At 56.5% G+C, this 57,671-nt stretch carries 41 protein-coding genes (1 of these 41 running past the window's edge); 29 read left to right on the top strand and 12 right to left on the bottom strand.

Features of this window, described 5'->3' with window-relative positions; translation table 11 throughout:
- The 11 genes from AB1644_05120 to ggt form a co-directional block, all read left to right on the top strand.
- Positions 1-917: the 3' portion of a sialidase family protein gene (locus tag AB1644_05120; protein ID MEW6050428.1), read on the top strand. The gene continues 2,389 nt to the left of window position 1, outside the view; only the last 917 of its 3,306 coding nucleotides appear in the window; its start codon lies off the left edge, out of view; it ends in the stop codon at positions 915-917.
- Between the two features lie 296 nt (positions 918-1,213).
- Entirely contained in the window at positions 1,214-3,589 is a 2,376-nt protein-coding gene (locus AB1644_05115) for a S8 family serine peptidase (protein MEW6050427.1), read from the top strand.
- Positions 3,590-3,934: 345 nt separating this feature from the next.
- Positions 3,935-4,852, top strand: coding sequence for a T9SS type A sorting domain-containing protein (locus AB1644_05110; protein ID MEW6050426.1), 918 nt, complete (start codon positions 3,935-3,937; stop codon positions 4,850-4,852).
- A gap of 287 nt (positions 4,853-5,139) precedes the next feature.
- Positions 5,140-7,320, top strand: coding sequence for a beta-galactosidase (locus tag AB1644_05105; GenBank protein MEW6050425.1), 2,181 nt, complete (start codon positions 5,140-5,142; stop codon positions 7,318-7,320).
- Positions 7,321-7,537: 217 nt separating this feature from the next.
- Positions 7,538-9,028: a trehalose-6-phosphate synthase gene (locus tag AB1644_05100; protein ID MEW6050424.1), complete on the top strand. Its 1,491-nt coding sequence runs from the start codon at positions 7,538-7,540 to the stop codon at positions 9,026-9,028.
- On the top strand, positions 9,025-9,771 hold the full coding sequence (gene otsB, locus AB1644_05095; protein ID MEW6050423.1) for a trehalose-phosphatase: 747 nt from the start codon (positions 9,025-9,027) through the stop codon (positions 9,769-9,771). Before AB1644_05100 ends, otsB begins: the two co-directional genes overlap by 4 nt.
- A 28-nt stretch (positions 9,772-9,799) precedes the next feature.
- Positions 9,800-10,456, top strand: coding sequence for a DUF5752 family protein (locus AB1644_05090; GenBank protein ID MEW6050422.1), 657 nt, complete (start codon positions 9,800-9,802; stop codon positions 10,454-10,456).
- Positions 10,453-11,691, top strand: a complete 1,239-nt coding sequence (locus tag AB1644_05085) for a glycosyltransferase (protein MEW6050421.1) — start codon at positions 10,453-10,455, stop codon at positions 11,689-11,691. Before AB1644_05090 ends, AB1644_05085 begins: the two co-directional genes overlap by 4 nt.
- Positions 11,692-11,697: 6 nt before the next feature.
- Positions 11,698-12,888, top strand: coding sequence for a cation:proton antiporter (locus AB1644_05080; GenBank protein ID MEW6050420.1), 1,191 nt, complete (start codon positions 11,698-11,700; stop codon positions 12,886-12,888).
- Positions 12,889-12,896: 8 nt separating this feature from the next.
- Positions 12,897-13,466: a short-chain dehydrogenase gene (locus AB1644_05075; protein ID MEW6050419.1), complete on the top strand. Its 570-nt coding sequence runs from the start codon at positions 12,897-12,899 to the stop codon at positions 13,464-13,466.
- Positions 13,396-15,177, top strand: coding sequence for a gamma-glutamyltransferase (gene ggt, locus AB1644_05070; GenBank protein MEW6050418.1), 1,782 nt, complete (start codon positions 13,396-13,398; stop codon positions 15,175-15,177). Before AB1644_05075 ends, ggt begins: the two co-directional genes overlap by 71 nt.
- Here the strand turns inward: ggt and AB1644_05065 are convergent.
- Positions 15,174-16,445 (bottom strand): polymer-forming cytoskeletal protein, encoded by a 1,272-nt coding sequence (locus AB1644_05065; protein MEW6050417.1) that lies wholly within the window; start codon positions 16,443-16,445, stop codon positions 15,174-15,176. The genes ggt and AB1644_05065 overlap by 4 nt on opposite strands.
- A gap of 193 nt (positions 16,446-16,638) precedes the next feature.
- Between AB1644_05065 and AB1644_05060 the strand changes: the two genes are divergently transcribed.
- Positions 16,639-17,187: a DUF3592 domain-containing protein gene (locus AB1644_05060; GenBank protein MEW6050416.1), complete on the top strand. Its 549-nt coding sequence runs from the start codon at positions 16,639-16,641 to the stop codon at positions 17,185-17,187.
- On the opposite strand, the gene AB1644_05055 is transcribed toward AB1644_05060, so the two are convergent.
- On the bottom strand, positions 17,184-18,848 hold the full coding sequence (locus AB1644_05055) for a carbon starvation CstA family protein (protein ID MEW6050415.1): 1,665 nt from the start codon (positions 18,846-18,848) through the stop codon (positions 17,184-17,186). The two genes, AB1644_05060 and AB1644_05055, sit on opposite strands and share 4 nt — an antisense overlap.
- Positions 18,849-19,038: 190 nt before the next feature.
- Here AB1644_05055 and AB1644_05050 point away from each other — a divergent pair, with 190 nt between their 5' ends.
- The 10 genes from AB1644_05050 (at position 19,039) to AB1644_05005 (ending at position 32,218) form a co-directional block, all read left to right on the top strand.
- On the top strand, positions 19,039-20,598 hold the full coding sequence (locus tag AB1644_05050) for a sensor domain-containing diguanylate cyclase (protein MEW6050414.1): 1,560 nt from the start codon (positions 19,039-19,041) through the stop codon (positions 20,596-20,598).
- A gap of 40 nt (positions 20,599-20,638) precedes the next feature.
- Positions 20,639-21,640, top strand: a complete 1,002-nt coding sequence (locus AB1644_05045; protein ID MEW6050413.1) for a glycoside hydrolase family 3 N-terminal domain-containing protein — start codon at positions 20,639-20,641, stop codon at positions 21,638-21,640.
- Between the two features lies 1 nt (position 21,641).
- Positions 21,642-22,844, top strand: a complete 1,203-nt coding sequence (locus tag AB1644_05040; GenBank protein ID MEW6050412.1) for an anhydro-N-acetylmuramic acid kinase — start codon at positions 21,642-21,644, stop codon at positions 22,842-22,844.
- 29 nt (positions 22,845-22,873) lie between these two features.
- Positions 22,874-24,133, top strand: coding sequence for a SpoIID/LytB domain-containing protein (locus AB1644_05035; protein ID MEW6050411.1), 1,260 nt, complete (start codon positions 22,874-22,876; stop codon positions 24,131-24,133).
- A gap of 49 nt (positions 24,134-24,182) precedes the next feature.
- Positions 24,183-25,631 (top strand): OmpA family protein, encoded by a 1,449-nt coding sequence (locus AB1644_05030; GenBank protein ID MEW6050410.1) that lies wholly within the window; start codon positions 24,183-24,185, stop codon positions 25,629-25,631.
- 36 nt (positions 25,632-25,667) lie between these two features.
- Positions 25,668-26,222: a 2'-5' RNA ligase family protein gene (locus AB1644_05025; protein MEW6050409.1), complete on the top strand. Its 555-nt coding sequence runs from the start codon at positions 25,668-25,670 to the stop codon at positions 26,220-26,222.
- Between the two features lie 191 nt (positions 26,223-26,413).
- On the top strand, positions 26,414-27,928 hold the full coding sequence (locus AB1644_05020; protein MEW6050408.1) for a NapC/NirT family cytochrome c: 1,515 nt from the start codon (positions 26,414-26,416) through the stop codon (positions 27,926-27,928).
- 323 nt (positions 27,929-28,251) lie between these two features.
- Positions 28,252-29,316 (top strand): hypothetical protein, encoded by a 1,065-nt coding sequence (locus AB1644_05015; GenBank protein MEW6050407.1) that lies wholly within the window; start codon positions 28,252-28,254, stop codon positions 29,314-29,316.
- A 21-nt stretch (positions 29,317-29,337) separates the two neighbouring features.
- Positions 29,338-31,185, top strand: coding sequence for a S8 family serine peptidase (locus AB1644_05010; protein MEW6050406.1), 1,848 nt, complete (start codon positions 29,338-29,340; stop codon positions 31,183-31,185).
- A 154-nt stretch (positions 31,186-31,339) separates the two neighbouring features.
- The gene (locus AB1644_05005) at positions 31,340-32,218 is read left to right on the top strand and encodes a metallophosphoesterase (protein MEW6050405.1); all 879 of its coding nucleotides are present in this window, start codon (positions 31,340-31,342) and stop codon (positions 32,216-32,218) included.
- Positions 32,219-32,220: 2 nt separating this feature from the next.
- On the opposite strand, the gene AB1644_05000 is transcribed toward AB1644_05005, so the two are convergent.
- Together AB1644_05000 and AB1644_04995 are read right to left on the bottom strand one after the other, a co-directional pair.
- Positions 32,221-35,400: a PEP/pyruvate-binding domain-containing protein gene (locus tag AB1644_05000; protein ID MEW6050404.1), complete on the bottom strand. Its 3,180-nt coding sequence runs from the start codon at positions 35,398-35,400 to the stop codon at positions 32,221-32,223.
- Positions 35,397-37,151: a PEP/pyruvate-binding domain-containing protein gene (locus tag AB1644_04995; GenBank protein MEW6050403.1), complete on the bottom strand. Its 1,755-nt coding sequence runs from the start codon at positions 37,149-37,151 to the stop codon at positions 35,397-35,399. The genes AB1644_05000 and AB1644_04995 overlap by 4 nt, the downstream gene beginning before the upstream one ends.
- 113 nt (positions 37,152-37,264) lie before the next feature.
- On the opposite strand from AB1644_04995, the gene AB1644_04990 reads away from it, so the two are divergent.
- The 4 genes from AB1644_04990 to AB1644_04975 all read left to right on the top strand — a co-directional run bounded on the left by AB1644_04990 (position 37,265) and on the right by AB1644_04975 (position 43,832).
- Complete coding sequence (locus AB1644_04990) at positions 37,265-37,939, top strand: response regulator transcription factor (GenBank protein MEW6050402.1); 675 nt, start codon at positions 37,265-37,267, stop codon at positions 37,937-37,939.
- 579 nt (positions 37,940-38,518) lie between these two features.
- On the top strand, positions 38,519-39,883 hold the full coding sequence (gene gdhA, locus AB1644_04985; GenBank protein MEW6050401.1) for an NADP-specific glutamate dehydrogenase: 1,365 nt from the start codon (positions 38,519-38,521) through the stop codon (positions 39,881-39,883).
- A 140-nt stretch (positions 39,884-40,023) separates the two neighbouring features.
- On the top strand, positions 40,024-42,996 hold the full coding sequence (locus AB1644_04980; GenBank protein MEW6050400.1) for a PEP/pyruvate-binding domain-containing protein: 2,973 nt from the start codon (positions 40,024-40,026) through the stop codon (positions 42,994-42,996).
- A gap of 200 nt (positions 42,997-43,196) precedes the next feature.
- The gene (locus tag AB1644_04975) at positions 43,197-43,832 is read left to right on the top strand and encodes a hypothetical protein (GenBank protein MEW6050399.1); all 636 of its coding nucleotides are present in this window, start codon (positions 43,197-43,199) and stop codon (positions 43,830-43,832) included.
- 12 nt (positions 43,833-43,844) lie between these two features.
- Here the strand turns inward: AB1644_04975 and AB1644_04970 are convergent, their stop codons facing one another.
- From AB1644_04970 to AB1644_04935, 8 genes are read right to left on the bottom strand one after another with little or no spacing between them, the layout of a single operon-like run.
- A complete protein-coding gene (locus tag AB1644_04970) occupies positions 43,845-44,561 on the bottom strand; it encodes a sulfite exporter TauE/SafE family protein (protein MEW6050398.1) in 717 nt (238 codons plus the stop codon).
- An 11-nt stretch (positions 44,562-44,572) separates the two neighbouring features.
- Complete coding sequence (locus AB1644_04965; GenBank protein MEW6050397.1) at positions 44,573-45,031, bottom strand: FixH family protein; 459 nt, start codon at positions 45,029-45,031, stop codon at positions 44,573-44,575.
- Positions 45,028-46,443, bottom strand: coding sequence for a cytochrome c oxidase accessory protein CcoG (gene ccoG / locus AB1644_04960; GenBank protein ID MEW6050396.1), 1,416 nt, complete (start codon positions 46,441-46,443; stop codon positions 45,028-45,030). The genes AB1644_04965 and ccoG overlap by 4 nt, the downstream gene beginning before the upstream one ends.
- A 3-nt stretch (positions 46,444-46,446) precedes the next feature.
- Complete coding sequence (locus AB1644_04955; protein ID MEW6050395.1) at positions 46,447-47,115, bottom strand: cbb3-type cytochrome c oxidase N-terminal domain-containing protein; 669 nt, start codon at positions 47,113-47,115, stop codon at positions 46,447-46,449.
- Positions 47,108-47,305: a cbb3-type cytochrome c oxidase subunit 3 gene (locus tag AB1644_04950; GenBank protein ID MEW6050394.1), complete on the bottom strand. Its 198-nt coding sequence runs from the start codon at positions 47,303-47,305 to the stop codon at positions 47,108-47,110. Before AB1644_04950 ends, AB1644_04955 begins: the two co-directional genes overlap by 8 nt.
- Before the next feature lie 17 nt (positions 47,306-47,322).
- Positions 47,323-49,455: a cytochrome-c oxidase, cbb3-type subunit I gene (gene ccoN, locus AB1644_04945; protein ID MEW6050393.1), complete on the bottom strand. Its 2,133-nt coding sequence runs from the start codon at positions 49,453-49,455 to the stop codon at positions 47,323-47,325.
- A gap of 22 nt (positions 49,456-49,477) precedes the next feature.
- Positions 49,478-49,651 carry a cbb3-type cytochrome oxidase assembly protein CcoS gene (ccoS, locus tag AB1644_04940; GenBank protein MEW6050392.1) on the bottom strand — a complete coding sequence of 58 codons (174 nt, stop codon included), beginning with the start codon at positions 49,649-49,651 and terminating at the stop codon, positions 49,478-49,480.
- 1 nt (position 49,652) lies between these two features.
- Entirely contained in the window at positions 49,653-52,076 is a 2,424-nt protein-coding gene (locus AB1644_04935) for a heavy metal translocating P-type ATPase metal-binding domain-containing protein (GenBank protein MEW6050391.1), read from the bottom strand.
- Between the two features lie 290 nt (positions 52,077-52,366).
- Between AB1644_04935 and AB1644_04930 the strand changes: the two genes are divergently transcribed.
- From AB1644_04930 to AB1644_04920, 3 genes are all read left to right on the top strand, one after another.
- Positions 52,367-52,642 carry a hypothetical protein gene (locus AB1644_04930; protein MEW6050390.1) on the top strand — a complete coding sequence of 92 codons (276 nt, stop codon included), beginning with the start codon at positions 52,367-52,369 and terminating at the stop codon, positions 52,640-52,642.
- Positions 52,643-52,754: 112 nt separating this feature from the next.
- Positions 52,755-54,476, top strand: coding sequence for an efflux RND transporter periplasmic adaptor subunit (locus AB1644_04925; protein MEW6050389.1), 1,722 nt, complete (start codon positions 52,755-52,757; stop codon positions 54,474-54,476).
- Between the two features lie 6 nt (positions 54,477-54,482).
- Positions 54,483-57,548, top strand: coding sequence for a CusA/CzcA family heavy metal efflux RND transporter (locus tag AB1644_04920; GenBank protein ID MEW6050388.1), 3,066 nt, complete (start codon positions 54,483-54,485; stop codon positions 57,546-57,548).
- Positions 57,549-57,671: the final 123 nt, after the last annotated feature.

Here is a 57,671-nt window from a genome sequence, read left to right as displayed (position 1 = left end):
AGACCATCACATCCAAGTACCAGAAGTACCAGACCGACCAGATGGTGACGGTCGACTCTTCGCTGGCGTTGGAAGAGACAGTCTGGGCGCCGCTGGATGGCGATAGCTGTAACTTCATGATCCAGAAATGGACGCTGTTCCCGTACAAGAACGCCACCGTCAGCAACATCACGATGGGTGAAGCGTTTGACTGGGATGTGCCGTCCGACTCCGGCGCGGACAACACCGCCGGCTTTATTGATTCACTGCGGCTGATGTATCAGCAGGGTGGTGAGTACAATCAGGATAAGCCGGGGCATGAGTGCCAGGATAACGATCGCCGGTTCGCCGGTATCGCCCTACTCGGCATGTATACCGATGCGCAGTTTGCCAGCGAGCCGTGCTCGAATAAGAGAGATCTGTACGGTGCTTATACGGCGCTGAACAGTGACTTCGTGTTCGGCAACAACGGCTTTGTGGCGTCGGAACTCTGGGCCAACATGCAGAATCCGGGCTACTCGGCTGAGCCGACGAAGGATGACCAGCACCTGGCCATGACGTTCAAGAACAACTTCTCGCTGGCTGCCGGCGACACGGTGGTGGTGTACTCGGTGCTCATCACTGTAAGAAACGGCACCACGACGGATCTTATACAGTCGGTCCAGAAAGCGAGAGAATGGTATCGCTGGAACGTACGGGCCTGTCCAGTGTTGATCGAGAGCTGCTGCAACGGCACGACGGGTAACGTTGACGGTGATCCTGGCGATCTGGTCGACATTTCCGACCTGTCGGCGATGGTGGACTATCTGTTCTTTGGCGGCGCCATCTCGGATTGCGCTGAGGAGAACGATGTCGACAAATCGTTGTCTGTGGACATCTCGGACCTGCAGTTGTTGATCGACTTCCTGTTCTTCGGCGCGTCGCTCCCGAACTGCTAAGCCAGTTCTGCACGCTGTCGAATTGACTGACGCGGCCACCCCGGAAACCGGGGTGGCCGTTCTTTTTTTGCTTGGAACGGGCGGTCAGTTGCCGTATATTAGAGCCGTACTCTCGCAGGTCGATGGAAGTCTGCCACCGGCGGGCAGGATGTCGTCTGCGGCAGATCCTCACTTCCTGCCGGACAATCAACCCCTTGTGGTGCCTGCGTTCCGGCCGTTAAAAATCGGCCCCTTTGTGTCGTTATAGTCAAGAGAACGAAGAAATGGATGCTCTCAGATATATGGAGAAAGCCACTATGACACGATGGTTGGCTCTGCGCGCCCTCGCCCCTGCCGTACTCGGACTGGCCCTAATGGGGTCAGACGCGTCGGCCCGGGTCTACCCGGGGCAGGCGCCGTTCAAAACGGAAATGGTCAAGGGGAAAGTCACCGTTCAGATGGAGGACGGTGTGGATGTTGCTAGGATGGCCCTCAGCTTCGGGAAGGTGAGGTTTGGGGTCGCTTCGCTCGACAAGATCCTCGATGACAACCAGGTAGACAATGCCCGGCCGGTGTTCACCAATGCACGCAAGCCGGAGATCAACTCCGGGCTGAAAGACCTGACCCGTTTCTACGAGCTTTCTTTCCCGGAAAGTCGCGATGTTCGCGCGGTCATCACCGATCTCATGCAGAACCCCCACGTGCGGGTCGCCGAACCGGTCTGGACTATGACGGTCGATGCATCGCCCAACGACCCCCAGTGGCCGAGCCAGTGGCACATGGAGCCACCCGGACCTGACCCCAACGTGTACACAGCGTGGGACATTGAGACTGGCGCCGACACCATCAAGATCGCCATTATAGACACCGGGGTGAACTTCAAGCATACCGATCTCACCGGGAACATCTGGGTGAACCCGGGCGAAGATCTTGACCACGATGGCGTGGTCGCCGATAGTCTGGACGACCGGAACAATATCGATGATGACGGCAACGGTTTCATTGATGATCTGATCGGTTGGGATTTCGTCACCAGTATTTCCGGCGGCACCTATCCGGGTGAGGATGGCGGCACGCCGGACTGGGATCCCAATGACCACAATGGGCACGGCACGCATGTTGCCGGTATTGCTGCCGCGATGACTAACAATACACTTAATGTCACCGGTATGGCCGGAGGCTGGTTCGGTGGACATCGCTCATTTCGGGGCGTGCGTATCATGTGCGTCCGAGCCGGTGGGACACGCGCCGACGGTCGCGGCACGCTGAACAGCAATGACGTCGCCAACGCCATAAACTATGCCGTTGCCAATGGCGCGAAAGCGATCAACGCCAGTTTTGGTGGCGGGTCGTTTAATTCGACCGAAGCGGCTGCGATTGACAACGCCATCACCAGCGGCTGTTCGTTCATTCACTCGGCTGGGAACGATACATCGAGCGTGGCCGGCTGGGAGGACGTTCGCACAGGTGTCATGTCGGTGGCAGCTACCAATTCAGGTGATTTTCTGGCTGACTTCTCGAACTACGGGAGTTGGATCGATGTCTGTGCGCCGGGCGTGAGTATCCTCTCCACGTACTCGAATTTCTACACACCCACCACGGCAATTCTGGACGGTACTTCCATGTCCGCGCCGGTTGTAACCGGTCTTAACGCGCTTATTCGCTCGGCGAACCCATCGTTGACAAGGAACCAGGTCGATTCATTGATCATGATGACTGCCGATCCGATCGACGCCATCAATCCCACCTATGCCGGCCAGCTTGGCTGGGGGCGCGTGAATGCGAATACCGCCCTGTCGAGCGTGGGCAACGCCAAATTCAGCGGCGACGTATTGTCCGGAAATGTGCCGCTGACGGTGAATTTCTCCGACCTTTCGCCCAACACGCCGAGCTCGTGGGATTGGACATTCGGCGACGGGGGCACCTCGATGGCGCAAAACCCGTTGCATACCTATACGACGGCCGGACCGAATGGCGTCTACGATGTTGGGCTGAGAATCACCGATGCGGTCGGCGATGGTGAAGAGCAATTGCTGAGCTACATCTGGGCGCGGGCCGACACGGCTGGCACCGACTCAATGATTGTAGAACGGCCGTCCAAGGTGACAATCCCCATTTACCTCCACAATACGTCGCCAATCAAGGAACTGCAGTATGCCTTCAGCATGCAGAATACGGCCAACATCACGCTCGACTCTTTCTCGGTTGTCGGAACTCGTGCTTCGTATTTCGCGCAGGCCCAGTATTCGTCGTTTGTGCCATCCCTGAAACAATACGCCATCTTCCTGAAGTCGTATTCCGGCACCAATTCCAACTATCTTCCCGCCGACACGGGAGTGGTGTTGAAGCTCTTTATCAATGTGCCGTCCAACGCCCCCAAGGGCACGGTGGTCACATTTGACACCATCACCATCGGAACTCGGACACCGTACATGGCTTCGATTTGGGGGAGCTACTGGCCAGTCTGGAAGATCCCGAAAATCAAAGTCCGGCAGACTCTGCGGGGTGATCTGACCAACGATGGCGCCGTGGATATTTCGGACCTCCAGGCGATGATCGATTTCCTGTTTTTCGGCGGTCCAGCGCCTGACCCGTACGCCGGAAACGTTGATGGGCTTGGTGGTATCGATATCAGCGACCTTTCGTATCTGGTCGATTACCTGTTCTTCGGCGGTCCGCCGCCCCCGGCGTGATTTTGCCGTAGTTTTTTAGCTTTCTGCGGGGCAGGACACGGCGCCTGCCCCGCCCTTTGTCTCCTCAAAGACCGCCACTTTTTTTATTGACTCCCCCTCGGGCCCGCCCTATGTTGGACAACAGGTGAGTTATGACCGAGAAGCAACTGCAAGGACTGCAACGACCTGCCATGTCAGGAGGTGACACGCAAACGTATTGATAACGTGTTGAACTGTTTTGTGATTTATGACGTTTAATGGTAAAAGCATGGATGCGGCCTTGGCACAGCGTCACATGCCTGCGGCGGATTGCCTGGAGGCAGACGCACCTTACGACGAATACGAACGAATAACATAGGAGCGAGCATGAGGAGATTATTGGGTATAGCTGGTGCGGTGCTGCTGGTGCTGGCGGCGGCACCTGCGTTTGCGCAGTCGTCAATTTCGGTTGACGATATCCAGGGTAAGTATGGCGATGCAACTCTTGACACGGTGGGAACCGTCAGCTACGAGCCAAATCTCATTTTCAAATTACGTTATGTCAATGGCGAGGGACTGAACGAAGCGATTTCCAACGGGTTTGAGATCTATTCGCCGGATGGTGCCACGTGGTCCGGCCCGGTGGCTGGTGACACGTTGACGGGAGCCGTCCCACGCTCAAATTGGGACATTCAATTTCAGATGAATGTCTTTGACACGCTGGCAGCTGTCGATACCCCGAAGGATACCGATACTATTGGAATCATCGGTGCCAAGATATCGAGCAGCGGTCTTCCGGCGGGATTTGACGGCGTGCCCTATGGCCTAAGAATCGGCTCGTTCGACAACGCTGAGCATGGTCTGCATATTTGCGTGGATTCGGCTTGGTTCCGCCCGGGCGGCACATGGAAATGGGCTGCCTCCGGAGGCGTGAACGCCTTTCCGGCCTGGGATGGCCCGTATTGTTTTCTGATTGTGGATACTGCACAGCTGACGGATGTCAAGGAAATTGATGGGCAGTTGCCGACAGAGTTCACCCTCGGCCAGAACTACCCCAATCCCTTCAACCCGGTCACGCTCATCAACTTCGATATTCCTCGGAATTCGAAAGTGAATCTCTCCGTCTATAACGTACTCGGCCAGTTGGTGAAGGTGCTTGTCGACAAGGATATGACCGCGGGCAAGTATCAGGCAGACTGGGACGGGACATCCGATAGCGGCGCCAAGGTAGCATCGGGGATCTACTTCTATAAGATCGAAGCCGACAACTTCGTACAGACCAAGAAAATGATGCTTCTCAAATAAGAAGCATGTCGATCACGAGTAAGAGCCCCTCCGAATTATCGGAGGGGCTTTTTTGTTGCTCTCCATCTCGCATAACCAGAATTCCGAGTCCTGCCTATAGGCCAAAGGCGGACAAGTACATCACAAAGTACGCCAAAGTACGTTTCCAGTGACCAACGCCACCATGCAACTTATTGAATAGTATTGGATTACACGATTCCTATTGACAATGTGATACACGTATTGTATTGTTGTGGTTCGCATGTCGTATATTGGCTTCGTAACACGTTGATTGACAAGGTCTTAATATGTTAGGGGTGATTGGCAACAAATTCTCTATCGGCAAAGAGACATATCAGCCGTATGCGGCTGAACTCCACTATTTCCGAATTGACAAACGGTACTGGTCGATCTGCTTTGAGCGCATCAAACGAGCAGGCTTCCGCATAATCAGCACCACCGTGCCGTGGAACATTCATCAGGAAGACAACAAGTACCTGGATTTTGCCGGCCACGGTGATCCTCGCAAAGACCTGATCGTCTTTCTGGAACTGGCGCGCGAGTTTGCCTTCAAAGTCATCCTGCGCCCCGGCCCCTGGGTAGCCTCGCAGGTGCCGTACGGCGGGCTGCCGAAATATCTGTTCAATGACATCAAGCTGTTCGCCCGCGATGCTTCGGGTCAGGAGGTCAAGCTGCCTGATGCGTATGGTATTGATGGTGGTTATCTTCCCAGCTATCTGCACCCCAATTTCCAGTTTCACCTCAAGAACTATTTCAAGGCTTTCATAGAGATCACCAAGAACTACGTGCATCCGCGCGGGCCGATATTCATGGTGGAACTTGATTACGAAACCTCGTTCGGTCGCCAGCTCGACCCCGGCAGCGCCGACTATAATCCCGAAGTGCTGTTGCGATACTACGGCCCGTTCCTCGAGAACCTGTACGGCGAGATCAAGAAGCTCAATTCCCGGTACCATGAGAAGAACGAGAGTTTTCAGACCGTGGAGCCGCCAAAGAAGTTCACCGACCTTCATTTCGACGATTATCCCAAGGTCCTCGATTGGTTCCGCTTTCGCGATCATGTACTCTCCCAGTATCTCGATGCTCTCGAGGATGTGTTTAAGTCGTACACGGTCGAGCCGCTCTTTTTCCGGTCGTTGTATTTCAGATCAGGGGAGTTGATCCCGGCGTTTAATCTTGTGCCCGAAGATCGCGCTCCGTTTCTGGGTGCGAATATCTTTCCCGAGGGAAGCTATTTCGACCTGTCCAACAAGGCGCGTTTCCTTCGTGCAGAATACAACTTCGCCTACGCCACCTCATTTACGTCGGGCGCCGCCGCTGCCGACCCGGCGCGGGAAGCCCAGATGGCCCCTGTTACCGACAACACGCGCCGTTTCTATCTGACCGCAGGGCTGTCGGCCGGCCTCAAAGGGATGAATCATTACATGTTCGTCGACCGCGATTTCTGGTACGGCGCGCCGCTGCACAAAGACGGCACGGTGTCCGAGGGATACGAAGTGGCCAAGAATTTCAATCTGGCCGTTTCGACACTCGGGTTCGATGACATGGAGACCAGGCAGGACGTGGCAGTGATGGTGAACCGGATGTACTACTGGCTGGCGCGTACCACGAGCCCCAAGGAATTCACCTATGTCAGACATCTGATGTCGGACTCCGCCTCCGGATTCTGCCGCGACCTCATGCGCCTCAAACTCAACTACGGCATTCGCGAGAATCGCGATTTCAGCACCATGAATCAGTACAAGATGCTGTTCATTCCGTCGACCGAGATCATGCCGGAGAAAGACCAGGAGGCGTTGGTCGAACTGGCCAAGGCAGGTGTGACGCTGGTGCTGTGCGGCCTGATGCCTCGGTTCGATGAGCATCTGAAGGAATGCCAAGTGCTGGCCAATCATTTCCGTATCAAGACGACCGAGGATTTTCATATCGGGTCGATCACTCACAAACACGGTTCGTTCCCGAGTTATATCTATGGCGCTATCCGGCCGTCCGATGACGGCAAATCCAGAAAGTTGGTGACGGAGGGCGCGAAAGTTGTAGGGGTCAGTTCCAGCCGCTTCAAAGGGACATTCTATCTGTTCAGCTACGATATTGCCTCTGGCGGCAACCATCAGAAACTGTCGTTTATCGATTCGATCCTGGCCGGTGAGAACATCCAGCCGCTCGTCTATTGCAGTGACCCGTCGGCCGATCTCTCGTTTCAGCACGGCGAGAAAAAAGGGCTCTTGTTTGTGGTCGTTCCTCCTGCGGGAGAGTTGTCGGTCGGATACGAGGCGGCTCGCAAGGAGATCATCGTCAAGGTTGATCTCAAAGAACATGGTTTCTCGGCTGCGAACGTCAAGATGACGAATATCCTCATGGGCGAGCAGGCGGAAGTCATCAAAACGAGCGCCAAGGAACTCAAAGAGGGAATCCCGTTGTCGGTATCATTCCCCGACGGTATGATCTACCTGGTGGAGAAGCGCTGATCGGCAGGCGGTAAAATCTCTTATCTGATTCGACAGCTCGAACGCCTTTGCGGTCGCGGGTTCCCGTTTACGAGGGGTGCCACCTGCATCCAACTATCTTGAACCGCTGCATTTTTCCACGGAGATTTTCCGTACCGCCCGCGTAAGAGATTATAGGGGCGCATTCGAACCCTATTGATCGCTCTGGGCGATCTGGTATTAGGAAGGAGGCAACGGGATGAACGCCGACGACCTCATGAAAACGGTAGCCTCCGTCGCAGGCGATAGCCGTGTAGTGGTGGTATCCAATCGTGAGCCGGTGCTCCACGAGCAATCGTCGCAGTCCATCAGAGCAGTCCGGCCGGCGAGCGGCCTGGTGAATGCTATCGAGCCGCTCGTACGTGCCGTTCATGGAATCTGGGTGGCACACGGTTCAGGTTCGGCCGATCGTGATGTCGTAGATGCACGCGATCGTGTGGGGATCATGCGCGATGGTGCTGGATACACGCTCCGGCGAGTCTGGCTCACGCGCGCCGAAGAGGCTGGCTACTATTATGGCGTGTCCAACAATGCGCTTTGGCCGCTTTGCCATATCGTTTACACGCGACCGTTGTTCAGTCGAGCTGAATGGGAAGTTTATCGGGAAGTCAATCGCAAATTCTGTGAAGCGGTGCTTGAGGAGGTGGACAGCGACCAGGCGATCGTCTTCATACAGGATTATCATCTGGCGTTGCTTCCGCGCATGCTCAAGAATGCCCGGCCTGATCTTACCGTCATGCAGTTCTGGCATATTCCGTGGCCGAATCGCGAAGCGTTTCGTGTGTTGCCCTGGGGAGAAGAATTGCTGGACGGGCTACTGGGAAACGACCTGCTCGGATTTCATCTGCAGTATCACTGCAATAATTTTCTCGACACGATCGACCGGGCCTTAGAAGCGCGTGTGGATTATGAGCATTTTCGGGTGTTCAGAGGCGGTCGCCCTACCAGCGTGCGGCCGTTTCCCATCAGCGTCGACAGTGAGCAGATAACGCGCGATGTCGAGCAGCCGGAGGTACGCACGCGGGTGGCGGAACTGCGACGGGAGTTTGCGCAGCCTTCACTGGAGCAGCAGTTCATCGTCGGTGTCGATCGAATCGACTACACCAAGGGAATTCCCGAGCGGCTGCGGGCTTTCGATCTGCTGCTCAAATGCCATCCCGAACTTCGCGGCCGGGTCACGTTTCTCAATTTTTGTGCGCCGAGCCGCGAAAACGTGGGGGCATACCATGAATTGAACGGACGCATCGATATTCTGGTGGATGAGATCAACCAGCGACACCAGACTGAACATGGTCAGCCGGTTCGATTTCTTCGGGCGCATCACGACTATGCCACCGTTCTGGCCGCGTATCGCATGGCTGATGTCCTGGTGGTCACATCGCTCCACGACGGCATGAATCTGGTGGCGAAGGAGTTCGTGTCCGCGCGCACAGACGAGACTGGTGTGCTGGTGCTTTCGAGTTACACGGGTGCCGCCCGCGAACTGGCGGAAGCGTTGCAGGTGAATCCGTTCGATATCGACTCACTCGCCGAGACGATGTATCAGGCGCTGACCATGCCGATTGCAGAGCAGCGGCAGCGTATGGCTCGACTCCGAGAGGAACTGGCCGCCAACGATATTTATCAGTGGGGGATACGAATTTTCGAGGAGCTTCGAAAGACGCGGCTCCAAGTGGCGGCAGGCGTATGAAAGGTACCACATCAGCCATCTGGGGATTTGATTTCGATGGCACGCTGTCCCCTTTGGTGCCGGACCGTTCGGCAGCCCGTCTGGACCCGGAATGTCGCCGGCTTCTGATGGCACTCGCGGCCGACCCTCGCCAGGCAGTGGCGATCATTTCAAGTCGGACGCTCGACGATCTGGCGGCACGCGTTCAGATCCCGGAACTCCTGCTGGCCGGTTCGAGCGGACTGGAGTGGCGGATCCCCGGCGGTCATCGTCTGAGACCGAACCAGCGGGTCGAAGAGAGGCTCCACCGCCAACGCCAGTTGATCGTGCCGGATCTGCGCTCTGTTGAGAACATTCCCGGAGTGGAATTAGAAGACAAGAGCTGGTCAGCCTCGATCCATTTCCGCAGTGTCACGGCTGACGACCGCGTGGGACTGGCGAGGTCCATTGAGGACCTGGTCTCTAAACATGGCATATCGGTGCACTATGGACCGGAAGTAGCCGAGCTGCAGTTCCTGCCGGATATGAGCAAAGAAATGGCGATCCAGACGCTGGCCCAGCTATTCAAGGGAGAGAACGGGGGACGTTCCCTCGTGTATGCTGGGGACGACCAAAACGATGCCTGTGCCATGCGGTGGGTGCTGCAGCGAAAAGGAACGGCGTATATCGTGGGAAATCGTGTTTCGGTGCCGGGAGCGATCCGTGTTGAGGATCCGCCCGGCTTGGCGCGGGCGCTCCGGAAATGTCTGGGCGAGCGGGAATGATCGGCGCGAGACGGATGAGCGATAATTGATGACTCCGTTCACCATCATGGACTGCGCCCTGCTGACGCGGATGAGCGGCTTGCCGCCGGCTTTCAATCTGCGTGAATTCCGGGATCGTATCGCCGCCTGCGGACAGGAGACGCTGTATCATCACTTCTGCGAGTCCTCTTTGCGCGCATCGTTTGACAATCCCGAATATCGCAACGACTTTGCGGTATGGGCAAAACAGAGTATTGGGGATCGCGTGCTTGCGGAGCGATTGGGGATTCTGGACCCCTATGAGTTCGAGAATATGGAAGAGCTTCGGGCGGTCGTGCACGAGATTCTCGACGAGCGACTGGCCGAGTTGTCACCGTGGGTACCCACGGCCCGGCCCGGCAATGAAATGTTCTTTATGCAGGCGACCACGGTGGCGTTTGACACGGGCCAGCGGATTGCGCATCCGTCACAACTTGCCCAATCTATCCGTGACATGACGATCGGCAGTATTCACTATCATTTTCTCGAAGGGCTTAGGCGACCGCCGTTACATGAAGATGATTTCACGGCCTGGTTGAAAGATTACCCGGGCGACTGGTCAGCCTACACCGGCGCCATCGGCTCCATCGATTTTTACTTTCACACTTTGGCCGGACTGCGTGAAGTCCTCAGCCAGACACTGGATGCGATCGGCATAGTGCCATGAAGCGTTCTCTTGACGCCTATGAATCGGTGGTGGGACCGTCGACGATCCGCCAGCTTCGCCAGCTCGGTGAACGCCTCGCCGGCGCTCGCGTGGTGAACGTAAACTCGACGCGTGAAGGAGGTGGCGTCGCGGAAATACTTGACTGGATGGTCTCGCTGATGATCGAACTGGGTCTGGATGCAAGCTGGGAAGTGATCGACGGCAACGGAAAGTTCTTTGAGATCACAAAGTCGATCCACAACGGTCTCCAGGGACAGGTGGCACCATTGGAGCGTGCTGATTGGGACATGTACGTGGAAACCAACGCGCAAAACGCGGAACGTTTGCGACCGCTTCTGGAAGGAGCCGATTTTGTCATCATACATGACCCGCAGCCGGCGCCCCTTTTGCAGTTATGCCCGGCCCGGACGGGAAAGTGGGTCTGGCGCGCACATATCGATATCAGCAGACCGTATCGTCAGACCTGGAAGCGGTTGCGGACATTCGTGCACGGATACGACGCCAGTATTTTTTCGATGGCCGAGTTTGCCCAGCCTTTGCCTCATCAGCAAGTTATCGTAGCGCCGAGTATTGATCCCCTCAGCGACAAAAACATGGATTTGACCGAAAGCGAGACGGATCGTGTCCGTGCGGAGTTCAAGCTCGACCCGGACCGGCCACTTTTGGTGCAGATATCGCGATACGACCGGTTCAAGGACCCCCTTGGGGTGATTCAGACGTATCGTCTCGTTAAGAAAGTGCGACCAGTGCAACTGGTGCTGGCAGGAGGCGGAGCCAACGACGATCCCGAAGGAAAGGCGATACTGGACGAGGTGCTCGCTGCCGCCGACGGTGACCCGGATATTCATGTGCTTCTGCTGCCGTCTAATGCCAGTCGCACCATCAACGCGCTGCAACGGCTCGCCGACATTGTGCTGCAGAAGTCGACCCGTGAAGGGTTCGGGCTGACAGTCACCGAAGCCCTCTGGAAAGGGAAGCCGGTGATCGGCGGCGACACCGGTGGAATCCGCCTGCAGGTGGTGAACCATCACACCGGTTTTCTAGTGTCGACGCCCGAGGGAGCGGCGCACCGCGTTCGATACCTGCTCGACCATAGGGCGGACGCCCTCCGGATGGGACAGGCGGGGCGAGGGTTTGTCAGAGAGAACTTTCTGTTGTCGCGGCATCTACGCGAATATCTTACATTGTTACTGACTCTTCGCCAGGAGCGCGAGGCTAGGATGATATTCGTTTAGGTTGGAATGCGCGAACTGATTTCCCAATGGATCACTCCCGACGTGGGCTACATAGCCCTCGTCTTCGTGATCTTCGTCATTCCCCGGTATCTTCAGCGCTTTCGACTCCCCTCGGCCGTCAGCAGTTTTGCGCTCGGCGTGGTATCCGCCGCACTCGGCTGGTTCGAACACGATCAGACTATTCATTTGCTCTCGACGCTGGGGATAGTGTCACTTTTCCTTTTCGCGGGGCTGGAAATCAACATCGCCGATCTGCAGGCCAATGCCCGTATCCTGACACAGCATCTGGTCATCCTGTCTGTAACGCTGGCGCTAGGAGCGGCCGCGCTCGCAATCTGGCTGGGGGTCCCGCGACGCGAAGCGCTGCTGGTCGCGCTGGCACTCGCCACACCCTCCACCGGTTTCATCCTTGATTCGCTCGATTCGTTCGGACTTTCGGCCGAGGAACGGCAGTGGGTCAAGACGAAGGCAATAGCCAGTGAATTACTGGCGCTGTGCGCCATGTTCGTAGTGCTGCAAACGCTGACCCTCTCCTTGTTTCTCGCATCGGTGGGTATCATGCTGGTACTGGTGTTTATCGTGCCGGTTGTGTTTCGCATCTTTGCCCGCCTGATCATTCCATATGCCCCCAAGTCGGAGTTCGCCTTCCTGATCATGTTCGCCACGGTCTGCGCTTTCATAACCCGCAAGCTGGGTGTTTATTATTTGGTAGGGGCTTTTCTGGTCGGTCTGGCAGCGCGTCAGTTCCGCGAACAACTTCCTGCTGTGGCTTCGCGCAAGGTTCTCGATTCACTCGAAGTGTTCGCGTCGTTCTTCGTACCATTCTATTTCTTCTACGCCGGCTCGAAAGTGGCAGTGCAGGGTTTTACGCTCGACACAGTGCTGATGGCGGTGTTGTTTCTGGCCGTGGCGATTCCGTTCCGGCTCGGCTCGGTCCTGCTTCATCGTCGCCTGGCGCTTCGCGAGGGATTCAAAGACAGCATTCGCATCGGGGTTCCCATGCTTCCAACCCTGGTCTTTACCCTGGTCATTGCGGAGATCCTGCAGGAACGGTTTGCGGTCAATCACGCTATCGTTGCAGCCCTGTCCATATACGCTGTCGGAAGCGCCCTCGTTGTCTCGTTTGCCTTTAAGAAGTCCGAGCCCGAGTATGCCGAGGACCCACTTCGCGTGCTGGAACGCCCCGCGTCGGAGTAATCACTGTCATGTCGCACGTGCTAGTCGTCGGGGGAACCGGAATGCTCCGCAAGGTAGTGCTGCACTTCGCAAGACAGGGGTGCTGGGTATCAGTTGTGGCCAGGACCAGTGAGTCAATGACGCAACTCTTAGCTGAGTCACGCGCGGCCACTGGACAGATTGATCCGATTATCGTGGACTACTCGAACGAATCGGCGCTCCGACTCGCGTTAGCAGATGCGGTAGCGGCCCGCGGACCGTTTCGGTTGGCCGTGATCTGGATTCACTCGGATTCGCCGAGGGCACTGGTCGTCGTTGCCGAAACACTGGGAGCGCAGGGGTCGGAGTGTAACCTCTTTCACATTATGGGGAGCTGTGCTGCCGACCCCTCGAAACATGCCGATCAGTCAGCGCTTCTGTTTGCCGGAAGGACCAGACTGACATATCATTCCATAGTCCTCGGTTTCAAGACCGATGGCGTGAGGTCACGCTGGTTAACCGATGAGGAAATATGCGACGGAGTGATTCATGCAATTGAGACGGATGCGGCGGAACATGTTGTGGGGACGGTCCGGCCATGGTCGAAAAGGCCGTCGTAGGCCGAGTCTAAAAACTCCCGGAATCCGCTATTCGATAGCGTTCCCGATTGCCGCACTTGCCTGTCTGCTCTGCTTTGCGCAGTTTGTCCGGGCTGACACCACGCAGTATCGCCAGGGCGCGCTCGCGACGGCTTCGCCTATTGCTACTGATATTGGAGTCCGGACATTCAAAGACGGTGGGAATGCCTTCGACGTTGCCGTGGCGGTAGGGATTGCCCTGGCGGTATGCTATCCGCAGGCTGGGAATATCGGTGGCGGCGGGTTCGCGGTCCTGCGCGATGGCAAAACGGGCCGGATTGAGTCGCTTGATTTTCGTGAGGTCGCCCCGGGGAACGCTACCGAACAGATGTATCTGAACAGTGCCGGAGACGTAATCGAGAATCTCTCGACACTGGGGGCCAAAGCGGCCGGTGTGCCGGGCACGGTGGCCGGGTTGTATGAACTCTGGCACAAGTATGCGACTTTACCCTGGAAGAATCTGCTCGCGCCGGCCATCGCGCTGGCTGACACCGGATTCATTGTGGATGATGCTCTGGCGGAATCACTTGCCGAAGAGGAGTCCGGTCTCGGGAGTTTCCCCGAAACGAAATCGATCTTCTTTCCGAATGATAGACCGCATGCAACCGGCGACAGGTTTGTCCAAAAGGATCTGGCGGGCACGCTTCGCCTGATTGCCGCCTCCGGACCGACCGTGTTCTATTCTGGCTCGGTGGCCGATAAGATCGTGGCCTGCATGCAGAATCACGGTGGGTTGATCACTCATGAGGATTTGAAAGCGTATCATCCGAAGTGGCGTGAACCGGTTCGTTTCCGGTTCGATGGTCTCGATATCTACTCTATGGCGCCTCCCAGTTCCGGCGGGATTATTGTCGGCCAGATCCTCAAGCTGCTCGAACCGTATGACCTTTCGCTCTTCACGTCGAGTTCACCCGAATACATTCATCTGTTCTGTGAAGCTGCTCGGCTGGCGTACGCCGACCGCGCCACCCACCTTGGGGATCCGGACTTCTATTATGTCCCGACCGGACTGCTCGACAGTGGTTATTTGAGTGCGAGACGAACGCTAATCGATACGATTAGAGCCACTCCGTCCAGACAGGTCCTGCCGGGCGAACCAGCCGATCGCGAATCAACGCAGACGACGCATTTCTCGATCGCCGACAGCACCGGCAACATGGTGGCGATCACCTACACGCTCAACACAAGTTATGGCTCGAAGTTAGTGGTGGCCGGGGCGGGGTTCCTTCTGAACAACGAAATGGATGACTTCTCCATCAAACCGGGTGTTCCCAATGTGTACGGTCTGGTAGGGGGAGAAGCGAATAAGGTCGCGCCCAACAAACACATGCTGTCGTCGATGTCTCCCACGGTCGTACTCAAAGACAGCAAGCCATATTTGATACTCGGTACACCGGGCGGCTCGAAGATTATCACTACGGTTGCCGAGGCCATTCTGGTCTGTGTCCGGTTCGGTCGTCCGCTCGATGAAGCGGCAGCCATGCCCCGTTTCCATCACCAGTGGCTGCCGGACAGGCTGTATCTCGAAGAAGCCAGTTTCGCACCGGGCATCAAAGAAGCGCTCGAGCAGAAGGGCCACACTGTCGAGAAGATCCCGGCGTGGTGCGACATTCAGATGGTGGCGATCGATTCTTTGGGCGTTATGACAGCCGTTTCGGATCCGAGAAGAAACGGTGAGGCTGGGGGGTTCTAAGTGGAGGCTTGGGACTGGTCGGACCTTGGCATCCCATGGTGTTGACGGCAGCTCTTGATGCCGAGCAGGATGGCGCCGAAGCCGATCACACTCGCCGCCAAATAGACCACCGTTCCCAAAATTGGGACAAAGAATAGTGCGGTCAATATTGCCAGTCCGAGGAACATGGCGGACTTGCTGAGCATGCTCGTGCCGGGCTTGGCCCGGGCCAGGATCAAATATCCTATCACCAACGCAATTACGATCTTCCCAGAATAGAACATAATAGCGCCGGAGATACCTGCAAAACTGGTGATGGGCAACATCAAGATCGAGAATATCATCACCAGCGCGCCGATTGGCGCCAGATCTCCAGAAACCAGTATCAGCCCGGCCATGGCCGACAGAATGGCAAATACCAGAACAACCAGGCTCACCACCAGCAGGGCGACCCCAAGCAGCCCCGATGCAATCGACGCTGTAAAGCGCGTCCGGAGCTGTTGCACCGATTCTTCTGCATACGGACGGAACATGGCAACCACGATGATTCCAAACAGGAAAGCCGCAAACAGGCTGGAGATCTTCATCACGAGAGTTTTCAACCCGCTTCCTCTGTCCTTTTCTTCGTCGTCCTTCTCCGGCAGGTTCCAGGTGGTCTGACCGGCAATCACGACGCCGCCAGTGGTGTCGATCTGCGCAGGCTTCTCGGAAATATATGTTAGGTTCCCTCCGATAGTGGCCGGCGGCGAAATGATGATCTTGCTGGCTCTGAGCTTTACATCGCCCGTGAGAACTCCGGTGATCTGAACGATCTCTCCGGATGCGTAGACATTCCCCGTGACCGTGCCCGCCAACTCGATGCGGTCGCCGAACACGGTGAGGTCGCGTTGTACAACCGAGCCCTTATCCGTAGTAACGTCGCGGGCGAACAACACGGCCGAACGATTGACGTAACCAGCCAAAGTGAGCATTTCAGCGCCACCTCGAAACGTGCCGTTCACCTTGCCGTTCATCTGGACAGTACGGCCGAACAGGTTAGCGGACTGCCCCACCTCTCCGGTCAGGGTTACTTGGTAGGCGAAGGCGCTCAGGTCGCCGCTGATGATGCCATCGGCCGTTACCCGCTGGCCGTAGGCATAGACGTCGTCATCGATTATGTCCAGTTTCCCGATATCGACATGGTCCCCCTTCTTGAAGACTGACGCGGTAGCTACACATGCCGCCGCCAGGAGCGTTACAGCTATCACAAAGAACGACCAACGAAATCTGAGGATACCTGAAAGTCTCATCGATAGCCTGTGCTAACTTCTCTCACTTCTTCTCTTTACGGGGACAGCCGGATCGAGTTGCCATAGGGAAAGAAAAGGATGTTTGAAAGCTGTTGTCAAGGGGCGGATTGCCGGCTGATGTCAGGTATTGATAGCAAGGTCAGCTGGACGGGCCGCTGGCACAAGTAAACGGGTTTGCGCATTATAGGGATATATGATCGGGCTTGTGTTTCTGGGATTGGCTGGGATAGTCGGACTGTTGGCCGCAATTGGTGCCCGTCGATGGCTCGTTAACCTTCGTCCTGTGACCCTCGTGTTCGGAATACTGTTGCTCGTCGCGGGGCCGGTTCTGACATACACCGAATCGCGGACACTCACGGTCTTCATGTCCCATCGGTCTTGGCCCACTACTGAGGGGGAAGTGGTATCATCGCGTGTTATCGGGACCCGTGCCTTTCGACCCGATATCGTGTACCAATACGCGGTGAACGGAGTGGTATACACGGACAGCACGACTCTTGAGACGCCCCCGTTCGGCGGTCGCAACAGCAAGTACAACGTGGCGGAGACATTGGCGAAGGAGTATCCACCAGGACGCCCTGTGACTGTGCATTATGACCCATTGAATCCCGCTCGATCGGGCCTCCGTGTTGGTCCGACCTGGGACGTCTACGGCAAACTCGGTCTTGGCGGATTGCTGTTTGGCTTCGGAGTGTTTTGGGTGGTGGGGTATGGAGCGGGACGAATGAAGAAGGGAAATTAGCTGCTCGCAGCCGGCTGTCTGAGCCGCAGAGTCGACCGGACTGTCAGATACAGCGCCAAACAAATCAGCGTCACCGCTGCAACACCATTCACAATCGCCACTTGGCTCGTGGCCGACGACGCGAAGTTAGAAATCGACAGCCTGACCAGCGCCCATAGTGTAATCACCAGCACAAACAACATCGGCAGCAACACGTAGGCGACTCGCCGTCCGGCCTTGTATAGCCATACACTGACAGCAAGCAACGTCATTGCCGCAAGCAACTGGTTGGCGGCTCCGAACAGTGTCCAATATGCCCGCCAGCCCTGTTCCTGCGAGGACCAGACAAGGAGCAGCGGAATCGCGACTGTCACCAGAGTGCCGAACAGGGCCCCCCATCGTCCGCGCCAGCCGGTCAGTTCCTGAAGCAGGTAGCGTCCCAGACGGGTGCAGACATCGAGCGTGTCGAACACGAACGTCGAGAACGCCATCGCGCCGAACGTGATGGCGAATCCGAGATGTTCTTTTCCGATTATCAGTGTCAGGAATTCCCCCAACCCACGACCGTAGATGGTGGCCGGGCCGAGCCCTTTGATATCACTCGAAGAAACGATCATGATAGTCACCAGCGAGATAAACGCCACGAATCCCTCGGCCAGCATGGCCCCATATCCGACCGGTCGGATATGCGATTCGCGATCAACCTGCTTCGATGTTGTCCCCGAACAGACCAGACCGTGGAACCCCGAACAGGCGCCACAGGCGATAGTGACAAACAGGAATGGAAACAGCGCGCCGGTGGCCCCCTCGATATTCCACGACGTAAACGCGCTCTGTTTGATTTCGTAACCGCCGAAGAAGATGCCGATCACGCCCAGACCGAGCGCCATGAAAAGGATGAACCCGCCGAGATAACCGCGCGGTTGCAGAAGCGACCACATCGGCACTACCGATGCGACCGCGCAGTACGCCAGTATCAGAATTCCCCATGTTCCGATGCCAAATTGAAGCACATGAGACAAGTACGTCCCCAGCCACACAACAACCAGCGTTCCGGGGACGAATATAACGGTCAACAGCCACATGGGGGGCTTGAGGAACCGCTGAACGAACCCCATCACGACTGAGAGCAGCAGATACATCACACTGGCCGCCGCAACAGCACCTCCTGGGTGAAAATTGGTCTGGATTCCCTGCAGTTCCTCCGGCGCTGTGACAAAACTCGATGCGATCATGGCGGTGAACGCCACTGCGACGTACACGAGGGTGATCCAGATGAATAGCATAATGGCAATGCCGGCCCGTTTTCCGAGATGTTGCCGGACGATCTCCGCAATTGACCCGGCGCCGTGTCGAACCGAAGCCGTGAGACTCGAGAAATCATGCACGGCTCCAATCAAGACTACGCCCAGTCCGATCCACAGAAGGCAGGGGAGCCATCCGAACGACATGCACGCGTAGATCGGCCCCGCGATCGGCCCCGCGGCCGCGATAGCAGAAAAATGCTGAGGAAACAGATAGATTAGTCGCGTGGGGACATAATCGCGACCATCGTTGACCTCGTGGGCAGGGGTTGGTTTGGCGTCATCAAGACTCACCTGCCGTGCCACCCAGCCGCCATAAAAGCGATATGCCAGGGTCAAGACCGTAAGGAAGACAATCGCGAGGAGAACAAGACTCATGGGTCAAATCGACGGCTGTGTTATTGCCGCCAATATAGACGTTGTTTACGGTTAAACCAAGCGAATCTCGCCGCGGCGCCAGGTCTATCAGGTCAATTGAGGATAATCCGGCACTCGTTCTAACTTCTTTCCCTGCAATAAATAAACCGCACCGAATGCCGATATTCTCATAGATGTCCGGCAGGGAACGATGAAGCTTTTTCTTGACCGCAACAAGACCCTCTTGCCGCGGATAGATGTTATCTATCTGCTTACCAGGCTGATGACCCTTCTCGGTGTCACCTGGTTTTTGGTCGTGGGGGATTACCGTGAAGAAGATGCCACCTTCCTCTATATCCTCGGCGGCACCTTCGCAGCGCATCTTCTGGTCTTCTTCGTGGCGATCAAAGGGAAATTCGATGTCAAGCTGGCATATCTGGCAACTATCGTCTATGACCTCATCTTCGTGCCGGCGTTCGTTCTGCTGACCGGCGGCGTCAACTCGTCGTTTTATTTGCTCTTCTATCTGACGGTCGCGGTGGCGGCTTATATGCTCAGTGTCTGGCTGGCCTCGGCGGTGGTCGTGGCGACCACCGCGCTGTATGTTGTTGTCGTGATGTCCGAGATCGACGTAAACAATCTGTTCGATTTCTCCATGCGGCTTGGATTCATGTGGGTGTTCTATCTGGCACTGTCGTATGCTTCTGAGTTCCTGCGCAAATCAGAGACCCGGCTCATGAAGCTGTTCGACACGCTGAACCTTCGAACCTCCGAACTTGAGAAATCGCAGGCACAGCTTGAGGTCATCTATGAAAACAGCCGAATTCTGGCCGCCATCCTCGATACCGACGGCGTCGTGCACGAGGTCATGCGGATCATGGGTTCGACCCTCCAATACAGCCATTACGCGCTCGTGTTCACCGATAAGTGGGGGCATTTCTATTACCGGGCCCGGGCGCATGACCGGAACCACAATTTTCACCTGAAAGCGATCGACGACAAGGACACCGAGCTCTTGCGCCGGGTGTCGCAGCAGCATGAAGCGATCCGTATCAAAAACGTGCGGGATCGCCAGGATCACCGGCCAATCCACGAGGGAGCCCACTCCGTGATGATCGTGCCGATGACCACGCACGGGCATACCAACGGTATTCTGATCGCGGAAGCCGACCAGACGGATCATTTCAAGGAACGGGATGTCCAGATGTTGTCGATCGTGGCGCGATCGGCGGCGCTGGCGCTCGAGAACGCCGAGCTTCACAAGCGCACCGAAGAGCTGACCATGATCGATGAATTGACGGAGACGTTTAATTATCGCTATTTCATCCAGAAACTCCAGGAGGAGAAGAAACGTGCCCTTCGGTACAACCTGCCTTTGTCGATCATCATGGTCGATATCGACTGGTTCAAGAAGCTGAACGATTCGTACGGGCACGAGGTCGGCAATCTGGTGTTGAAGGAGTTGTCGCGGGTAATCAAGAAGTGCATCCGCGACGTTGATATTTTCGCGCGGTATGGCGGTGAAGAGTTCGTCGTCATTCTGCCGCAGACGCCGGAAGGGGAGGCCGCCAATATCGGCGAGCGGATACGCGAGCAGATCGAGAAGACGGTGATCGACACCGGAGCGGCCGGCAAGGTCAAAGTGACCGTGTCGGTGGGTGTGAGCGCGTTCCCCGAGAATGGACGCTCGCACGAGGAACTCGTCTCGGTGGCCGACCAGGCCCTCTACCGTGCCAAGGGATCAGGCAAGAACGCCGTGTGTACAATTTAGACGGCGCCGAAAAAAGGGCGGCAGAAACGGACGCGGGCATATGACAGTTGACAAACTCAGAAAGCAGATCGGGCAGCTCTTTGTGATGGGGTTTCCGGGCGAGCGCCCGCCATCCCCGTTCCTCAGCTTCATTGCCGAAGAGCGGATCGGCGGCGTAATTCTGTTTGCCGATAACTGTGCCACGCATCAACTCGCCCGCCAGAACATTGAGACCATCAAGTCATGCTATAACAATTACCTGCCGTTCATCGCCATCGATCAGGAAGGGGGGCGGGTGTGCCGCCTCAGGCAGGCGCCGGTGGAGTACCGTGCGGCATCAGCGTATGCCATCGAAGGTATAGAGCGATTCGAGGAAGAATATTCCCGCGCCGCCGTCTATATGGAAGCGCTGGGTATCAACCTAAACCTGGCGCCGGTAGCCGACCTGTACCTGGATTCAAAGAATGCCTGTTTGCGCGACCGGTGTTTCGGCTCGAGCGCCGAACAGGTCAGTCCGTTTGTACGGGCCTCGGTGCGTATCTCGCAGGAGCGGGGTCTCTTGTCTTGTTTGAAACATTTCCCCGGGCTCGGCGCCGCCAGGAACGATCCGCACCTTCAAACAAGTGTTGCGGACTATGATGAATTCGTCTGGGAACAGCGGGAAAAACGGCCATTTGTGGCCGGGGTGGAGGCCGGCGCCGATCTGATCATGACCACGCATCTGCTTCTGCCTGCCCTCGATGACAGGATCGTGACCGGATCGGCGAAGATCATCAATCGCCTCTTGCGCGATGGACTGGGATTTGACGGTCCCGTCATCACGGATGACCTGACCATGAAAGGGGCGGCGGCATTGGGTGATATCGGCGAGCGGACACTGGCGGCGTTCACTGCCGGGCATGACCTGCTGTTGTTCGGCCAAGACTATGAAGCCGCGTTTCAGGCCTATGACTTCTTCACTGATGCCTTGCGGCGCGGCGAGATTGATACGACATTAGTGACCATGTCGCTCGACCGGATCGCCGGACTCAAATTCAAGCTTGGACGGTCGGTGCTGCGCTGACATGACACTGACGGCATTGTCGCGTCGCTACCGCCTGACCGTTCTGGGCATGAACTCCGGTACCTCGGCCGATGGTGTTGACCTGTCGGTGTTACGGTTCACTACCAATCCGAGCGGACCTGCAATCCGGTTTGTTGCCGGTCACATGGTGCGTTATCCAAAGGCACTTCGAACGGCCGTGCTGAGTGCGGCGTCGATGGCAAGCGCCGACATTGGTTCCATTCTCCATCTGGACAACGCTCTGGGTCAGTTCTATGGCCGGACCGCAGAAGCGTTGATGTTGAAACTCAGGCGACAGGGAATTGCGATCGATGCCGTGGCGTCACACGGACAGACCGTGAGACATCTTCCGCGGAAAATCTCTTTCGCCGGTTATCGAGTAAACGGAACGATGCAGCTTGGTTCTCTTGACTGCATTGCTGTGGCGACCGGCCTCCCGGTGGTGGGAGATTTCCGCCAAGCCGATATAGCGCTGGGACATGAAGGGGCGCCGATTACGGTGGCGGCGATGGCAAAGCTGTTCGGTCATCCGCAAGAATCGCGCGTGATTGTCAATATTGGCGGCATGGCCAATTTCTTCTATTTCCCGTCCGACCGTTCCGGACTTGACGTCCAGGCGGCAGACACCGGGCCCGGCAATGTCCTGTGCGACCTGCTGGCCTCAAGGCTGTTTGGCAAGTCGTATGACAGCCGTGGGCATTTCGCTATGCGCGGAGCCGTATCCGAAAGGCTTCTCTCTATCCTGCTGTCACACGGATTCTTCGGGGGTAGGAGAATGTCAACCGGACGAGAGGAGTTTGGGCCCGCGCTGATCGCCGATATTGTAAAGATCGGTCGCAGGCTTCGTCTTGCCAAGTACGATCTGATGGCCACGGCGGCGGAATTGACCGTGGCGAGGATATATACCCGGCTGAAACCGATTGTTCAAAGGGACCGGCGGGTCGACAAATTGTATTTGACCGGAGGTGGGGTACATAACGCATATTTCAAACGACGGTTGGCCGAACTATTTCCGGGGCTGTCGATTGAATCGATATCCTCGCTCGGCATTGACCCGGGTCTGGTCGAGGCCTCGTCATACGCTGCGATGGGATATGCCTGCCTTCGATCCGAGCCGCTCCAAACGCGTTTTGTGCCCGGCCAAAAGCAAAGGATGCTGCCGGTGCTCGGGAAAATCGTTCAACCGCCGACAAGAATGGCATGAGGACCTTTCTTAGACAAGGAATCGCAGTCGTGACGACCGTTGGCAAATGGTCTCTTCGCCTCGGCATGGCGCTGTTTCTTATGGTGCTCATCTGGAGCTGCGCCTCGGTGCCGGGACTCAAAGACGAGTTGGTCACGCCCGTGATCCGCGTGCCGTTCGTGCGGGTGCTGATCGACCAGAACAACGCCGATGTCACGCTGGGGGGCGAGGGGTCATTCGCTGTCGAGTGTCTGACCGGCGAACAGCAAGCAGTCTATTTCTCCAGCCGATCGGTTCGGGTGGCTGTCGACGGCCGAAAACTTCGTGTCGAGGACAATCGGGGAAATCCGATCCAGGAGGGACTGGACGAGGTCAACCTGATTCCGCGCGGCAACAACTCGCCGCTTCGCATCGATGAAAAACGATACCGCGGCATTCTCAAGGTGCTGCCGTACGGTCAGAATATCCGGGTGATCAATGTCGTCTACATGGAGGATTACCTCAAGGGTGTGGTGCCTCCCGAGATCGGCAAGCGGAATGAAAACGAACTGGAAGCCATCAAGGCGCAGGCGGTAGCGGCCCGGACCTACGCTATCGCTCATTTGCAGCAGTATGTTGGCGAACCATTCGATGTCAAGTCGACGGTCGTCGATCAGCTCTACGAAGGGATGGAGGTTGAGGACAAGCTGGTTAATCGAGGCGTGGAGCAGACGGCCGGCCACGTGGCAATGTATCAGGGAGATTTCATAAGCGCCTACTACCACTCCACCTGCGGCGGGATGACCGATGACATTGCCGAGGTGTGGGACAAAAAAGAGCTGCCCTACCTGCAGCCTGTCGATGACAGCGCCGCCTGTTCCTGGTCGAAATACTACACCTGGCAGGAGGTATTCACCGAGAAGCAGCTGCGGGGGCGGATCGAGCAATATCTGTCCGGCGATCGGGGTCGTGATATCCGCATCGCACCGATCACCGATATTACTGTGCAGTCTCGCACACCCGGCGGCCGCGTCGAGCGGCTGGTGGTGCGGACGGAAACCGATGTCTACCATTTCAACAAGGACCGCATACGGTGGGTGATCGGCCGAACGTCAAACCCGGATCTCATCCTCCCTTCGGATCGATTCGATGCGCTGACGGAGCACGATGCCGCGGGAAGACTGAACGAGGTGACCATCAAAGGGCGCGGCTACGGTCACGGGGTCGGGATGTGTCAATGCGGCGCGATCGGCTGGTCGCGCACCGGCTGGACATACGACCAGATTCTGAAGCACTACTACGCCGGGATCGATCTCAAGAAGCTCTACTGAGCGCCGAGTTTTTCTTGATTTCACTATTTCATCTATCGATGTTGTCGTCATGCGCAGTCTGATTGTGCTTGTCAGTTTGGTTGTCTGTTTCGGACTGGACTCTTCCGGCGCAGAGTTTTCGCTGGGCGCATACGGCGGAGCCGATATGTTGACTGGCGGCTCGGTTCTTGATTTCAAGATTGGTGCGACGTATGGTGCGAGCATCAAATATCATCTCGACCGCAGTTGGCGCTTGACACTCGATGCTTCCCGCGTTACACTATCGAATACAACAGGGGGGGATTCGACGAGCGCGATCGGCTCTTTGAAAAGTAATGCGGCAGTCGACTTCACCGCCTGGCGGGTGGCGGGTTCGTTGCAGCGACTGCTCTTATCACCGCAGAGTCGATTCAACATTGCGCTTGGCGCCGGCGGCGGCATGACGCTGTGGAAGATAATTGACCCGGCGGGGGACACGACGTTCCAGACGGTCGACGAGCATCAGGGAAAGCTCGCCTTCAAAGCTTCGGAACTGTTTGTCGGCGCCTCTGCCGGGTTTCTCTTTGCCCTCTCGTCCCGCGCATTCATCGAGAGTCGACTGCGCGCCGATTACTTCACTGGCGCGGGAGCCAATTTTGCCTCTGAGATCGATGCTGCCCGCGATCGCTGGCTCATTGGCGGTACCCTGTCGATTAACCTGCGGTTCGGACGGAGCCAGCATGCCGACGACTGGCGCTTGCCGCAGGCGAACCAGGAGAACCAGAGAACGTCGGACATACGACGGGCGCAGCGTGCGGTCGGCGATGCCGACGGGGATGGTGTCCGTGACGAAGACGATACCTGCCTGGCTACGCCGCGCGGCGTGATTGTCGACAACCACGGTTGTCCGGTCGACAACGACCGGGACGGCGTGCCCGATGGTCTCGATGATTGTCCTGGCACCTCAAGTGAAGCGCGCGGGCGCGTCGACATTCATGGCTGCCCGGTGGATTCCGATTTCGACGGCGTGCCCGATTTTCGCGATCAGTGTCCGGGTAATCTGATCGGTGCAGTCATCGATTCCACCGGATGCCCCGTCGATTCGGACAAGGATGGGGTGCCTGATGGACTCGATGATTGTCCCAATACGCTGTTTGGTGTCAAAGTCGATCGATACGGATGTGTCGATCTGGCCATCTTCGCCAAGCCGATGATCCTCCATATCGATTACATGTCCGGTTCGTTTGAGGTCGATGCCAAAGCGAAAAGCGAACTTCAGAAACTGGCGGCGCTGTTGTCGGTGGTGCCGGATATTCGGCTTGAAATCAGTGCCTACACCGATGATATTGGCACCGATGCGGCCAATTTGCGGCTATCCGAGAAGCGAGCCAACCGCGTGCGTGACTACCTTGTAGCGTATGGGGTGCCTGACGAACGAATGAAGCCGTTCGGTCGCGGCGAGACCAATCCCCTGGCATCGAATAGCACGGCCGAGGGAAGAGCCAGGAATCGTCGGATCGAGATACAGTTTTTCAAATGAGACCACCCTGGCGCGGGTTGTGTGGGTCACCAAAATATGTTTGGCTACAACAGCGATGAACTGGACCGCCGGGTCACCAACAAGTACGCGGTGGTCATCCTGCTCCCCGAGGGGCTCGACGAGGTCATCGCGCCGCTCCGCCGCCAGTACGACCCGGATCATTCGGTCATCGCCGCACATGTGACGGTCGTTTTTCCGTTTCAGTGCACCAGGTCGCTTGACGATATTTCGCGCGTTATCAAGCCCGTAACCGACCGGATCGGCCCGTTTCCGCTCGAGCTGTCATCGATCGGTGATTTCTATCCGGGGTTTCCCTTGATATACTGGCAGGTCAATCGGCACCCCAATCTGGATGAACTGTACAAGTCGCTGTACACTGGTCTGGACCTGGCGCTTCCCCACAAGCAGTTTGTCCCGCACGTGACTGTCGCCCGTGAGATCTCGCCCCACCGCGTGGTGATGGTCAAAGAGCGCATCGTCCCGTACCTCCCTGAGGAGAGTTTCAGGGTGACCACCTTGAATCTGGTCTCTCCGGTCGCCGACCGCCAGTGGGTTTCCGTGCGCAGCTTCCCTTTAGGGGTCGCCGTCTGATGCACGAGCATTGACATACCAGCTCGTATGTATTTCGTGCAACCGACGCACTCTCCCGGATTTGCGGATAAAATGCCCCGGTTCGCAGGCACCGATTCACGGGGAAAATGGGCCAGCAATCCTGTTGCACGTACCGTCAGAGCACGTATATTCCCCCCAGCAAAATACCGGACCGTAGAGAGTAGAGGCCAGTGAACGAGATACTGAGAAAACGGACATTATATCGCCACCCGCTGGCGGCATTGGGTGGAGCCCTCGTCATGGCCGGCGGGTTCCTGTTCCTGATTCTTCTCCTTATCGACCTGGCGGCCCCGGCCGAGAATCCGTACACCTCGCTGGTGACATTTGTTATCTCGCCGGCTGTTGTGACGATTGGCGTGGTACTATTCCTGATCGCGGTCGTGGTCCAGGTCCGTCAGGCGCACCGGCGCGGCGAGAGGGTTCGGTTCAATCTCTATATCGATCCCTCGGACCCCAGCTACATGCGCAACCTGTGGCTGTTTCTGGGGCTGACAGCCGTGCTGGTGCTTCTGGTTGCCTACAGTGGCTATCGCGCGTATGAGGCCACCGATTCGGTGGCGTTCTGCGGCAAGACCTGTCACACCGTGATGGAGCCGCAATATGTCACCTACCAGAATTCACCGCATGCCCGAATTCCCTGCGTCGATTGTCATATCGGACCCGGAGCATCGTTCTATGTAAAATCCAAACTGGATGGTACCCGTCAGCTCTGGCGCACCGCGCTTGATACCTACGAACGGCCGATACAGACACCGGTAAGCAACCTTCGCCCGGCGCAACAGACCTGTGAGGGGTGTCACTGGCCACGGCAGTTTTACGGCGAGAAGCTGGTCACCAAGACCTATTACCGCACCGATGAAGCCAACTCGCCATGGACGATCAATCTGCTGGTGAAGATCGGCGGCGGCAATCCGCGCACCGGCAGGTTGGAAGGAATACACTGGCACATGCTGGCGGAAAACAAAGTTGAATACATTGCCACCGACGCCAAACGACAAAACATCCCATGGGTGCGCATCACCAAACGGGACGGCACGGTATCCGTGTTCACGGACCCGGATGCATCCATACCGGATACAGCCGATCCGACCGTCGAAATCCGCAAGTTCGATTGCATGGACTGCCACAACCGGCCCAGCCACAAGTTTCTGGCTCCGGCGACGGCACTGAATCTGGCATTATCCACGCGACAGATATCGCCGACGCTGCCGTCGGTGCGGCAGGTGGGGCTCGATCTGCTGAACGCGCAGTACAGCACGCGGGAAGATGCGCAGACGAAAATCGGCAGCGGGCTGAAGGATTATTATCAGGAGAACAGTCCCGATGTGGCTCAAGCACAGGCTGCAAACATCGAGCAGGCCACGAGAACCCTTCAGACTATCTATGCCGAGAACTTCTTCCCGGAAATGAAAACGGATTATCGGGCGCGGGAGAACAACCTGAGCCACTTTGTCAACGACGGCTGCTTCCGTTGCCACGACAACAAGAAAGTGAACGACAAGGGGGAAACGATCAAGAACGACTGCCGGACTTGCCACTTGATCGTGGCGCAGGGGCCGTCGGAGAACGTGCACGATCTGGCGCAAGATATTGCCGGGCTTGATTTCCAGCATCCGGAGGATATCGACGATGCCTGGAAAGAGGCCAAGTGCACCGACTGCCACACGCCGGAGTCGGGGTATTGAGATAGAGTTTATTTGCCGTGGAATCTGTAACATAGCCCGCCGCAAGGCGGGCTTGTTGTTTATGGGGACTGCAAACTGACAGAATCTGTCAGCGAATGCAAATGGATGTATTTCACCAATGTATTGTGACGCAGTAAGATTGCCGTTTGTGAGGTGCCACGCACTGACAGATTCTGTCAGTTTGTGGCAGGTTCTGTCAGTTTCAGAAAACACCTTGGTCGCCGTTGCATGGACAAAAAAATCTTGATTTTCCTCTTGACACGCGGGGGTATTCGTTATATTTGAAACAAGACGAGGGGAACACCTCGGGAGGCTTAATGGACATGAGAACGAAGACACTGCAACGTGTCTGTTTGTTGCTGTGCGGCGTGGTTGTGCTACTACCGGTAAGTTGCGACGACAACCCGGTCGGGCCAAGACCCGGTGCGAAGAATTACTATTTTTACTCCAACGACATGAGTGGGCCAATCCTGCTTCGATTTGCGCCCGCTACAGGGGTGCTGGACACAGTCAATGACACGTTGCACGTAGGAATACAGAATGTATCAGCCGACGGCAGATACCTTTATGTCACATCTGGCGGCTATATGTCCGTGTACAAGATCGAAACTGATGAGTACATCCGTACTTTGCCATATCCTACTTGGACCACGGCTGTCTCACCGGATGGAAAATATGTCGCCCTGTTCGGCGAGCAGCGCCTTGGGGTGCGCTTGTATCAGATTCCTGAATACTCACAAATCTACTCGGACGATTCAGCGTATGCTGTCAATGGGGTTTTCTCGAGGAATAGTCAGACGCTCTATTACATAGACGGTAGTACGCCTGAAAGGGAAGTAGCGAAGCTCGACCTCTGCGGTGGTTTCCGGTTGTCCCGCAAGAGCGTTCAAGTTATGCCGGGTGGCATCATCCAGGCAGTTCCGTCGATAGATGAGAAACTGTGGTTCTTGTACTCCCGCTGGGATGCCTTTGGGTGCTCTTTTGGCGTCTACGACGTGGCCGGCGATTCGCTGATCTACCGGACAGATTTCTCTCCGGGAGGTGGCTGGATTGTGGTTTCACCCGACGGCAGCAATGTGTTCTTCACTAATCCGGGGACGATGCTGATCGGCCCGCCTGCCCCTTCGGCTTTCTATGTTTATGACATCCCCACAAATACGGTAAAGGAGGTGAGTACGCGAGGTCTGGCCGACGACTCTGTGCTGGGAGACTACTTACCCGTTGGTCCGATCGCCATATCGCCCGACGGCAAGTCGCTGGTGGGCGCGCGCGCGGTGAACGGCATGGATGTGGTCGTTTTCGATGTTCCAGGTCAGACCATAACCAATTACTACTATTTTGATCAGAAGGCATGGTTTGGTAACATCAAATGTCAGACTGGGAGATGAATCTCAGACTGAGGAGGGATTATGCGATTTCTCAAATGGATAAGCTTGGCATGCTCGGTCATTATGGCCACCTTCGTGTTTGCCAAAGCCGAGTCATACTACGGAAGCGTCGGGCCGGTAGCGCTTCGCGTAGACAGCTTCGTGATTGCCATCAAGTTCGACACAACGATTCCGCTGCAGCAGGTTTTCGACATGCACTCCCGGCTTCGCTACGTGACGCCGGACAGCAACATGATCAACGGCTTTTTTGCCGTGGTAATTGGAGCAGGAGGTGACCTCTATGCCTTTCTGGATACGCTCAACAATTCCATCGGTATTGAGGCAGCCGAGCCGTATTATTACCTGTCAGACACTGTGCCTGCTCCAGTTGGAAGTGAACTGGTGGCCGGTTTTGAGGACTGGATGGATTCATCAGCGGTCGCTGCTACTGCTGCGAATTATGGTGCCGCTATTGCTCGAAAGTTAGAGTACTTGCCGGACTGCTACGTGCTGGGAAACGCCGACCCCGGCAGCAAACGCCTGCTGACTGTGGCCAACGATCTCCACGACGCGGCAGGAGTGCGTTTTTCGCACCCGATTTTTGGGATTCGCCCGGTGCGATTCACCTACAAACTGTATGACCGTTACAACGGGAGCCAGTTTCACCTGAAACGGGTCATCGGAGCTTTCAATTCAGCTTCTGTCTGGGACATACACGGTGCCATCGATACTATCGTAGTTGCAGTGGTCGATGACGGCGTTACCACGCACGAGGATTTGCCGCAATCTCGTGTTCTTCCTGGCCGAGATTTCTCTGGTATTGCAGGCACTCCATACGATGACAATCCGGCTCCGGGCAATCTGGAGGCACATGGTATGGGCTGCGCAGGTATCATTGGCGCCTCTCACACCACGGACAGCCTCTCGGGCGTGAACACGGGCAGCGGGGTCATCTCGATGTCCCCCGCAGTCGAGATCCTGCCTGTCAAGATATTCGATGACAATGGCATTGGAACATCAGACGTCACCCGGGTAGCAGACGCAATATCCTATGCCTACCAGAGCGGTGCGGATGTGCTTTCGAATAGCTGGGGATACGGATTTACCGGAGACGGATTCCCAGTGCTCAACGATGCCTTGGAGAGGGCTTCGCTGTTTGGGAGAGGCGGTAAGGGGTGCCCTGTGATATTTGCGGCTGGTAACGCCGGTACCAGTTACGTGCTATATCCTTCAAACAAACCGTTCTGTTTCGCCGTTGGCGCGCTGCAACTGAATGACGTCCGTTGGAGCTACAGTTGCTATGGTGGTGACCTGGACGTGGTCGCGCCGAGCGGTAACTTCTGTCTGCAGGGGGACGTCTGGACGTTAGATCAGATGGGTACGGCAGGATTCAACCCGAATGTCACGTCAGTTTGTGGCTACTCGGTCACCTGGAACTGCAGCAGCCCGAATGACGTCGACTACGATTGCAAGTTTGGTGGTACTTCGGCCACCGGTCCTCTTGTAGCAGGAGCGGCAGCCCTGGTGCTGGCCAAGGATCCGGGCCTTTCTTCGAACTCTGTCTACTACATATTAAAACAGTCGGCGGATACGACGCTTGATTGGGGGACTAACTCCCGCTTCACTACCCAATATGGCTATGGCAGGGTCGATGCCTTCGGGGCGGTACTGTCACTGTCGCACGGTGATGCCAGTAACGATGGTCTGCTCGACATTAGCGATCTTTCAGTGATCGTTGATTACCTTTTTTTCGGTGGGCAGATATTCCCTTCAGCAGCGCTCGCGGACTGTGACTGCGATGGTACTGTTGATAACAGCGACCTCCAGTATTTTATAGACTGGTTTGCCTTCGGTGGCCCACTGCCAGTAAAGCCCTGCTTCAAGCTCTGAATTGAGTAATTGGGCTACTATATAGAAGGTCGGTGGACACGAGGCTGCCGACCTTATTCGTTTCTGGTCATCCTCCACCAGAATCAGCCTCATATCAGTTTGACTGTGTTAGAATGCTGGAGTATAATGCTAGCCTGAGCTAATCGACATACCCATGGACAAGATATCACAACATTCCTGTCTTTTTGCCACCGACCTACACGGCAGCGAAGAGCGGTATCGCAAGCTGTTTCATCGAATCAAGGCGGAGACACCAGTGGCCGTGTTTCTGGGCGGTGACCTGTTGCCGTCCGGACTGTGGCAGTTCTCGTCACCCGATTCACCGCACGAGGATTTTATCGCCGACTTTCTTGCGCCAAGTTTCGCTGAGCTGAAACGGTCTATGGGGCCGAACTACCCTCGCGTGTTCGCCATTCTCGGCAACGATGACAGCCGGGGTGAAGAAGAAGGTATGATCGCGGGAGAGAAGGCGGGGCTGTGGGAATACATCCACAACAAGAAGATAACATTGGGCAAGCACTCCGTCTACGGCTACGCTTGCGTATCTCCGACGCCGTTTCTCATGAAAGACTGGGAGCGGTACGACGTGTCTCGTTATGTTGATCCCGGCTCGATCTCGCCCGAGGAAGGCTATCGCTCATTGCCAGTCGAAGCCCACGAAATTCGATACGGGACTATCGAAAAAGACCTGGCGGCGCTGACAGCCGACGATGATCTGTCGCAAAGCGTGCTTCTACTTCATTCCCCGCCGCACGATACGTGTCTGGACCGCGCCGGTCTTGATGGCATGATGGTTGACTATGTGCCGGTTCCGGTGCATGTGGGGAGCATTGCTATTCGCCGACTCATCGAGAAGCGGCAGCCCCTGATTACACTCCATGGTCACATCCACGAATCGGCCCGTCTGACCGGTCAGTGGCGCCAGCAGATTGGGAGGACCCTGTCGTTTTCCGCCGCTCACGATGGCCCGGAACTGGCGCTGGTTCGGTTTGATCTTGAGAATCCGTCGGCGGCGACGCGAGAACTGCTGTAAGACTACCGGCTCATCTGAAGTGGTCTGGCGGCATCAGTGACGGCGTTGATCTTGGCCGCGTAGCTGGTCTTGCGCGCGATGTCGTCATCCGTGATGATATGAACGTCCAGTAGCCCGCCGCTCTTGTAGCCGGTGCGGCGGTAGTTCATGTCGTCGAGCGCCAGGCTCCACCCCTCAAGCCAGATTTTCAGCATTTCACACTGCAAGTCAGTCCCGCCGACATGAATGAGCAGATCGATATCGCTGCGCGGTCCGGCGGTGGCGTTCTTGGTGCTGCCAAAGATATAAAGCCCCTTCACGCCAAACCGCTGCGGGTCAAGCTGAGAGGCGATATGCTCCGCGGCGCGAAGCCGCCATCGCCAGGCGCTTTCGGTGACCTGTTCTTCCTGCGGACACGGGGCGGCCGATTTGTCGGCATACGACCGCGGCGGCGCCAGCACGGCTATCGCCTGGTCTAAATCGGCATTCATCAATAGTTGCAGCACCTGACCGTTGGCGCTCGATGGTATATCGATAAGCCGCACCGTGTCGGACAGATATTCGTATTCGGGGACAATATCGCGCAAGATGTTCGCGGCACCGGTAAGAAATACTTCGTTGAACATGACACCCGGCTCATCGGGGTACAGCGGCAGATACCGGATGTTGGCCTCAACCAGATCCTGAAAGAAATGCGTGCCGAATGAGAGGTCCGGTGTGTAATTCCCTTTCTTACGTGCGATCTCGACGAGTGAGGCCGTGTTGTTTATGTCCGAATACGTCACGCTGACGCCAAGTTTGATATCGCCGCGGCTCCCCCATCGGCCGGGACCCATCAGAATGAATTGCCGTTTCGGTAGTACCTTGTTCAGCCGCCCGATCACCCGTCCCACTTCCAGCATTGTGGAGCGGTCGGTAAGTTCGTTGTATTTCTGCGGGTCAACGTACACGATGTGGGTGATATCGGGCACCCGGCCATTGGAGACATACCTATTCGCAGAAAAAACCACCCGCTCGGTCGGCAAGTCATGCGGTATGACGGCCCCGCCGGCGATCTCGGATGAGCTCTGCGGTCGGCACTGGAGCAAATAGAAATCCTGGCCGTCACACGCGAATTCGATATCCACCGGAGTACCAATCTTCTCCTCGAGCTCTCTCAGAATTGCCTGAATTTGTTTGACAAAGCTCGTGCGCGTGAGCAGCCCTTCAAATGTCACCAAAGCCTGTTCTGTCGTGAGGTCCGCGCTGGGATCGAAATAGGAATGGAGGTGGTCATCACTGAACAGGGAGACGATCTCGCTTATGTTCGGCATGGCGTTACCATGTTGTCTGATCAGATCATTCATCTCCACCGTTTCAAACCGGTTCGTTCTTAGATTGATAAGATCTGCCTTTTTCGGTGAGTACCGGATTGCCTCGTCGATCGTCACGTTTACGCGCAAGCCGGGCTGGCCGGGGGCGATCAGAACCGGGTAGTCATCACTCAGTCGATCGACCGCGCGAGTGCCGAGCCCCGGAACCAAGCGCAGCAGGCCGTCTTCCCGCTTGATGCGGGGCGACCAGCGAAATTCGTTGTGGCTGAACGCCACTCCGGCGTAGGCGGGCAGGAAGTAGTCGCCAATCCGAGTGCCGACCACTTCCTGAATCATGATCCCCATCTCTTCATAGAAATCCAGCAGGTTTCTTTCGGCGCGGTACTCGATAGGGTCGGGGCCAAAAGTCGAGGCGTACACCTCTGCGATTGCATCCGTGAGCGCTTCCAATCGCACTTTCTTGTCTCCCTGATTGGCCAGGAACAGGCTCTTGTACTTTCCGGAGAATGCGGACCCCATGCGATCCTCCAGCAGGCTGGAACTTCGCACGATCAGCGGGCGGTCGCCGAGATCGTCGAGAGCCACCGACAGCCCTTTGAGGATCTCCGGCGGAAAATGCGAGTTCTTGAACGTCTGTACCACGTGTGGGTACTCCAGCCGCACTTGGTCGATCTCTTTGTACTTCTGCTCAACTATCTCTTCAAGATTGTTGTAGTGCATGAATGACATGAGCGCGTCAGAGGTGATATACCAGGTCTTGGGGGTCTTCACCTTGGCCAGCAGCTCGTTGGTTTTGCCGGCGAGACGGAGAATGCTGGCGGCCAGATACAATCCGGCGCTCTTGCCCCCCAGCTTACCGCTGCTTTCGGCTGTAAAGATGATATTCTGAAGTACCTTGTAGAAATCCTCGATCTCGATGTAGTTCTTTGCCACGTTGACGAACTGCATCTGCTCGGAAAAGAATCGCCGGATCAATGCCGCGTGCACGCCCCGCAGCGTGGGCAGGCCGAACTCCATGACCGAGGGTGCTATGCGATGGTACCGCCGGATGGCATCGGCGATCTCAGTCAGCGGAAGGTTCCGATTGAGCGCCCGGACCAGGAAACTGAGCTTGTCTTCCTGGATGCGGCCCTGGATGAACGCGAGGATCTCGTCGTCGCTCATATGGTCCGACGCTATCTGGAAGGTTTCATCGCTGAGGAAATCGTTGGAGAGGAGCATCGACCGTCGTTGGTGCGGGATATTACTGTCACGCAGCAATTCGTCCTCTTCCTGGCGGGCGTCGGGGCTGTAGTACCGGACCAGTTTCTTGGCCTCTTCGACACCGCTCCAGCAGAGATGGTTGAGCATCTTGTGCGATATGCTCAGGTACAGGTTCTTGTCGGTTTCGCGAAGCAGGTCAAGCACCACCCGCCACTCGCCGCGACGGTCGGCCGGCATGTTGTCTTTGGCCGTCTGCCACTCATGCAGAACGTGCTTCATCTGGCTGTACATGAGGTAATGTCCGAAACGGTCCGCGATCGTGCGGATTAACTTCGCCTCCTCCTTGAGGAACGGGCCGTCATCAGCTACCGGCCGTTCATGAGTGTAATAAACACAAATGCGCCCCACCGGTTTCTCCCCGACGGTTATGGGAGCGCTGAGGCGCCAGGGGGAGTCGACAAAGCCGGGGGACTGATAGGTCTTGTCGTTCAGCGTGATGGTGGCGTCGCACACTTCCGGGTACTGCCAGCCGGGCGGAATCGCCTTGATGACTGCCTCGCAGACGTGGGCGATATCCGTATCATGGCGGCTCAGGATCTCTTCGATCGTGTACAGGCAGTTGAGCTCTTTCTGGCGTTCCTTGAGAAACCAGATAAGATTGTCGAGATTGTCGTGCGGATTGTTCATGCGATGATCACCCCCCTGCCGGTGCGGCCATCGACCTTAACGCCCAGCGGCTTCTCGAGCGCGACGTGGCGTACATGGGCGGCTTGGGACATCGTCCTCTGGGCCGCCAGCCAGTCCCACCTGATGGTATGTTTGCCGAGATGGTGCACGCAGAAATATAGGACCTGAAAGCTGGAAATGTTGTGGAAAAAATGGGATCCCTGGCTCAGATCGACATTCATGTTCGGCAGAGTGGCCTCGACTATCACCCGGGCGCCGGAAATCTGACCCCAGTTGACCGGTATCCCCAGCCACGGATCGGAGCTCCCCCAGCGGCCGAATCCAACCAGCAGATACGGACGGCCTGCATCCAGCAGCGAACGATTCATCTGCTCGAGTTCGAGCGCGATCTCCCGCGTATTGGCGGCATTGAACGTCTCCGGCACGACGTACACGATATCGCGTATCGTATCGAGCGCGCCGTTCCCCATCACGCGGTCTGAAGCGATCACGGCATCTGGTCTGCCCAGTTCGCTTTCATCCACGTCAACTACGGCGTCGGAGACTACCATCGGACGCACCTGCAAGAAACCGAACCGGGCTCGCGACGGATTCACCGGATCGATTGTGACCGCAAATTCAATCTCCACCGCGCTCCGCACTTCCTCTTGACACAATGCCAGCAGTCGTTTGATGAGTTTGTTGAGCGGAATCTGGTCCACCTTGAGAACAGGAGAAAAATCGACCAACCGTGGCCCCGGTGTACCGATGCCAAGTACGATCCGGTCCTCCTGCGGTTTGTAGGTCGATGCGACGAATCTGAGCGTGCCATCCTGTTCCGCCACCGCAAGCATCTCTTTCGTGAGATACTCCGTTTCTCGGATGGGATCATATTCCGGCGGTTTCCCCATGTTCACGGCCCAGAAGTCGTTTTGGGATTGGTCCAGTAATCCGTCGATCGAGCCGTAGACCGGGTTGGCATTCGGATACGTAGGCGAGTAACTATAGGCAACGCCGCCATCGACGATCGTCTTCCCCAACCCAAGTGCCAGGTCCACAACACCCTCCTCCGGGCGTGCTTTGCCGGATGGATAGTAGTTGAACGAACGCCCCACGCCCGCAATGGTCGGATAAAACCGGTCGCCGTACCGTAGCCCCACCGTTTCCTGAATGATGACCGCCATCTTTTCGGATGAGACGTCCTGCGCGGTGGCGCGGACATAGTCGCGGGCGCTCTTGAAGAAAGTCGAGGCATAGACGAACTTGATCGCCTCCGTCAGCCGGTGGAAACGGGAGTCCTCATCGAATTGGTTATTGGGGATCATCTTGGTCGCATAGACACCGGCAAACGGCTCGTACAGTGCATCCTCAAGCAGACTTGATGACCGAATTGCCAATGGCGTGTGCACTTTGGAGATCAAGGCGCGCAGGTCCCCCACCAGTTCGGGCGGCAGACTGGCTTTTTGGAACGCATGGGCGATCTGGTCGTCGCGGAGGTCGGACGACGCAATATCTCGCAGGTTGTTCTCTTCCATGAACGAATCAAACGCACCAGTTGCTACCACTGCGAGCGTGGGTACGGCGACGGTGATTTGGGGGAATTCGTTCGGATCGTATCGACGTGCGAGCAGGTCACGCACAAAGGCGAGCCCCTGGGCCTTGCCGCCGAGTTCACCGGTGCCGATGTAGGTGAACGTCTCCTTGCCGTCGAAGAAGTGACGGTCAAAATGGGTCAGGTTGTCGATGGAGACGTTATAGCCCTTGCCGCGCATGAAGCACCTCTACGGTATGGGTAGCGAAAAGGGGGGAGGAAGTCAATACTGGTGCGAAGGAGCACGTGGCTTGTCCCGCCACAAACCCATTGAAATACCGGACGTTACATGCTATGTTTGCCGCTATGGTTCCGCTTGAAAAACCAAAAATCCGCGTCGTTGTCGCGGACGATCAAGCCCTTTTTCGACAAGGGCTGGTGGCGCTGTTCAAGGCGTCGACCGAGTTCGAAGTGGTCGCTGAGGCGCACAATGGACAAGAGGCTATCGATCAGGTCGCAACCCATAGCCCTGATGTGCTCCTCTTGGATATTCAAATGCCGGTAATCGATGGTATCCTCGCCGCGCGCCGGATTCGGGACCTCCAGTTGCGCACGGAAATAGTGTTTCTGTCATCCGCCTACAGCGAGGACCAGGTGCGGGAGGCGTTCGAGGCGGGCGGGCGCGGCTATCTGCTGAAAGGATGCGATTTCGAAGAGCTCTCGTACGCTCTCCGCAAGGCGTCCAACGGTGACTTTTATCTCTCCGGCCCTGCGGGAAGCGATGTAGTCGCGGAGTATGTCAAACCCGCACTCAATGTTTTGAAACCGGGCGGGATAGTGACCAAGCGGGAGCGGGAGCTCGCACGCCTTCTGGCCGATGGTTATTCCACCAAGGAAGCCGCGGACATTCTCAATATCAGCCCCAAAACTGCCGAGACTCACCGTGCCTCGATAATGAAAAAGTTGAACGCGAAAAACGTGACTGATATCGTCAAGTATTGCATCCGGAATCATATTATCGAGCCGTAAGACAATCCCCCTCACCTGTCACTTCGTGAGATCCGGTCACATAGGGATGGGAAAACGATTGGTATTCGGTTCTCGACTTCGCTCGAACCGACAACTATGGATGCTTACTCATCGCATTGTCGCATCGTCGCGTCGAGCGCAGTCGAGACGCGAAAGACACTATGTTTTCGCGTGTTACGTCCGGCTCCCGACAGCGTGTATAAGTCGTACGGCATGGTCGCCTGACGGAACAGTGAACATCGAACTTGCCATGAAATCCCTTCTCCCTTAGGGCGTTGTTGCCCGAAGAGCATGCCACAAGCGCAGCCGAGGGCCGGATGAGTGATTGGTGCAACCATGATGATGCCCGTTTAACGGCTTGCAACTTAGATAGTTACGACCTCCCTCAGGTCTTTTCCCTATGCGATATAGGGGTTCCCCTTATTGCCAAAGATCAGTTCCCTGTCGTTACTGGACCATGGAGTTATGTGTCCACGGCGGTTCCGAAGCTTTTATCGGATGCCGTGTGGCGCCGGATCGTATGGCAACAAAAGACCAACATACAACCAGAGTGAGATTGTTCCTCTAAGGAGTTGCTTCATGTCGGCTGATTACGTGCAGAGCTTTATGGCTCACATCAAAGCCAAGAACCCGGCCGAGCCGGAATTTCACCAGGCAGTCCAGGAAGTGGTCGAGTCGCTCGCCCTCGTGATGGACCGTCACCCCGAATACCGAAAGGCCAAGATTCTCGAGAGAATCGCGGAGCCAGAGCGCGTCATCCTGTTCCGAGTGCCGTGGCAAGACGACCAGGGAGAAATCCATGTCAACCGTGGCTTCCGTATCGAGATGAACAGTGCCATCGGCCCGTACAAGGGGGGGCTGCGGTTCCATCCGTCGGTTAACCTCGGCATTCTGAAATTTCTTGCGTTCGAACAGGTGTTCAAAAACAGCCTTACCACACTTCCGATGGGGGGCGGCAAAGGCGGCTCCGATTTCGACCCCAAAGGGAAGAGTGACAACGAAGTCATGCGGTTCTGCCAGGCGTTCATGAGCGAGCTGAGCCGCCATATTGGTCCAGACACCGACGTCCCGGCGGGCGACATAGGCGTCGGCGGCCGTGAGATCGGGTTCCTGTTTGGGCAGTACAAGAAGCTCCGCAACGAATTCACCGGCGTGCTGACCGGTAAAGGACTCAACTGGGGTGGCTCACTGATTCGTCCCGAGGCCACAGGCTATGGTGCCACCTACTTCGCGGCCGAAATGCTTGGGACTAAGAACCAGTCGCTGCAGGGGAAGACCTGTCTCGTGTCCGGCTCCGGTAACGTGGCCCAGTACACGATCGAAAAAGTCAACCAGCTCGGCGGAAAGTGCGTGACGGTCTCCGATTCCGGCGGGTACATCTACGACCCCGAAGGAATCAACGCCGACAAGCTGGCGTTTGTCATGGAACTGAAGAATGTCAAGCGCGGACGTATCAAAGAATACGCCGATAAATATCGTACCGCCACCTACACGCCGATTGATCCCAAGATGGACTACAATCCTCTTTGGAATCACAAAGCGGACTGCGCTTTCCCCAGCGCCACGCAGAACGAGATTAACGGCAAAGACGCGCAGAACCTGGTGAAAAACGGCGTCTCAGTTGTCTCCGAGGGAGCCAATATGCCGACTACACCGGAAGGTGTGAAAGTGTTTCTCGATCACCGGATTCTGTACGGTCCCGGCAAAGCGGCCAACGCCGGTGGTGTGGCTACTTCCGGTCTGGAAATGTCGCAGAACTCAATGCGGTACGGCTGGACGCGGGAGGAAGTGGACAACCGTCTGCACCTCATCATGAAGTCGATCCATAAGTCCTGCGTTGAGGCCTCCAATCGGTTCGGCACTCCGGGGAACTACGTCAACGGCGCCAATATCGCCGGGTTCCTGAAGGTCGCCGATGCCATGATGGACCAGGGCTTAGTCTGATTCCTTCTGTTGATTCGACATCTCGCGAAAAAAACGGAGTGGGCGACCCGCCCCTCCGTTTTATATTATGGGCACACCATGCGGAGAGTGACAGCTCTGTCGATAAACTATCATAGCTGTCGCACCTGAGGGCGTTGACCATGTCGGACTTTGACAAGCTACTGACCGAGCACGGATTCGCCAACCGGTTCCACCAGTTCCAGAATCTGATGCGGTTCCGGATACGGGAGATATTGCTCGTCTCCAGCTTATATGACTCGTTTATCCTCGAGGAGGACGGGCGACTCTCAGAGATGATCCTCTCCGAGTACCTTGACCTCAATCTGAGCAATGCGCCGGGCATCACACGCGTGTCCACCGGCGCTGAGGCGCTGACCATAGCAGCCGAAGAAGGCCGGTTCGGGCTGATCATCACCACCATGAATCTGGGGGATATGGACGCCGTCGAATTCGCCCGACGGGTCAAGAAAGCCGGACTGGACATTCCGGTCATCATGCTCACCTACGACAACCGTGAACTGATCGAGCTGACCGCGTACCACGATGTCTCGGTGTTCGAGAAGATATTCGTCTGGCAGGGAGATTTCCGCATCCTGATCGCCATGGTGAAATATATCGAGGACAAGCGGAATGTGGATCATGACACCAACGCGGTCGGTGTGCAGTCGATTATCGTCATTGAGGATAATATCAACTACTACTCGTCGTTTCTGCCGCTCATTTACACCGAGCTGTTCAAGCATTCCCAAAGCCTGATGGCCGAGAGTGTCAACCTGTCACACAAGCTCCTCCGCATGCGTGCGCGCCCCAAGATTCTGCTCAGTGCCACCTACGAAGAGGCCTGGCAGTACTATGAAAAGTACCAGGATTGTGTGCTGGGAGTCATCTCGGATATCGAGTTTCCGTTCCGGGGAAACCCGGACCCCGAAGCCGGGATCCGTCTCGCCCGCGAGGTGCGGGCCGCCCATTTTGACATTCCTATACTCCTGCAGTCGGACTCCCCGCAGTTCGAAGGGCGGGCGCGTGAGATCGGCGCCGGATTTTTGTGGAAACGGTCCCCCGTTCTCCTACAGCAGTTGCGCCAATTCATGATCGAGAATTTCAGCTTCGGTGACTTCGTATTCCGACTTTCTGATGGCCGGGCGGTTGGCTATGCCGAAAATCTCCGAGCGCTGGAGGAACAACTGGCCGTGGTACCGGAGGAGTCGATTCAGTACCACGCCGAACGAAACCACTTTTCCAACTGGCTCAAGGCCCGTACCGAGTTCTGGCTGGCACATCAGCTTCGTCCACGCAAGGTGACCGATTTCCCCACCGTCGAAGACCTTCGTCAGGACTTGATCAAGGCGCTTCGTGATTTCCGACGGGAGCGCCATACGGGTACCGTGATGGACTTCGATCCGGACACGTTTGATCCAAACGCCAGTTTTGCCCGTATCGGGTCCGGCTCGCTTGGCGGCAAAGCACGAGGGCTGGCCTTTGTCACCACCCTTTTGAAAAACTTCAAGCTGCACGAACGATTCCCGCGGACGCGTATCGATGTCCCACCGGCGGTGATTGTCGCTACCGACATATTCGACCAGTTCCTCGATCATAACCATCTTCGCGATTGGGCTATCAACGCTGCCAATGACTCAGAGATCAACGACCGGTTCCTGGCGGCGCACTTGCCCGAAGTCGTAACCGCCGACCTGGCCGCATATATCGATATGGTCGACTATCCCCTTGCGGTCCGCTCGTCGAGCCTGCTTGAGGACTCCAAATACCAGCCGTTCGCAGGTATCTACCAGACGTATATGCTGCCGAACAACCATGAGGATCCGGCTGTCCGTCTCCAGGAACTGGTCAGCGCCATCAAACGAGTGTATGCCTCCACGTTTTCGTCCCGGACCAAAGCCTATATCGCCGCCACTCCGTATCGACTCGAAGAAGAGAAGATGGCGGTCATCATACAGAAACTGGTCGGTGTCAGGCACGCTTCACGCTTCTATCCCGACTTCGCCGGCGTCGTGCGCTCGTACAATTTTTATCCGCATCCCCCCATGATCCCCTCTGATGGCATTGCGTCGGTGGCACTCGGTCTTGGGACGACGGTGGTCGATGGCGGCTTCACGATCCGGTTCTGTCCGAAATTCCCACGTCACTTGCTGCAATTCTCCGGAACGGAGGATACCCTGCGCTATTCGCAGCGGGAGTTCTGGGCGCTTGATTTGGGCCGATATGCCGGCAATAGCGACCACACGCGGGAGATCAAACTCACCAGCTATGGGCTGGAATATGCCGAGCAGGATGGTACCCTTCCGCTCGTGGCTTCGACCTATTCTCGTGAAAACGATGCCATTACGGACGGACTCTCGCGCCCCGGCGTGCGGCTGGTGACATTTGCGCCGATTCTCAAAAACGAGCTGTTTCCACTGGCCGAGATCCTCGACCTGATCATGGAAATGGGGCGATGGGGACTCAGTTCGCCCGTGGAAATAGAGTTTGCCGTCAACCACTCGGTGCCACGCGGCACACCGCGCGAGTTCGCGTTTTTGCAGATGCGTCCGCTGGTGACGAGCCGCGAGTTGGAAGAACTCGATGTCGAAAATGTCGAGCCCGAGCGGCTCTTGTGCCAGAGCCCGCAGGTTCTGGGCAATGGGTTGGTGGCAGAGATATATGATCTGGTAGTTGTTGACCCGGATGGATTTCGCCGCGACAAAAGCATGGATGTTGCCCGCGAGGTGAGTCAGTTCAACGCCGACCTGGTGTTGCGCCGCCGCCCCTACGCGTTGATCGGGGTGGGCCGATGGGGCTCAAGCGACCCATGGCTCGGTATTCCGGTGACCTGGGACCAGATTTCGGGTGTACGCGCCATTGTCGAATCAAGTTTCAAGGACTTCAATGTGGCGCCATCGCAGGGGAGCCATTTCTTCCAGAACATAACATCGGCTCGGATCGGTTACTTCAGCGTGAATGCGTTCTCACAGGAAGGGTTTGTGGACTGGGGCTGGTTGCGTCGACAACGTCCCGTGACCAACAAACAGTTCGTCCGCCATTATCGGTTCGATCATCCGGTCGTTATCAAGATGAACGGTCGTACCAACAGGGGCATTATCCTTAAACCGTTCTGACGCGCCTACCACGTGTGAGCAGCATTGTTATCGGACGCGTCGCTTTCACGCCAGACCGGGAGTTTAGCAGTGGGGTTTGGGTCAAACATCTTGAAGATCTATATCGTATAATTGTATTGGCCGTATAACTGCCCTCACACAGACATCTGGCCAATTCCAATCGAACCGCATGGCGTGTAGATATTTGGAGGTACCCAATCATGACCTGTTCGGCACGAAAATGGTCCCATCCGGCGGCACTGATTCTGATGCTGACCGGACTAATGGCGCTTGCTTCATTCCAGCGGCCGGCCTTAGCCTACCCGCCGGCCGTCGGCATTCTGGGCGCATCGAAAGACTGCCTGGGGTGTCATATCGACAACGGTCCCTGGAAGGACGACCCGCGCACGGTGATTGACATCGTTGACAAGAACAGCAAACAGTCCCTGAAACGAGACGATGGGAGTTTCGTCATCGAGGCGAAGCGCGGTTCCGTTAAAACAGTGATGACCATCATTGGACGCGCCGGCGGTGACACCATTGCGGCTCCACAACGCAATGCCTGGCTGTATGTGGATCCGAAGACTAACGGTTCGTCGTCCCTGTCCAAATTTGCTCCGGGTTGGGAGGTCAACCTGCCGATGGCCTGTCGGTTGGTTGGTGACATATTTGAGGGATATGAAAACGCCTCCGTGACGGTGCTTCCCATGACCGTGCGCCCAACCGATGCCGCCCAGAACGCCGACATTCAGTTGCAGGTTATGCTGACCAGCGGTGAATCGGTAAAAGGGAACGCCAAGGCGGGCATGACCGCCAATTACTTCGAGCGGACGGTACGACTTCGCGTTACCGAATAGCAGCAGCGAAGACTACTTGCAGCAGTCGTGCGCGGCAGTGCTGCCGGTCGGCGTGTGAAGCTTGGGGCTCAGATATGGTATGCCGAGCGATGAACCCCTGAGAATGAGCAGAAGAGCAAGCACGACCGCTCCCACGGGCAGAAGGCGAAGAAGATTCTGTCGGATACGGGTGGGAATGACGCTCCCGAAGAGCGATGTTGCGAAGATTGCGGGGTAGGTGCCGAGGCCGAAAAGCAGCATATATAGCGCGCCGCCGGCCGAACTGCCGCTGGCTGCAGCTGCGGCCAGCGCCACATATACGAGTCCGCACGGAAGCAGACCATTCAGCAGACCAATCATGAAAAGGGATGCCTGTGTGTGCGTGCCGAACAACCGCCCCCAGAATCCCCGGATTCGTTCGATCGCGCTATCTACAGGTTGCATCGGCAGCAACTTCCGGGCAAAGCGACTGGGGAGAAACACCCCAAGCAGTATCAATACGCCGGCAACGATAGACAACGACTGCTGGAACCCGGCCAGCGCCACCATCTTGCCCAAAAGCCCGCCAATTGCTCCCAGCACGCCGTACGTGATGATCCGTCCGGTGTTGTACAGCACGCGGCTGACAAGCAGGCCGGTTCGAGATGAAAAGCTGCGCGGAAGAGCCAGCGCGATAGGGCCGCACATACCGATACAGTGCACGCTGCCGAGAAATCCCAGAGCTATGGCCGACCAGAAATACGTATCCATCAATTGCCCCTTTATTCGACCGTTACGCTGCGCTCAATATAGTAGTCAAGACTGTCCATGCGCCAGTCAAGCTTCATTCGCCAGAATCCCGCAATAAGGCGGGGGTCGAGAATTGTCTGCCGGTTTGTCGGGTCCAGCGCGAGCGGCAGAGAGAAGTCCATTCCGGCTCCTGACGGACGGTAGAATCTGATCACACCCGTCACCGCCGACGAATACGCAGGAAACTGTAGCACCAGGAGCCGGGACTCCGACTCGAAGGCAAGAGACGGCTGTTCGGCAAGCGCATTGGTCCGGCGCTGCCTGTCGATCTGCTCCTGATACACCAGCGTCCGTTCATAGTATTCCGGTTCGACCAGATCGAAGTGCTGCAACGATGCATACCCCACGCACGCGAGAACGAACAGGACAAACCCCCCATACAAGGCGGCGATCCCGATCCCCCAGCGGCTTCTTGGTCTGGTTTCGTTCACTGGTTCCTCCGGAGCTCCGGTCCGACAAACGTCGTCCTCACGGATTCAAGCTGCTTGTCCCCCGACATTACCTCGATTGTGATCAGGCTGTTGGCCGTGAACAAGTTGGACTTGGGAATCTCTATCGAAAAGACTGATTCGCGTTGCCCTTGCGGTGGAATGTTCAATTCCGGACCAAGTATTGTTAGCTTGCCGGATACATTCGTCAGCTTCAGCGTCACCGGTAATTGGTCGGCAGTCTTGTTGGTAACGGTGATCGTGTACACGTTGCGAATGTTGCCGTCGCTCAGTTCTTCATACATCGACCCGGTAGCTCGGAGGATGGTTGCCTCCACCGGCGTCCGGAAAATCAATAAAGCGGTGATGACTATCACCAGCACGCTCAGCACCGCAGTATACAATTTCATGCGAGGTGTGAACCGAAGCGGTGTGCCGTGGGCGATGGAATCATATGATGCGTATCGGATCAACCCCGGCGGGAATCCCACTCCGTGCATGGCCCGGTTGCAGACATCGATGCAGGCGGTGCAATTAACACATTCCAGTTGGGTGCCATTGCGAATATCTATACCGGTCGGACAAACCCGCACGCAGGCGCCGCAGTCGATACAGTCCCTTTTACCCACACGCTCCCCGGCGCGCGGTATCGGTCCACGCGGCTCACCACGCTTGAAATCGTATGCCACGACGATCGAATTCGAATCGAGTAGAACTGACTGTAATCGGCCGTACGGGCATACCAGCGTGCACGCCTGCTCCCGGAACCACGAAAAGACCCAGTAGAACACAAGAGAAAAGAGCACCATGAATATGAAGCCCGTGACGTGCTCTGCCGGGGGGGAGGTCACCAGGTCCAGCAGGGCGTCGATGCCGATGAAGTAGGCCAGGAACGTATTGCCGATCAGGAACGCCAGTCCAAAGAAGATGGTGTGTTTGAGGGCTTTCTTGCCGAACTTGGATGAAGACATCGGCGCGCGGTTGAGTTCGCGCTGGCGCGGGCCGGCTCCCTCGATAAGAAACTCAATTTTCCGAAACACCATTTCGAGGAAAACGGTCTGGGGACAGATCCAGCCACAGAACAGACGACCGTACGCGGCGGTGAACAGAATGATGAACACAACCAGGGCGATCGTGCCGAGGACAAACAGATAGATATCCTGTGGCCAGAAGATGAACCCGAGAATGAAGAACTTGCGGTTGATGACATCCAGCTGAAACAGCGGGTTGCCGTGTAACTTGATAAACGGCGCTCCGAACAGAAAGGCCAACAGGAAAATGGCAACAATCGCCCGCGCGCGGTGTAGTTTCCCTTTTGGCTTGGTGGGGTAGACCCAGATCCGGTGGCCGCGTCTGTCGATCGTTGCAAGCGAATCGCGGAATGAGCCGCGTTTGTCGTGCTGTGGTTCCGGCATGGCCTATTCGGTCACCAGCTCCCCCTGCGGTGCCTTGGCGTTTGGCGGCGCCGTGCCGTGCAGGGTGAGAATATAACTGGCTGCCTGCATGATCTCATCCGGTTTGAGCTCGCCGCGCCAGGAAAGCATCCCCTTGGCCGGGACGCCATACTTTATGGTCTTGACCACGTTGCTCATACCGGCGCCATGCAGCCAGTAATCATCAGTGAGGTTAGGCCCGATATTCCCTTCGCCGAGCCGCCCGTGACAGGAGGCGCAGCGTAGCAGAAAAATCTCTTTTCCGTGCTCCAGATTCTCCGGATCGGTAAGCGCGACATAGGTAGTGGTGTCGGTTTCGCGGCGTTCGACTTTGAACGTCACCGCCGCTTTCTTTTTAACGCCTCCCATGAGCGCGTAATCTCGCACCGGGTCATAGACGGGCGGATGATACTCTGATACAAGTCCCATAAACTTGCTCCCGGCCGGTTCGACACGCGTGTAATTGGGGTCCACTTCCTGAAGGTACTCATCGCGGCTCAGATAACCGATAGCGAACACGTGGTAGTACAGCAGGTAGACCGCCGCCCAGAAGATCGTGATGTAGAATAACCAGACCCACCAACGCGGCAGGTCGTTATCGAGCTCGCGAATGCCATCGTATTCGTGGTCGAGCATCAATCTTTCATCAGACATGGCGATCCTCTCTGTGTCTATCGCCCGAAGCGACGGGATCGAGCGGCAGCCGCTCCATGTGAGCCAGATGCCGCCGGTCCATCCGGATCACTCGGATTATGATGGCCACAAAGGCGGCAACGAGTAACAGCATGGCGACGATCGAGTACAGTTCGGACCCCTCGATCTGCCCTATAATATCTTTGAACATGTGTGGTCTCCTTCTCCCTACATCCCGGCCCGTGCGGTCGTTCCGGCTTTTATGTCGGTGCCGAGCCGTTGGAGATACGCTATCAGTGCGATTATTTCGCGATCTGGTTCGCTTGCGATATTCGCCTCTTTCAACCCGGCACTTATCCTGACCGCCTGAGCTGCCAGGTCCTGATTGGCCGTCTTGTCATAGCCCGGCGGATACGGCACTCCCAGTGTTTGCAGCGCTCGGATCTTGGCGGCCGTAGTAGTCGTATCCAACTTGTCTGTCAATAGCCATGGGAACGGCGGCATAATGGAACCGGGAGACATAGAGGTCGGGTCCTTCATATGGTTGTAATGCCAGGCATCCGGGTACTTGCCTCCTTCGCGCTGAAGGTCCGGTCCCGTCCGTTTCGAACCCCATTGGAACGGGTGGTCATAGACATATTCGCCAGCCTTCGAATACTCGCCATATCGTTCTGTCTCCGAGCGGAACGGCCGGATCAACTGCGAATGGCAGGTGTAACAGCCTTCCCGCACATAAATATCCCGCCCTTGAAGTTCCAGCGGCGTATACGGTGTCACCGCAGAGATTGTCGGGATGTTCGACTTGATGAGAAACGTGGGGATCATCTCAATAATGCCCCCGAACAGGATTGCGATCGTGGTGAGCCCCAAGAACAGCACTGGTTTGCTCTCGAGCCAGCGATGACTGACTGCAAGCTTAACGGGCTTTGGATCGCGCAAGATCGCCGGTGCTTCGGCGTTCTCACGTGCTTCGAGCTTTCCCTGCTTGATGGTCTTGACCAGGTTGTACATCATCATGATGACACCCGCGAGGAACAGAGCGCCGCCAATCGAGCGGATCACATACATCGGTATCACCTGAAGTACGGTCTGGAGGAAATTGGGGTACCGCAGCAGCCCCTCCGGCGTGAACTCCTTCCACATAAGCCCCTGTGTGATCCCGGCGAAATACAGAGGCAATGCATAGATGACAATTCCCAAAAACCCAATCCAAAAATGCAGATTCGCCATCTTTTCTGAATACAGATTGGTCCGGTATAGCCTGGGGATGAGCCAGTACAGGATGCCGAACGTCAGAAATCCGTTCCATCCCAGCGCTCCCACGTGGACGTGCGCTATTGTCCAGTCGGTAAAGTGCGACAAGGCATTGACACTCTTGACAGATAGCGTGGGTCCCTCGAATGTCGCCATACCGTACGCTGTCACTGCGACCACCATGAATTTCAATACCGCGCTTTCCCGCACTTTGTCCCATGCGCCGCGGAGCGTCAACAGCCCGTTCAACATGCCGCCCCATGATGGCGCGATCAGCATGATGGAGAATACGGAGCCGAGTGACTGCGCCCAGTCCGGCAGCGCCGAATACAACAGGTGGTGCGGGCCGGCCCAGATATAAATGAATATGAGCGCCCAGAAGTGAACGATCGAGAGCCGGTATGAAAACACCGGGCGGTTTGCTGCTTTCGGCAAAAAGTAATACATCATGCCCAAGTACGGTGTGGTCAGAAAGAACGCCACCGCATTATGGCCGTACCACCATTGCACCAGCGCATCCTGCACCCCCGCATACACCGGATAACTCTTGAGGAACGTGACCGGCAGTTCGAGCGAGTTGACCACATGCAGCACTGTGACCGTCACCCAGGTTGCAATATAGAACCAGACCGCCACGTACATGTGCTTTTCGCGCCGCTTGAGGATCGTGCCGAACATGTTGATGCCGAACACGATCCACACGAGCGCGATGGCGATATCGATCGGCCACTCCAGTTCGGCGTATTCTTTGCTGGTGGTGAATCCGGTCGGGAGTGTCAGCGCCGCGGCCACGATAATTAACTGCCAGCCCCAGAAGTGGATCTTCCCCAGCAGTTCCGAAAACATCGCTGCCTTGCATAGTCGTGGCAGTGAATAGTACACCGACATGAAAATGGCGTTGCCGACAAAGGCGAATATCACCGCGTTGGTGTGCAGCGGTCGAAGATGGGAGAAGGTGGTGATCGCCAGTCCAAGATTCAGTGCAGGGAAGAAGAGCTGGATGGCGATAACGAGCCCAACCAGCATCCCGACTGCGCCCCAGACCATGGTTGCGATCCCGAAATCCCGTACCAGCTTGTTGTCGTACTGAAACGATTCTACAGCCATGTATTGTATCTCCACAGGCGAGTCATTGTATCTTCTTGTTCGTCTCCCCTCCAGGCTTGTCGTCGTCGAACAACATGCGCATCGATGGCGTCACCATGTCGTCATACTGCCCGCTCCGAGCCGCCCACAGGAACGCCACCAGAAATCCGCCGGCTACGAGCACCGATGCCAGGAGGAGCAGAAGTACGACACTCATGTCAACACAACCCTTCTCTTCGGGCTACCAGCCGAGTGGCGATGGTCGAAAATAGTACCACTGAAACGGAACTGATTGGCATGAGCACGGCCGATACCAGTGGCGACAATTTACCACTCACGGCAAAGCCGAGGCCGACAATGTTGTATATCAGTGAGAGGCCGAAAGCCGCGATGATCACGGTGCGCCCCCGCCGCGCCATCGCGAGAAAGCGCGGCAGACTCCCCAGGGAGGAAGCTTCGAGTATCCCATCACACGCCGGGGCAAATGACGATGAATCTTCGGTTACCGCCACGCCGACTGTCGCGGCACGAAGCGCTCCGGCATCGTTGAGACCATCCCCAAGCATCAGTACCTGGCGTCCTCGATCATGCAGCCGACTTATATAGTCAAGCTTGTCGTGCGGCGACTGTTGGAACGATAACTCCGCATTGCTTCCGAGAATGGCGCTCATCCGTTCCCGTTCACGCGAACCATCCCCCGAGAGCAGCGCCAGTCGGTACTCTGCGCCAAGCTCGGCCATAGTCACGTGCACTCCTTCGCGATACACATTCTCAAAGCGATAGTAGCCCAACACGCGACCGTCCACAGAGACGAATGTCACTGACGAGTCAACAGGGGGAGTCACGGGATCGTCGACAGCAGAGCCCTCGCCCTGTACCCAGGAGCGGCTGCCGAGCCGAATCTGTCGACTGTCGACCGTACCCGAAATCCCCTTGCCCGGAATCTCGGCGAAGTCGGTTACCGCTGACTCGATCGAAGCCGGCAGCGTCTGCGCCAAAACGCGGCTGGAGGGGTGCGTGGATTGTCGAGCCAATGCCGCCACACATTTCTTCTGGTACGATGTGAGCGGTACGCCTTCATACGTAACGCTCTGCCGGTCAGCCTGTGTGAGTGTGCCTGTCTTGTCGAATACGATAGTGTCGATCTGCGAGAGATTCTCGATGACCTGCGGTGTTCGCACGAAGAAGCGCTGGTCCCCCCAAATGCGGGCAGCTGTCCCAAGAACAAACGGACTCGCCAGCGCCAATGCACACGGACAGGCAACAATCAACACCGAGGTCACCACGTGGGCAAGACGGGTGGAATCGTGGAATCCCCAGTACACGGCGGCCCCTGCTGCGGTAGCGAGGACCAGGGCTATGAAGTGCTTACCAATACTATTCGCCAATGTGGTCAGACTGGGACGATTGTGTGCTGCCAGGCGACTATCCTGCCACAGTGAGATCAGATAGCTGTCGGAGACTTCGCGAATGACCTCCAGATCGATCGCCTCACCGGTCTGCCTGCCACCGGCATAAACTCTGTCACCAGAGATCAACTCTTTGGGGTGAGATTCGCCGGTGACGAAGCTGTAATCGATACTCCCCTGACCATTGATCAGGACCGCATCGGCCGGCACCAGCTCCTGATTGCGAACGAGTATCCGATCTCCCGGACGCAACTGGGTGATCGGTACCGTGCTCTCGGCATCGCCGGCTCGCTTCACACACGAGATTGGGAAATAGGCGCGATAGTCGCGGTCGAACGAGAGCCGATCGAATGTTTTCTGCTGAAACAACCGACCCAGCAGGAGGAAAAACACCAGACCGGTGAATGAGTCGAGATATCCGGGGCCTATCCCTGCGATGATGTCAAAACTGCTGCGGAGAAACAGCATGCCGATACCCAGCGCGATTGGCACATCGAGATTGATAGTCCGCTGCCTCAGGCCTGTCAAGGCGGAACGGAAATAATCGGCAGACGAATACAACAGGACCGGAATCGCCAGGATAAGACTGGCGATCCTAAACGTGAGGGAGAGGCCTGTTTCCTGTATGCCATCGGAAGACAAATATTCCGGAAAGCTGAACAGCATGATATTGGCGAACGAAAATCCTGCGACGCCGGTCCTGGCGTACAGACGCCAGTTCGTTCTGCGTTCCGGTTTTCGGTCCAGGTTCGCTAACTTGATTTCGGGCTCGTAGCCAAGTCGCGTGAGCAGTTCGACGATCTGCCGGAGACTGATACGCTGCTTATCGAACGTCAGTACCAATCGACGGTCCGGCAGACTGACTTCAGAACGGAGTACACCTGACTCCAGCCGATAGAGGTTTTCGAGCAGCCAGACGCACGAAGCGCAGTGCATCTGCGGGATCGAAAGTGTGATACGGGCGCGAGCCTCACCTGCATAATCGAGCAGTTGGTCTTGAACCTGAGCATCGTCCAGATAGGCGTGACGGCCGGTCCGGTCCGCTGCTGGTCTTACTCCAGGAGCCTGCTCGGCCTGGTAGTATTGACTTAACCGCGCGCCCGACAAAAGCTGGTAAACAGACCGGCACCCGGCGCAACAGAACGAATTGCCGTCCTGCACCGTTGTATCTTGAAGGCAGGGCTGACCGCAGTGGAAACAGGCTGTTTTCTGCTGGGTGGTATTGACTGTCATCGCTTAGTGATTGCCGTTTGTGAAAAAATGTACTAAGTAGTGCGACATAGTCCTTGTTTACTCGTTTTCTGCGGACCAATATAGAGGCGATGTCGGTAGTCGGCAAGGGGTTTTGATACCGAATTCTTACCTGTATCGAGCATGCATAACATAACCGTCCTGACCAGGAACTGTATGGGAACTACGGCGGCTCCGTGCTTTTACTGGACTTGAAAACCAGACATTACCAGTTGACTAAATTGACCTATTTGGTATCTTATGCCCAAGGTATGCTGATCAGCAGACGATATATGCCGCTCCTCAGGACGGCCGTATTCGCAATAGCCGTTGCCATGGTGCTCCCGCTATTTGCGTCGTTCACGCATGTCGGCGATTGCTGTGATGACGATACCACGTGTAACTACCTGACCTGCCGCTGCAACTGTCAAGCGATGACCATCGTCTCCTCACGCATCGAACACTCGAACCAGATCGGTGAGTCGGCTACCATCAAGATCGCTGATAGCTTCGCTCTGATCGAAGAACTCGAAAACAACCCTGACCATCCTCCCCGTTTCTCGGCATAAAGAAACGCATGCCCTTAACCGGGCATAATCCACAACACAAGGAAAATTCTAATCGGTAGTGCGGTCGTTCGCGATTGTCGCCGGTTGATTGTTACATGGAGAAATTGTTACTATGAAACGAACAGGTATTCTTCTGGTCGTGCTGTTGATCGGCATTGGGATCGGCGCGACAGTGACAATGGTAGCTGGAGGGAGCAGGTCTGAGAAGGTTGTCGAGAACCCCGCGGCGGCCCCGTCGAACGATCCTGCCCGGCACGATCCCAAGGAGCTACGGTCGGACAGTTCCGTGAAGGGGTCGGATTGGTGCGTCGAACACCGCGTCCCGGAATCCGAGTGCACCCAGTGCAAACCGAGCCTGATCGCTCAGTTCAAAGCCAGGAACGACTGGTGCAACGAACACAATCTGCCCGAGTCGCACTGCCGGCTGTGCCACCCAGGCCTCTCTTTCCCACAAGAGAAAGCGAACGGCACCGAGGCGAGTCTCCAAACGGAAACACATGAAATTGCCGCTGACTGGTGCGCAGAACACCTGGTCCCGGAATCCGAGTGCACCCAGTGTCATTCCGACCTGATCGCCGCCTTCAAGGCCAAAGGTGATTGGTGTAATGAGCATCAGCTTCCGGAGTCGCACGACCGACTCTGCAACCCCAAGCTGGCGTTTCCGCAGGAACCCAAGTCGGATGCTTCCCTGACCGAGACCAGCAGACCATCGGTCTTCTTCCCCAGGAACAAAGCAAAATGTACCACCGACGACGCCATCATTCAATTTGCTTCAGCCGAAACCGCTGAACGGGCCGGAATTGATGTCGTTCCCGCAATCGACGTGGCGGTATCGGTCTCGATCGATGCTCCGGCGGAAATCGTATTCGACGAAACGAAATCGTATGCCGTCACGACCACGATTCCGACAACGGTCGTGCGCTGGCTGGCTGAGCCGGGCCAGCGGCTCGAAAGGGGTCAGCCGCTGGCATTGCTGGAATCGCCCGACATGCCCAGGCTTCAAGCGGATTACCTGGAGGCTGCAGCCGATGCCGACGTGAAAACACAGGAGAAGGACCGTGCCGACAGCTTGAAACAGCGAGAACTCATTTCCGCCGCAGAGCATCAGCGAATCGACGGAGAGAGCAAAGGAGCGCAAGCGCACCTGGCGGGTACATTGGGTCTGCTCAAGTCGGCCGGGCTCAACGACGAGGATATAACCATTCTTGAGAACGGCAAGAAGATTTCCTCGCGATTCCTGTTGAGGGCAGCGGTTGACGCGTCGCTGCTTGACCGCAGTGCGCCGCTCGGGGGGCTACTGCAACCCGGATCGACCATCGCTCTCATCGGGGATCCGTCGGCGTTGTGGATTGAAGCTAACGTGAGTGAATCAGATCTCCCCGCATTCAAGACCTATCAGCCGGTTGAATTCGCTGCTGATGGCGATGCCCTTAATCGCGTCACCGGCCGTGTGATCTGGGTCTCCCAATTCATCGATCAGCAAACAAGAACTGCTACGATCAGGGCCGAAGTGATCGGCAATGCTGGAGAGCTTCAAGCTCACAGCTTCGGCCGACTGGTCCTGCCCGTTTCCGCTACAACGACGCAGGTTGCGGTTCCTCGTGATGCCGTGCAATGGGAAGGGTGTTGTAATGTCGTATTTGTCCAGGAGGCAATCGGTCGCTATCGTCCCCACAAGGTTACGCTTTCGCGCGGCGACCGCGGCATGTACAACGTCTCATCTGGCCTGAAAGAGGGCGACATGGTGGTAGTAAATGGGAGTTATCAGCTTAAGACAGAATTGCGCAAGGGTAGCCTCGGCGCCGGTTGCTGCGATGTCGGCGGCAAGTCATGAGTTGCCATGCTCGAAAAGCTTGTTGATCTTGTTATAAGGCGCCGCATTGTCGTGCTGTGCCTGGCCGTCATCCTGGTCATTCTGGGTGTCTCGGCTTTCATCAATCTGCCGTTCGATGCATTTCCTGACACAACGCCGGTCATGGTACAGGTGAACGTGTCAGCCGAGGGCTGGTCTCCCGAAGAATTGGAGCGGCAGGTAACCTTTCCGATTGAGCGCGAACTCTCCGGGTTGACCGGGCTGACCGAAGTTCGCTCGATCTCGAAATTTGGTCTTTCGCAGGTTACGCTGGTGTTCAGTGACGCTGTCGATATTTACCTGGCACGCCAACAGGTGACTGAGCGATTGGTTAGCGTCGAACTGCCCGACGGCATTCCGGCACCAAAACTCGGCCCCATCTCGACCGGTCTCGGTGAGATCTTTCAATACGTAGTGATCGGCAAGACGGCCGATCCCACCGACCTCCGTACTGTACAGGATTGGATCATCAGACCGCAGCTGCAATCGGTCCCGGGCGTCGCCGAGGTCAACAGCTGGGGCGGCTACGAGAAGCAGTACCAGGTTGTGGTCGATCCCAACAGGCTCATGCACTATGGCCTGAATTTGGCCGCGGTGGTTACGATACTCCGTGACAATCTTGGTAACGTCGCGGGTGGTCAGATGGTACGCGGCGGCGAACAAATGGTGGTCCGTGGGGTGGGAACAGTGAGCCGTCGCGAACAAATCGAGTCGCTCGTGGTCGATACTCGCAACGGCGTGCCGATCCGCATCAGCGACTTTGCCGATGTGATTGTCGGTCACGAGATTCGCCGTGGCGCTGCAACCTATCAGGGCACTGGTGAAGCAGTCCTAGGGTTGGGATTTCTGATCACTGGCCAGAATTCCCACGAGGTGGCTCAGCGCCTGTCAAAACAGCTCGAGGAAGTCAAAGCGAGTCTGCCCGCCGACGTCGAAGTGAAGCCGGTGTATGTGCGTACAGATTTGGTTGACCACGTGCTCAAGACTGTGGAGCACAACTTGCTTTTCGGAGCCGTGCTGGTTATCACCATCCTCTTCGTGTTTTTGGGCAACGTGAGGGCCGGACTGATCGTTGCATCGGCTATTCCCCTCTCGATGCTGTTTGCCTTCGACGTGATGTCTCGCGTGGGGATTATAGGCAGTCTCATGAGCTTGGGCGCGATTGATTTCGGCCTGGCGGTCGATAACGCCGTAATTCAGGTTGAAAATACCGTGCGACGTCTGGGTCACATGACCGCACACGTGTCACGTCTTGACATTATCAAACAAGCAATTATGGAAGTACGTAAGCCGACCCTTTTTGGCGAACTCATTGTTATACTCGTTTACCTGCCCATTCTGACTCTTCAGGGCGTCGAAGGAAAACTCTTTCGCCCGATGGCCCTGACGGTTGTATTCGTGCTGGTTGGCTCACTCATAATGTCCTTCACCGTTATTCCGGCGCTGATCGCCACAATGCTGACCAAACCGATCAAAGAGCGCGAACCGATTGTCGTGCGCCTGGCTCAGCGCTTATATCGCCCGGTACTCGATTGGGCCATCAAGTATCGACTGATGGTTGTTGGGGCGTCAATTGTCGCGCTCGGCTTAGGGACAGTCGCCTTCAATCATATCGGAACGGAGTTCATACCGCGACTCAGCGAAGGTAGTATCGTCATCAACACGATTCGCTTGGCCGGGGTCGCCGTCGAACAGTCTACTGACGATAACACCCGTATCGAACGGATTCTGCTGCGAAAATTTCCAGACGAAATTGATCATATCTGGTCGCGTTCCGGCAGCGCCGAGCTGGCGACCGATCCCATGGGCCTCGAACTGACTGACATCTTTCTCACTCTCAAGCCGCGGGATCTTTGGAAGCGAGTCAAAACGCAGGACGAGTTGGTCGCGGCCCTCGATGTCGAACTTTCCGACCTTCCTGGTCAAAACCGCGTCTTCACGCAACCGATTGAGATGCGTGTCAACGAAATGATCGCCGGCATACGCGGAGATATCGGCATCAAGCTGTTCGGCGATGATCTGAAAGTGCTTGAGGAAAAAGCCGAGGAGATCGCCACGCTGGCGAAGACGCTACGCGGCAGCGCTGATGTTTCCGTCGAACAGTTGACGGGCCAACCCTCGTTTCAGTTGGTTGTCGACCGGGAGCGGTTGTCCCGGCTCGGCGTCCCGGCCTCTGAAGTCCTGACCTACGTTCAAAGCATCGGCGGTATCCATGTCGGCGAAGTCTATGAAGGCCAGCGGCGCTTCGATCTGGCGGTGAAGATGGATTCATTGTATGCCTCGGTGCCTGAAGACGTGCAGCGGATCCCGCTTCGATCAGGCGATGTGCAAATGACGCTGGATCGCGTGACTATTCCTTCCCTTGCCCCTGGCTACTCGACCATCTCGCGCGAGTGGGGCAAACGGAGGGCCGTTATACAGTGTAACGTCCGCGGACGCGATGTCGGGTCATTCGTGCAGGAACTGCGAGAACGGATCGCCAAGGACATCAAGTTCGAACCTGGTTACTATGTGCGTTTCGGTGGACAATTCGAAAATCTAATCCGCGCGCAGCGCCGTCTGGCAATCGTCGTCCCGCTGGCGCTGTTCTTGATTTTCGGACTGCTGTATTGGACCTATTCATCTTTTCGCGACGCCATTCTCATTTTCACAGGTGTGCCGTTAGCGGCATTGGGTGGTGTAATTGCATTAATCGTTCGCGGCATGCCGTTCTCAATCTCGGCTGGTGTCGGCTTTGTCGCCCTCTCAGGCATAGCGGTGCTCAATGGTCTGGTACTGGTATCTCAGATTAAACGCCTACGATCCGAGGGAATGGAACTGCAGATGGCCATTCGCGAAAGCGGGCTGGCGAGATTGCGCCCGGTGCTGATGACAGCTCTGGTGGCGGCCTTTGGGTTTATACCGATGGCGTTGTCGAATGGCGTTGGCGCGGAAGTGCAGCGGCCGCTGGCGACCGTGGTCATTGGCGGCATCATTACCTCCACCGCTCTCACGCTGGTTGTGTTGCCGGCGTTGTACTCAGTGTTTGGCCGACGAAGTGCGGCCGAGCGCTAGAACCTATCTCAAAATTGCTTTAGCAGGATGAGGGTACAGGCGAGTTGTTGTCCGCTATCGAGAAATCGGACCTCGTAAAGAATCCGGAAGCGGTCGAGGCGGTCAACGCCAGAGAGATTCGCC

The sequence above is a fragment of the Candidatus Zixiibacteriota bacterium genome (genome assembly GCA_040753875.1).
Taxonomy (GTDB): Bacteria; Zixibacteria; MSB-5A5; order GN15; family FEB-12; genus DATKJY01.
This window is presented reverse-complemented; position numbering and strand designations above follow the sequence as displayed.

Bases quoted from the DNA above. Each gene is read 5' to 3' on its own strand.
- AB1644_05115 (MEW6050427.1), top strand. From the start codon at position 1,214: ATGACACGATGGTTGGCTCTGCGCGCCCTCGCCCCTGCCGTACTCGGA.
- AB1644_05110 (MEW6050426.1), top strand. From the start codon at position 3,935: ATGAGGAGATTATTGGGTATAGCTGGTGCGGTGCTGCTGGTGCTGGCG.
- AB1644_05105 (MEW6050425.1), top strand. From the start codon at position 5,140: ATGTTAGGGGTGATTGGCAACAAATTCTCTATCGGCAAAGAGACATAT.
- AB1644_05100 (MEW6050424.1), top strand. From the start codon at position 7,538: ATGAACGCCGACGACCTCATGAAAACGGTAGCCTCCGTCGCAGGCGAT.
- otsB (MEW6050423.1), top strand. From the start codon at position 9,025: ATGAAAGGTACCACATCAGCCATCTGGGGATTTGATTTCGATGGCACG.
- AB1644_05090 (MEW6050422.1), top strand. From the start codon at position 9,800: ATGACTCCGTTCACCATCATGGACTGCGCCCTGCTGACGCGGATGAGC.
- AB1644_05085 (MEW6050421.1), top strand. From the start codon at position 10,453: ATGAAGCGTTCTCTTGACGCCTATGAATCGGTGGTGGGACCGTCGACG.
- AB1644_05080 (MEW6050420.1), top strand. From the start codon at position 11,698: ATGCGCGAACTGATTTCCCAATGGATCACTCCCGACGTGGGCTACATA.
- AB1644_05075 (MEW6050419.1), top strand. From the start codon at position 12,897: ATGTCGCACGTGCTAGTCGTCGGGGGAACCGGAATGCTCCGCAAGGTA.
- ggt (MEW6050418.1), top strand. From the start codon at position 13,396: ATGCAATTGAGACGGATGCGGCGGAACATGTTGTGGGGACGGTCCGGC.
- AB1644_05065 (MEW6050417.1), bottom strand. From the start codon at position 16,445: ATGAGACTTTCAGGTATCCTCAGATTTCGTTGGTCGTTCTTTGTGATA.
- AB1644_05060 (MEW6050416.1), top strand. From the start codon at position 16,639: ATGATCGGGCTTGTGTTTCTGGGATTGGCTGGGATAGTCGGACTGTTG.
- AB1644_05055 (MEW6050415.1), bottom strand. From the start codon at position 18,848: ATGAGTCTTGTTCTCCTCGCGATTGTCTTCCTTACGGTCTTGACCCTG.
- AB1644_05050 (MEW6050414.1), top strand. From the start codon at position 19,039: ATGAAGCTTTTTCTTGACCGCAACAAGACCCTCTTGCCGCGGATAGAT.
- AB1644_05045 (MEW6050413.1), top strand. From the start codon at position 20,639: ATGACAGTTGACAAACTCAGAAAGCAGATCGGGCAGCTCTTTGTGATG.
- AB1644_05040 (MEW6050412.1), top strand. From the start codon at position 21,642: ATGACACTGACGGCATTGTCGCGTCGCTACCGCCTGACCGTTCTGGGC.
- AB1644_05030 (MEW6050410.1), top strand. From the start codon at position 24,183: ATGCGCAGTCTGATTGTGCTTGTCAGTTTGGTTGTCTGTTTCGGACTG.
- AB1644_05025 (MEW6050409.1), top strand. From the start codon at position 25,668: ATGTTTGGCTACAACAGCGATGAACTGGACCGCCGGGTCACCAACAAG.
- AB1644_05015 (MEW6050407.1), top strand. From the start codon at position 28,252: ATGAGAACGAAGACACTGCAACGTGTCTGTTTGTTGCTGTGCGGCGTG.
- AB1644_05010 (MEW6050406.1), top strand. From the start codon at position 29,338: ATGCGATTTCTCAAATGGATAAGCTTGGCATGCTCGGTCATTATGGCC.
- AB1644_05005 (MEW6050405.1), top strand. From the start codon at position 31,340: ATGGACAAGATATCACAACATTCCTGTCTTTTTGCCACCGACCTACAC.
- AB1644_05000 (MEW6050404.1), bottom strand. From the start codon at position 35,400: ATGAACAATCCGCACGACAATCTCGACAATCTTATCTGGTTTCTCAAG.
- AB1644_04995 (MEW6050403.1), bottom strand. From the start codon at position 37,151: ATGCGCGGCAAGGGCTATAACGTCTCCATCGACAACCTGACCCATTTT.
- AB1644_04990 (MEW6050402.1), top strand. From the start codon at position 37,265: ATGTTTGCCGCTATGGTTCCGCTTGAAAAACCAAAAATCCGCGTCGTT.
- gdhA (MEW6050401.1), top strand. From the start codon at position 38,519: ATGTCGGCTGATTACGTGCAGAGCTTTATGGCTCACATCAAAGCCAAG.
- AB1644_04980 (MEW6050400.1), top strand. From the start codon at position 40,024: ATGTCGGACTTTGACAAGCTACTGACCGAGCACGGATTCGCCAACCGG.
- AB1644_04975 (MEW6050399.1), top strand. From the start codon at position 43,197: ATGACCTGTTCGGCACGAAAATGGTCCCATCCGGCGGCACTGATTCTG.
- AB1644_04970 (MEW6050398.1), bottom strand. From the start codon at position 44,561: ATGGATACGTATTTCTGGTCGGCCATAGCTCTGGGATTTCTCGGCAGC.
- ccoG (MEW6050396.1), bottom strand. From the start codon at position 46,443: ATGCCGGAACCACAGCACGACAAACGCGGCTCATTCCGCGATTCGCTT.
- AB1644_04955 (MEW6050395.1), bottom strand. From the start codon at position 47,115: ATGTCTGATGAAAGATTGATGCTCGACCACGAATACGATGGCATTCGC.
- AB1644_04950 (MEW6050394.1), bottom strand. From the start codon at position 47,305: ATGTTCAAAGATATTATAGGGCAGATCGAGGGGTCCGAACTGTACTCG.
- ccoN (MEW6050393.1), bottom strand. From the start codon at position 49,455: ATGGCTGTAGAATCGTTTCAGTACGACAACAAGCTGGTACGGGATTTC.
- ccoS (MEW6050392.1), bottom strand. From the start codon at position 49,651: ATGAGTGTCGTACTTCTGCTCCTCCTGGCATCGGTGCTCGTAGCCGGC.
- AB1644_04935 (MEW6050391.1), bottom strand. From the start codon at position 52,076: ATGACAGTCAATACCACCCAGCAGAAAACAGCCTGTTTCCACTGCGGT.
- AB1644_04930 (MEW6050390.1), top strand. From the start codon at position 52,367: ATGCCGCTCCTCAGGACGGCCGTATTCGCAATAGCCGTTGCCATGGTG.
- AB1644_04925 (MEW6050389.1), top strand. From the start codon at position 52,755: ATGAAACGAACAGGTATTCTTCTGGTCGTGCTGTTGATCGGCATTGGG.
- AB1644_04920 (MEW6050388.1), top strand. From the start codon at position 54,483: ATGCTCGAAAAGCTTGTTGATCTTGTTATAAGGCGCCGCATTGTCGTG.